This is a genomic window from Haemophilus paraphrohaemolyticus, assembly GCF_002015045.1.
In the GTDB taxonomy this organism is placed as follows: Bacteria; Pseudomonadota; Gammaproteobacteria; order Enterobacterales; family Pasteurellaceae; genus Haemophilus_A; species Haemophilus_A paraphrohaemolyticus.
The window spans coordinates 288,358-346,028 of the sequence record NZ_MUXX01000012.1; the positions used below are offsets into that span (position 1 = coordinate 288,358).

43 protein-coding genes, 1 tRNA gene and 1 pseudogene (2 of these 45 only partly in view) are annotated in these 57,671 nt (G+C 40.0%); 33 read left to right on the forward strand and 12 right to left on the reverse strand.

Going from position 1 to position 57,671, the window contains the following annotated elements:
* The 3 genes from cpxA to mazG form a co-directional block, all read right to left on the reverse strand.
* Positions 1 to 541: the 5' portion of an envelope stress sensor histidine kinase CpxA gene (cpxA, locus tag B0184_RS06990; protein ID WP_005709943.1), read on the reverse strand. 869 nt of this gene lie to the left of the window's left edge; the window shows 541 of its 1,410 coding nt (coding positions 1-541); its start codon is at positions 539 to 541; the stop codon falls past the left edge of the window.
* Positions 542 to 591: 50 nt separating this feature from the next.
* Positions 592 to 1,329, reverse strand: a complete 738-nt coding sequence (locus B0184_RS06995) for a response regulator (protein ID WP_005710058.1) — start codon at positions 1,327 to 1,329, stop codon at positions 592 to 594.
* 78 nt (positions 1,330 to 1,407) lie between these two features.
* Complete coding sequence (mazG, locus tag B0184_RS07000) at positions 1,408 to 2,214, reverse strand: nucleoside triphosphate pyrophosphohydrolase (protein ID WP_005709914.1); 807 nt, start codon at positions 2,212 to 2,214, stop codon at positions 1,408 to 1,410.
* 176 nt (positions 2,215 to 2,390) lie between these two features.
* Between mazG and accD the strand changes: the two genes are divergently transcribed.
* The gene (accD, locus tag B0184_RS07005; RefSeq protein ID WP_005710015.1) at positions 2,391 to 3,281 is read left to right on the forward strand and encodes an acetyl-CoA carboxylase, carboxyltransferase subunit beta; all 891 of its coding nucleotides are present in this window, start codon (positions 2,391 to 2,393) and stop codon (positions 3,279 to 3,281) included.
* 58 nt (positions 3,282 to 3,339) lie between these two features.
* A complete protein-coding gene (gene folC / locus B0184_RS07010; protein WP_005709922.1) occupies positions 3,340 to 4,632 on the forward strand; it encodes a bifunctional tetrahydrofolate synthase/dihydrofolate synthase in 1,293 nt (430 codons plus the stop codon).
* Between the two features lie 61 nt (positions 4,633 to 4,693).
* On the opposite strand, the gene purK is transcribed toward folC, so the two are convergent.
* The 3 genes from purK to purE are packed head-to-tail and all read right to left on the reverse strand — an operon-like array spanning position 4,694 to position 7,284.
* Positions 4,694 to 5,800: a 5-(carboxyamino)imidazole ribonucleotide synthase gene (gene purK, locus B0184_RS07015; protein WP_005710036.1), complete on the reverse strand. Its 1,107-nt coding sequence runs from the start codon at positions 5,798 to 5,800 to the stop codon at positions 4,694 to 4,696.
* 21 nt (positions 5,801 to 5,821) lie between these two features.
* Positions 5,822 to 6,787, reverse strand: a complete 966-nt coding sequence (locus B0184_RS07020; RefSeq protein WP_005710053.1) for an asparaginase — start codon at positions 6,785 to 6,787, stop codon at positions 5,822 to 5,824.
* Positions 6,787 to 7,284 carry a 5-(carboxyamino)imidazole ribonucleotide mutase gene (gene purE / locus B0184_RS07025; RefSeq protein WP_005709865.1) on the reverse strand — a complete coding sequence of 166 codons (498 nt, stop codon included), beginning with the start codon at positions 7,282 to 7,284 and terminating at the stop codon, positions 6,787 to 6,789. The genes B0184_RS07020 and purE overlap by 1 nt, the downstream gene beginning before the upstream one ends.
* A 202-nt stretch (positions 7,285 to 7,486) precedes the next feature.
* Here purE and sspA point away from each other — a divergent pair, with 202 nt between their 5' ends.
* From sspA to B0184_RS07085, 11 genes are all read left to right on the forward strand, one after another.
* A complete protein-coding gene (gene sspA / locus B0184_RS07030; RefSeq protein WP_005709988.1) occupies positions 7,487 to 8,131 on the forward strand; it encodes a stringent starvation protein SspA in 645 nt (214 codons plus the stop codon).
* The gene (locus B0184_RS07035; protein WP_005709845.1) at positions 8,131 to 8,547 is read left to right on the forward strand and encodes a ClpXP protease specificity-enhancing factor; all 417 of its coding nucleotides are present in this window, start codon (positions 8,131 to 8,133) and stop codon (positions 8,545 to 8,547) included. Before sspA ends, B0184_RS07035 begins: the two co-directional genes overlap by 1 nt.
* 152 nt (positions 8,548 to 8,699) lie before the next feature.
* Positions 8,700 to 9,509 (forward strand): 4-hydroxy-tetrahydrodipicolinate reductase, encoded by an 810-nt coding sequence (gene dapB / locus B0184_RS07040; protein WP_005709949.1) that lies wholly within the window; start codon positions 8,700 to 8,702, stop codon positions 9,507 to 9,509.
* 176 nt (positions 9,510 to 9,685) lie between these two features.
* Positions 9,686 to 10,822, forward strand: coding sequence for a methionine biosynthesis PLP-dependent protein (locus B0184_RS07045; protein ID WP_005709866.1), 1,137 nt, complete (start codon positions 9,686 to 9,688; stop codon positions 10,820 to 10,822).
* A 150-nt stretch (positions 10,823 to 10,972) separates the two neighbouring features.
* Positions 10,973 to 11,854, forward strand: coding sequence for a metal ABC transporter substrate-binding protein (locus tag B0184_RS07050; protein ID WP_005709984.1), 882 nt, complete (start codon positions 10,973 to 10,975; stop codon positions 11,852 to 11,854).
* A gap of 18 nt (positions 11,855 to 11,872) precedes the next feature.
* Positions 11,873 to 12,649, forward strand: a complete 777-nt coding sequence (locus tag B0184_RS07055) for a metal ABC transporter ATP-binding protein (protein ID WP_005709935.1) — start codon at positions 11,873 to 11,875, stop codon at positions 12,647 to 12,649.
* Between the two features lie 3 nt (positions 12,650 to 12,652).
* Entirely contained in the window at positions 12,653 to 13,537 is an 885-nt protein-coding gene (locus tag B0184_RS07060; protein ID WP_005710020.1) for a metal ABC transporter permease, read from the forward strand.
* Positions 13,537 to 14,364, forward strand: a complete 828-nt coding sequence (locus B0184_RS07065) for a metal ABC transporter permease (protein WP_005710046.1) — start codon at positions 13,537 to 13,539, stop codon at positions 14,362 to 14,364. Before B0184_RS07060 ends, B0184_RS07065 begins: the two co-directional genes overlap by 1 nt.
* A 367-nt stretch (positions 14,365 to 14,731) precedes the next feature.
* On the forward strand, positions 14,732 to 15,808 hold the full coding sequence (locus B0184_RS07075) for an acyl-CoA dehydrogenase family protein (protein WP_005709920.1): 1,077 nt from the start codon (positions 14,732 to 14,734) through the stop codon (positions 15,806 to 15,808).
* Between the two features lie 194 nt (positions 15,809 to 16,002).
* Complete coding sequence (locus B0184_RS07080) at positions 16,003 to 16,773, forward strand: threonine/serine exporter family protein (protein WP_005710017.1); 771 nt, start codon at positions 16,003 to 16,005, stop codon at positions 16,771 to 16,773.
* Between the two features lies 1 nt (position 16,774).
* A complete protein-coding gene (locus B0184_RS07085; protein ID WP_039851657.1) occupies positions 16,775 to 17,239 on the forward strand; it encodes a threonine/serine exporter family protein in 465 nt (154 codons plus the stop codon).
* 235 nt (positions 17,240 to 17,474) lie between these two features.
* Here B0184_RS07085 and glnS read toward each other — a convergent pair whose 3' ends face one another.
* Entirely contained in the window at positions 17,475 to 19,145 is a 1,671-nt protein-coding gene (gene glnS, locus B0184_RS07090; RefSeq protein ID WP_005709857.1) for a glutamine--tRNA ligase, read from the reverse strand.
* Between the two features lie 179 nt (positions 19,146 to 19,324).
* On the opposite strand from glnS, the gene B0184_RS07095 reads away from it, so the two are divergent.
* The 14 genes and pseudogenes from B0184_RS07095 to B0184_RS07160 all read left to right on the forward strand — a co-directional run bounded on the left by B0184_RS07095 (position 19,325) and on the right by B0184_RS07160 (position 43,822).
* Positions 19,325 to 19,401: transfer RNA gene (locus B0184_RS07095), tRNA-Met, on the forward strand.
* Between the two features lie 188 nt (positions 19,402 to 19,589).
* The gene (gene rimP / locus B0184_RS07100) at positions 19,590 to 20,051 is read left to right on the forward strand and encodes a ribosome maturation factor RimP (RefSeq protein ID WP_005710024.1); all 462 of its coding nucleotides are present in this window, start codon (positions 19,590 to 19,592) and stop codon (positions 20,049 to 20,051) included.
* A gap of 29 nt (positions 20,052 to 20,080) precedes the next feature.
* A complete protein-coding gene (gene nusA, locus B0184_RS07105) occupies positions 20,081 to 21,577 on the forward strand; it encodes a transcription termination factor NusA (RefSeq protein WP_005709944.1) in 1,497 nt (498 codons plus the stop codon).
* 21 nt (positions 21,578 to 21,598) lie between these two features.
* Entirely contained in the window at positions 21,599 to 24,151 is a 2,553-nt protein-coding gene (infB, locus tag B0184_RS07110) for a translation initiation factor IF-2 (protein WP_005710002.1), read from the forward strand.
* Between the two features lie 520 nt (positions 24,152 to 24,671).
* Positions 24,672 to 27,254: a site-specific DNA-methyltransferase gene (locus B0184_RS07115; RefSeq protein WP_232609938.1), complete on the forward strand. Its 2,583-nt coding sequence runs from the start codon at positions 24,672 to 24,674 to the stop codon at positions 27,252 to 27,254.
* A gap of 272 nt (positions 27,255 to 27,526) precedes the next feature.
* Positions 27,527 to 30,814 (forward strand): DEAD/DEAH box helicase family protein, encoded by a 3,288-nt coding sequence (locus B0184_RS07120; RefSeq protein WP_005709961.1) that lies wholly within the window; start codon positions 27,527 to 27,529, stop codon positions 30,812 to 30,814.
* Positions 30,807 to 33,665 (forward strand): annotated as a pseudogene (locus tag B0184_RS07125) (SNF2-related protein). The gene B0184_RS07120 and the pseudogene B0184_RS07125 overlap by 8 nt, the downstream one beginning before the upstream one ends.
* A gap of 97 nt (positions 33,666 to 33,762) precedes the next feature.
* Positions 33,763 to 34,143: a 30S ribosome-binding factor RbfA gene (gene rbfA, locus B0184_RS07130; protein ID WP_005709945.1), complete on the forward strand. Its 381-nt coding sequence runs from the start codon at positions 33,763 to 33,765 to the stop codon at positions 34,141 to 34,143.
* Between the two features lie 3 nt (positions 34,144 to 34,146).
* Complete coding sequence (gene truB, locus B0184_RS07135; RefSeq protein WP_005710004.1) at positions 34,147 to 35,064, forward strand: tRNA pseudouridine(55) synthase TruB; 918 nt, start codon at positions 34,147 to 34,149, stop codon at positions 35,062 to 35,064.
* 10 nt (positions 35,065 to 35,074) lie between these two features.
* Positions 35,075 to 36,172, forward strand: a complete 1,098-nt coding sequence (locus B0184_RS07140; RefSeq protein ID WP_005709905.1) for a lytic murein transglycosylase — start codon at positions 35,075 to 35,077, stop codon at positions 36,170 to 36,172.
* Positions 36,173 to 36,318: 146 nt separating this feature from the next.
* A complete protein-coding gene (gene zorA / locus B0184_RS07145; RefSeq protein ID WP_005709946.1) occupies positions 36,319 to 38,505 on the forward strand; it encodes an anti-phage ZorAB system protein ZorA in 2,187 nt (728 codons plus the stop codon).
* Positions 38,505 to 39,296: an OmpA/MotB family protein gene (locus B0184_RS07150; protein WP_005710049.1), complete on the forward strand. Its 792-nt coding sequence runs from the start codon at positions 38,505 to 38,507 to the stop codon at positions 39,294 to 39,296. The genes zorA and B0184_RS07150 overlap by 1 nt, the downstream gene beginning before the upstream one ends.
* 1 nt (position 39,297) lies before the next feature.
* Positions 39,298 to 40,821: an EH signature domain-containing protein gene (locus B0184_RS07155; RefSeq protein ID WP_005709999.1), complete on the forward strand. Its 1,524-nt coding sequence runs from the start codon at positions 39,298 to 39,300 to the stop codon at positions 40,819 to 40,821.
* 1 nt (position 40,822) lies between these two features.
* A complete protein-coding gene (locus B0184_RS07160) occupies positions 40,823 to 43,822 on the forward strand; it encodes a DEAD/DEAH box helicase (RefSeq protein ID WP_005709850.1) in 3,000 nt (999 codons plus the stop codon).
* A 44-nt stretch (positions 43,823 to 43,866) separates the two neighbouring features.
* Here B0184_RS07160 and dld read toward each other — a convergent pair whose 3' ends face one another.
* The 3 genes from dld to B0184_RS07175 form a co-directional block, all read right to left on the reverse strand.
* On the reverse strand, positions 43,867 to 45,561 hold the full coding sequence (gene dld / locus B0184_RS07165; RefSeq protein WP_005709992.1) for a D-lactate dehydrogenase: 1,695 nt from the start codon (positions 45,559 to 45,561) through the stop codon (positions 43,867 to 43,869).
* A 178-nt stretch (positions 45,562 to 45,739) separates the two neighbouring features.
* The gene (gene pta, locus B0184_RS07170; protein ID WP_005709911.1) at positions 45,740 to 47,878 is read right to left on the reverse strand and encodes a phosphate acetyltransferase; all 2,139 of its coding nucleotides are present in this window, start codon (positions 47,876 to 47,878) and stop codon (positions 45,740 to 45,742) included.
* Between the two features lie 57 nt (positions 47,879 to 47,935).
* Entirely contained in the window at positions 47,936 to 49,144 is a 1,209-nt protein-coding gene (locus B0184_RS07175) for an acetate kinase (RefSeq protein WP_005709909.1), read from the reverse strand.
* 352 nt (positions 49,145 to 49,496) lie between these two features.
* On the opposite strand from B0184_RS07175, the gene B0184_RS07180 reads away from it, so the two are divergent.
* The gene (locus B0184_RS07180) at positions 49,497 to 50,288 is read left to right on the forward strand and encodes a formate/nitrite transporter family protein (protein WP_005710001.1); all 792 of its coding nucleotides are present in this window, start codon (positions 49,497 to 49,499) and stop codon (positions 50,286 to 50,288) included.
* 48 nt (positions 50,289 to 50,336) lie between these two features.
* Here B0184_RS07180 and B0184_RS07185 read toward each other — a convergent pair whose 3' ends face one another.
* Positions 50,337 to 51,227: a LysR family transcriptional regulator gene (locus B0184_RS07185; RefSeq protein WP_005709868.1), complete on the reverse strand. Its 891-nt coding sequence runs from the start codon at positions 51,225 to 51,227 to the stop codon at positions 50,337 to 50,339.
* 128 nt (positions 51,228 to 51,355) lie between these two features.
* On the opposite strand from B0184_RS07185, the gene B0184_RS07190 reads away from it, so the two are divergent.
* Positions 51,356 to 51,622, forward strand: coding sequence for a phage/plasmid replication protein, II/X family (locus B0184_RS07190; RefSeq protein ID WP_005709998.1), 267 nt, complete (start codon positions 51,356 to 51,358; stop codon positions 51,620 to 51,622).
* A 24-nt stretch (positions 51,623 to 51,646) separates the two neighbouring features.
* The gene (locus tag B0184_RS07195) at positions 51,647 to 51,874 is read left to right on the forward strand and encodes a single-stranded DNA-binding protein (RefSeq protein ID WP_005709874.1); all 228 of its coding nucleotides are present in this window, start codon (positions 51,647 to 51,649) and stop codon (positions 51,872 to 51,874) included.
* Positions 51,875 to 52,145: 271 nt separating this feature from the next.
* On the opposite strand, the gene B0184_RS07200 is transcribed toward B0184_RS07195, so the two are convergent.
* Entirely contained in the window at positions 52,146 to 53,972 is a 1,827-nt protein-coding gene (locus tag B0184_RS07200; RefSeq protein WP_005709913.1) for a monovalent cation:proton antiporter-2 (CPA2) family protein, read from the reverse strand.
* 180 nt (positions 53,973 to 54,152) lie between these two features.
* Between B0184_RS07200 and ybeY the strand changes: the two genes are divergently transcribed.
* The 3 genes from ybeY to B0184_RS07215 all read left to right on the forward strand — a co-directional run.
* Positions 54,153 to 54,644, forward strand: coding sequence for an rRNA maturation RNase YbeY (gene ybeY / locus B0184_RS07205; protein WP_005709916.1), 492 nt, complete (start codon positions 54,153 to 54,155; stop codon positions 54,642 to 54,644).
* Between the two features lie 12 nt (positions 54,645 to 54,656).
* On the forward strand, positions 54,657 to 56,582 hold the full coding sequence (locus B0184_RS07210) for a GNAT family N-acetyltransferase (RefSeq protein WP_005710009.1): 1,926 nt from the start codon (positions 54,657 to 54,659) through the stop codon (positions 56,580 to 56,582).
* Positions 56,583 to 56,662: 80 nt separating this feature from the next.
* Positions 56,663 to 57,671: the 5' portion of an amino acid aminotransferase gene (locus B0184_RS07215; protein ID WP_039851654.1), read on the forward strand. 188 nt of this gene lie beyond the right edge of the window; 1,009 of the gene's 1,197 nt are visible here — the first part of the coding sequence; it begins with the start codon at positions 56,663 to 56,665; the stop codon falls past the right edge of the window.

Below are 57,671 nucleotides of genomic sequence, written 5' to 3' on the forward strand. Positions count from 1 at the left end.
AAACTAATGATAACAGAATCAATATAATTTTAATGGGGTTATCGTAAAGTTGATTTAGCCACTCTTTTTGTGCTTGCACAGGATAAGTAAAGTAGCCTTTATATTCTCTTGTTTGTGTTTTTAAAAAAAATGGTCCGTTAATTCTCAGATCATCAAAGCTACGGGCCATTGGTTTACTTTCATCTTCGGTTTGATATAAAAAGGAAAGTAATGGATGAATATTGGATTTTTCCATACCACTTACAATATTAGTGTGCTTATCTACTAAAACCAGATTTAGCCCACTAGGTGTATGGACAGTGAGATCTTTATTAAATATTTCATCAAAGTTATAACGGTTTTCTAATTTCTTAATTTCTTTATTGAGATATTCGATATCGTGATTTTTAAGTGGCACAATTCTTCGGTCATCTAAATTTGAAAAGAGGAAAGTTGCCACAAGAATTAAGATAAATACCGTACTAAAGTAGAAGAAGAGCTGGAAGAAAAGATAGCTTTTAGCTAGCGAAAGAAATGATGTGATTTTTTTAGGTATAAACATTGCATTCAATCAGAAAATAGAACCCTCGCATTGAGCGAGGGGAGGGTAGATTATTCGGTTACTAGTAAGTAACCACGGCCACGTAAAGTTTTAAACCAAGGTAAGTTGTCATTACGTTCAGGTAATTTTTTACGCAAATTTGAAACGTGCATATCAATAGCACGATCATAAGCCGTTAATTGTTTACCTAAAATTTCAAGGCTTAATATCTCACGTGAAAGAATTTGACCAGGATTACGCACAAAAATTTGTAATAGTGCAAACTCAGTGCCTGTAAGCTCTAAATCTCTACCTTCGTAAGAGGCTTGTTGACGGCCAGTATTTAAATCAATCCCTCCGAAGGAGAGTTTCTTGCCATCAGTTTCGTCTGTACCAACATTAAGCTGAACTGGTGTTTCGACAGTCTGAGTTGCTGATGAAGTAGATTGCGCTGTCCGACGCAAAATAGCCCTAATACGAGCTACTAATTCACGATCATTAAATGGCTTGGGAAGGTAATCGTCTGCACCTAATTCTAAACTGAGCACGCGGTCAATATCATTATCACGAGCACTCAACATTAGTACGGGCATATCAGAGATTTTACGTAACTGTTTAAGGGTTTCAGTTCCATTTAACATAGGCATCATTATGTCTAATAACATCAAATCAAATGAACGTGTTTCTAAAAGAGAAAGGGCTTCCTTGCCATTATGGACAACAGTCACATTGAATCCTTCAAGTGAAAGGAGTTCGGCTAAGAGTTCCGTCAGTTCTAAGTCATCATCGACGAGCAAAATTTCTGGCATAACATTACCTTTATCTGTTTTTATTGTTTATCCATTTAATTTGGCATGTAATTTACAACTTTTGCCTAAATTGTCAAATTATTCGCGAGATTTTATCTCGTTCCAAAAAGCATCTAATTCATTTAATGAATAATTGGTCATTGCTTTTTGTTCTGCCTTAACTAATTGTTCTACGCCACGAAAACGGCGTTCAAATTTAGCATTGGCTTTGCGTAAACAGCTCTCGGCATCAATATTATAATGGCGGCAAAGGTTAGTGCTAACGAATAATAAATCGCCAAGTTCTTCTTCTAATTTTTCGGTTTGAACTGGCGATTGCACCATCTCATTCCAAACTTCTTGTAACTCTTCTTCAACTTTATTAAAAACTGATTGTGGATTATTCCAGTCAAAACCCACTTTGGCACAACGTTTCTGCAATTTATATGCTCGTGTAAGCGCTGGCAAGGCGAAAGGCAGGTCATCTAAAATCGAATCGTGAGCTTGATGTTTTTCATCATTTGCTTTTTGTTCTTCCCAGGTTTTCAATGCTTCTTCGCTGTTCGCCGCTTTTTTATTACCAAAAACGTGCGGATGGCGATAAATTAGCTTGTTATGAATATCAGTCAGCACATCATTAAAATCAAAAGTGCCTTCTTCTTTAGCAAGTTGACTGAGAAAAACAACTTGAAGGAGCAAATCACCTAATTCTTCACGTAAAGCAGTGCGATCTTGCGTATGAATTGCTTCTGCCACCTCATAGGTTTCTTCTAATAAATGCGGAAGCATGGTGTCGAAATTTTGAGCGAGATCCCAAGGGCAGCCACCATCAGGATTACGAAGTTGAGCAACGATATCTAAAAACTGGCTTATTGTTGGATGAGTGGCTGTTGATTGATTATTCATAGTTTATAAGCGGTTATAAATTAAAAAAGTTTTGCAATAGTAAAAGTATAAAACAAAATTGGTCGGATGGGTAATCTTTCATCACTGGAAATAAAGTCTCGCTCTTTCAAAAAGGGTTGATTTATGCTTTAATAAGCCGATTTTTTATTTTAAACATAACAATAGAAGGTTTAAAAATGAGCTGGTTAGATAGAATTTTGGGGCGTGACGCTTCTTCAAATGCTGGGAAGTCAAAAGTGCCAGAAGGCGTTTGGACAAAATGTACAAGCTGTGATCAGGTGCTGTATAGCGAAGAATTAAAACGCAATATGCAAGTTTGCCCAAAATGCGATCATCATATGCGTATTAACGCTCGTACGCGTTTATTGAATTTATTAGACGAAGGTTCTGCACAAGAAATGGTAGCAGAGCTTGAACCGCAAGATGTATTGAAGTTTAAAGATCTGAAAAAATATAAAGATCGTTTATCCGCGGCACAAAAAGAAACAGGTGAAAAAGATTCGTTTATCGTATTAGCAGGCACATTACACGGAATGCCTGTGGTAACGGCTTCTTTCAATTTTGAGTTTATGGGGGGCTCAATGGGCTCTGTGGTGGGGGCAAAATTTGTTCGTGCGGCAGAGAAAGCATTGGCAGAGCGTATTCCATTTATCTGTTTCTCTGCATCGGGAGGTGCTCGTATGCAAGAGGCGTTGTTCTCGTTAATGCAAATGGCAAAAACCAGTGCGATTTTAGCTAAAATGAAAGAGCAGGGGGTGCCGTTTATTTCTGTATTAACCGACCCAACTTTGGGGGGGGTTTCTGCAAGTTTAGCGATGTTGGGCGATTTAAATATTGCTGAGCCAAAAGCGTTAATTGGCTTTGCAGGCCCGCGCGTAATTGAACAAACTGTGCGCGAAAAATTGCCTGAAGGCTTCCAACGTGCAGAATTTTTACTTGAGCACGGAGCGATTGATATGATCGTACACCGTAAAGAGATGCGTGATACGCTTGCTCGAATTTGCGCAAAACTGACTCATCAACCGACACCGTTTAAAACAGCGGAATTGATTGTAGAAGAAGCATAATTCAGTTTTACATAAAATCCCTGTTTTTACAGGGATTTTTCTTTATGGAAGAAATAAAATGAATTCAAAAACACTAAGCCGTGCAGATAATCTACAAACTTGGTTAGATTATTTAGAACACGGACACTTTAAAGCGATTGATATGGGCTTGGAGCGTATTAAATCGGTCGCTTCAAATTTAGACTTACTTAATCCAGCCCCTTATGTGATTACTGTGGCAGGTACGAACGGTAAAGGCTCGACTTGCCGTTTCTTGGAAGTCGCTTTGATGAAACTTGGCTTGAAAGTAGGCGTATATTCCTCTCCGCATCTTATCCGTTACAACGAACGCGTGAGAATGAATGGGCGATTGTTAGACGACCAAGCTCATATTGATAGCTTTGCAGAAATTGATCAGAAAAAGACCGCTTCTTTGACCTATTTTGAATTTAGCACACTCTCAGCGTTGAAGCTATTTAAAGAAGCCAATTTAGATGTGGTGATTTTAGAAGTGGGCTTAGGCGGTCGATTAGATGCAACAAACATTGTTGATCCAAATCTTGCTGTCATTACTTCCATTGATATCGATCACGTTGCCTTTTTAGGCGATAACCGCGAGGATATTGGGCGAGAAAAAGCGGGTATTTTCCGTGAGAATATTCCTGTGATTATTGGGGAGCCTGATTGCCCGCAATCAATCTTAGCGATTGCACAAGAACTAAATTCTCAAAAATTCCAACGCAATGTCGATTGGCAATATGAAGTGAAAGATGGAGCGTTTTATTGGCAATCGCAAACGCAACAATTTAATACGCTGCCGATGCCGTTAATCCCTATTCCGAATGCGGGTACAGCAATCGCCACTTTATTGAAAACGCCATTTAATGTGAGTGAACAAGTTATTCGTGAAACCTTGCAAGAAGCTCAAATGACAGGGCGTTTCCAACAATTACAAGCTGCAGATTTTGCTCACTTTTCGGGACAGAAACCAAAAGCACAAGTGATTATTGATGTGGGGCATAATCCTCACGCTGCTCGCTATCTTGCCGAACGCTTGCAAGCGGTCAAAAAAGCAAAAATCTTTGCGATTTTCAGCTGTTTGGAAGACAAAGAGCTCTCGGGCATTGTTCAGCCATTAGCAGGAATTATTGATGAGTGGCATTGCGTGGGCTTAGATTGCTGGCGAGGGCAGAGCGGTCAAGCTGTTTATGATAAATTGGTAAATTGTTTGCCAAATGCGACCGCTTGTGTATATGAGAACGTGGATGCAATTGCTCCAATGTTATTTGAACAAGCTGAAGGGAAAGATATTATTTTGGTCTTTGGTTCGTTCCATACGGTAGCGGATTTTGTGCTTTATTTAGAAAGATAAAAATATTATAAAAATAAGGGCGGTAAAATTTAGAAAGAATAATAAACCGCCCTTATTTAGATTATTTAAGTTTCCCAATCACCCAATCCAACCCAGAATGAAAATCTTCTGTCAGATTTGGGCGAAGTTGTTCGAGTAATTTAATCAACTCTGTTTTATCTGGATGGGTAAGGTTAATATGCCCCACTTTGCGACCCGATCGGACTTCTTTTCCATACCAATGCAATTGTGAGAACGGTAAATCTAGCCATTGGTTATTATGTTCAATGCCAATAAGATTAACCATCACGCTTGGTGCGGCAGTTTTGAGTTCTGGCGTTGGAAGATTTAATAATGCTCGTAAATGCAATTCGAATTGACTGATTGAACAGCCTAATTGTGTCCAATGTCCACTATTATGAACGCGTGGGGCAAGTTCGTTAATCAGTAGCTTATCGCCTACCACAAAACATTCCATTGCCATTACGCCGACATATTCTAGTTCTTGCATAATGCTACTGAGCATTTGTTCGGCTTGTTGTTGGAAAATCGCTTGTTTTGGTAGCGTGACATCTGACACGCTGTAACGCAAAATGCCATTTTGTTGTAGGTTATGAGTAACAGGGTAGAAGCGAGTTGAGCCATCTCTAAATCTAGCCCCTACAATTGAGATTTCACCATCGAATGGAATAAACTTCTCGACAATCACTTCGCCAAACAACTCTGGGGTGATTTGCTCAATATTCTCTTTGGTGACAATCCATTGCCCACGACCGTCATAGCCACCTGTACGGCGTTTTACCACGACTTTTTCGCCAATGTTTTGGAAAACTTGCTCCCATTGTTCTAGGCTTTCTAGCAATTGCCAAGGTGAAGTAGAAAGATGAAGTTGATCAAGTAATGATTTTTGCGTGAAGCGATCGGCTAGTCGTCCAAACACATTTAGGTTCACGAAGTTTTTGTGATTGCCGAGCAATTGCGTGAGTGGCGTATTTGCCCAACGTTCAATTTCTGCGGTAATAATGCCGTGCTCTGCCAGTTCAAAGACAGGTGCATCAAAGGCGAGCGGAATTACATCAATATCCAGCGGAGCACCAGCATAACGCAACATCCTGCCTAATTGCCCGTTTCCAAGCACATAAATAGGAGGGTAGATCGCACTTTGAATTTGCATAGTTGTTGTTTTCATAATCGTGAACCTAAATCTGAGTTAAAAATAGTGAGAGAGTGGTTTTTCTCGTTGCTGGTTAAGTAAAACTAACAATTTAATGCGAGCTTTTTGACCACTTAAACCTGTGGTAAAAATTACGCCTTGTTGCTTGAGTTTTTTACCTCCGCCAAGATAGTCATACACATCTTGTGTTACACCGTGGAACGCACGTGATACGAGCACCACAGGAATATTCGCTTCAATCAGTGCGTGCAAGCCTTTGAGTGAAGTTGGCGGGAGATTGCCTGCGCCTAAAGCTTCAATTACCACGCCATCGCAACCGTGATGAGCCAGTTGCTCAAGCAAGAAGCTATCCATTCCAGCATAAGCCTTTACGAGTTGAATGTTGTTTTTTGTGATCTCCCGTACAGGGAAGCACTCGTAAGCGGTCAATTTTTGGAAATAGATTACATTGTTTTTGGTAATCAATCCGCAAGGTCCAAAGGTTGGCGTTTGGAATGTTGCCACATTAGTCGTGTGTGTTTTGGTCACAAATTTCGCGTGATGCACTTCGTCATTCATTACCACCAATACGCCCTTGCCTTTCGAATCTTCGCTTAATGCCACCAAAATAGCACTTTGCAAGTTAATTAACCCGTCTGAACCAAGTTCATTGCTTGAACGCATTGCTCCAGTAATGGCGATTGGCACATTGATATTGAGAGCCAAATCGAGGAAATAAGCAGTTTCTTCAAGCGTATCCGTGCCGTGAGTAATCACAATGCCATCGAAATGTTCTTCATTCACCGCTTGCTCAATGCGATCTTTTAATACAAGCCAGTGATCGAGCGTGATATGCGGAGAAGGTACATTAAATACAGACTCTTGATGTAATTCTGCAGGATGGTTAAGACGTTCTAATGCATCCAATAATGGATTACGAGCTGAAGGCGAAACTTTGCCGTTTTCACCTTCTTTCATGGAAATCGTACCGCCTGTGTGTAAAATTAGTAACTTTTTCGCCATTATGCAACTCGCGGATCAGGGGTATTTAATACTTGTTCCGTTTGTTCTTGGCGGAAAGCGTGGAGTTTTTGAGCAAGTTCAGGATTAAATGCTGCTAAAATTTGAGCCGCTAATAAACCTGCATTTGCGGCACCCGCAGGGCCAATCGCTAGCGTGCCAACAGGAATGCCTTTTGGCATTTGGACGATAGAGTATAGGCTATCGACACCGCTAAGCATAGAGCTTTTCACAGGTACGCCAAGTACAGGTACAATGGTTTTCGCTGCAATCATTCCAGGCAGATGCGCCGCTCCGCCAGCACCAGCAATAATCACTTTATAGCCATTTTTTTCGGCGTTTTCAGCAAAAGTGAAAAGTTTATCTGGCGTACGATGTGCGGAAACCACTTCAACGTGATAAGGTAACGAAAATTGGTCTAATATTTGGGTTGCTTCACTCATTGTTGCCCAATCACTTTTAGAGCCCATAACGATGGCAATTTCAGCTTTATTAGTCATATATTTTCTCTATTGAATTAAAATTTTGCGTAGGATACCACAAAAGGCAAACGGTTGCTTTGTTTTTTGAAGCGGTAAGATTCTATCGTTCTTTTACCCAAAAGTACAAAAAATAAAACCTGTGATTTTATCAAGCTGTTATGCTACAATACATTACTATTTTTAGCAGATTTAATGAGCTTGAATTATTGGAGAAAGATAAATGACGAGTAGTGCAAATAAACGTTCGGTAACCACCTTATTTTCAGAAAAAAGTGATATTTATAGCCACCAAGTTCGCATTGTGTTAGCGGAAAAAGGCGTGCCTTATGAAATTGAAAATATTACTCCAGATGCTATTTCAGAAGATTTAGTGGAAGTAAACCCATACGGTAGTGTGCCGACATTGATTGATCGCGATTTAGTATTATTCAATTCTCGCATCATTATGGAATATCTTGATGAGCGTTTTCCTCATCCGCCACTTTTACCTGTTTATCCCGTTTTACGTGCAAAATGCCGTTTAACCATGTTCCGTATTGAACAAGATTGGTACTCTTTAATTGATATCGTAAATAAAGATCCCGTTTCTGCTCAAGGTAAAAAAGCGTTAGCTCAACTTCGTGAAGAAATTTTAGCGTTAGCCCCTGTTTTTGATGCGATGCCTTATTTTATGAGTGAAGAGTTTGGCTTAGCAGATTGTTACATTGCACCATTATTATGGCGAATGATTAACTTAGGCGTAGAATTTACTGGCTCTGCAGCAAAACCAGTGAAAAACTATATGAACCGTGTATTTAAGCGCGATAGTTTTATGCAATCTGTTGGCGGTGCAGCACCTAAACATTTAATGGACGATAAAGATTAATGAAACCATTACGCCCTTATATTTATTACGCTTATTACAGCTGGATTTGCGATAACAACAGTACCCCTTATTTGTTGGTAAATTGCGATTATCCTGATGTGGATGTACCGATTGAGTTTATCCGCGATGGAAAAATCATCTTAAACATTTCGCCTCGTTCCATTGGTAATTATGTGGTAGATGATGAAGGCATTTCATTTAGTGCGAGATTTCAAGGAATGATTCGCGATTTGTACGTTCCATTTGGTGCAGCCGAAGCACTTTATGCTCAAGAAACAGGCGACGGCATAATGTTCCAAGAGGAAGAATATTACAGCGAGGAAAGCTATCTTGCTCGCACCGCTGAAAAATCGGAAGAAATTAAACCGAAAAAAATTGTGAAGAAAAAACCAACGCATTTGAAGTTGGTAAAATAATTTTTACTTAATTGGATAGCTTTAATAGATCTCTATTAAAGCTATTTTTTATGGCTATATATTCTGCGCCATCTTTTACTTTTAAAAAATTGTAAATTTAGAGTAAAATCAAGCCGCTTATAGTTTTTTATAATAGGATAGAGGAAGCAAATATGACATTAAAAATCGGAATAGTGGGTGCTGGCGGTCGAATGGGGCGTAACTTAATTCAAGCTGTTCATCAATTTGACGGCGTGGAATTAACGGCAGCATTTGAACGTGCAGGATCATCTTTAATTGGTGCAGATGCTGGCGAATTGGTTGGCTTAGGCAATTTAGGCGTGGCGATTAAAGCAACTTTAGCCGAAAATCCAAACTTTGATGTATTGATCGATTTTACTCGCCCAGAAGGCACGTTAGAACATATCGCCTTTTGTGTGGCGAATCATAAGAAAATGGTGATCGGCACGACAGGTTTTGACGATACAGGCAAACAAGCGATTCAAGCCGCTGCAGAAAAAATCAGCATCGTATTTGCTTCTAACTACAGCGTCGGTGTGAATTTAGTCTTTAAGTTGCTTGAAAAAGCAGCAAAAGTGATGGGCGATTATTGCGATATTGAAGTGATTGAAGCACATCACCGCCATAAAGTTGATGCACCATCTGGCACGGCGTTATCTATGGGCGAACATATCGCGAGAACGTTAGGACGTGATTTAAAAACTCACGGCGTATTTGAACGCAACGGCATTACAGGCGAACGTAAACGAGATGAAATCGGCTTTGCGACCATTCGCGCGGGTGATGTGGTGGGTGAGCATTCTGTCTGGTTTGCTGATGAAGGTGAACGTGTGGAAATTGCCCACAAAGCCTCCAGCCGTATGACTTTCGCCAACGGTGCTGTGCGTGCTGCAAAATGGCTTGAAAGCAAACAAACAGGCTTATTTGATATGACAGATGTGTTAGATCTAAATAATTTGTAAGAATTTATTGTAAACGCAATGATGTTGATGCGTTAAAGAAAGTCTCCCTCTTTTGTAAAGAGGGATTAGGGGAGATTTTTACGATATTAAATTTTCCTCTGATCTAATTCACATCGCATCAAATCTCCCACAACTCCTCTTTTTCTAAAGAGGGAGAGCTATATAGGAAATATAAAATGACCAAATTCAATAACATCGAAACCACATTAGTACAACTAGGTAACCGTACCGATCCTAGTACAGGTGCAGTGGCAACTCCCATTATTTTATCAACCGCTTATGGGCGTGATGGCTTGGGTGAATCGACAGGCTTTGACTACACTCGAACCAAAAACCCAACTCGTGCCGTGTTAGAGCAGGGTATTGCTGATTTAGAAGGCGGTGATGCAGGTTTTGCTACTGCTTCAGGTATGGCAGCGATTCAGCTAATTATGTCGCTATTTAAATCACCAGATGAGTGGATTATTTCAAGCGATGTTTACGGTGGCACTTACCGCTTGTTAGATTTCTGCTATAAAAACAATCACACAGTGAAACCTGTGTATGTGAATACCGCAGATGTGGCGGCGATTGAGGCGGCGATTACACCAAATACTAAGGCGATTTTTATTGAAACACCATCAAACCCGTTGATGGAAGAGTGTGATGTGGGGGCGATTTCAGCCGTTGCGAAAAAGCACAATTTGATTTTAATTGTGGATAACACTTTCTTAACACCAGTATTGTTCCGTCCGATTGAACATGGGGCAGATATTGTCATTCACAGTGCGACCAAATACCTTTCAGGTCATAACGATGTATTGGCAGGTTTAATCGTTGCTAAAGATTCTGACGCGACGAAAAACGAAGTAGGTCAAAACTTAAGCGAGCGTTTATATTATATCCAAAACGGGGCAGGTGCGGTGCTTTCGCCATTCGATTCTTACCTTGCGGTGCGTGGTTTGAAAACGTTGGCGTTGCGTATGGAACGCCACCAATCTAACGCGACTGAATTGGCGAAATTCTTAGCAGAGCAGCCAGAAATTGACAGCGTGCTCTATTCAGGCAAGAGCGGTATGCTTTCATTCCGCTTACAAAAAGAAGAGTGGGTGCCGAAGTTCTTAAAAGCGATTCAGCTGATCACCTTTGCGGAAAGTTTAGGTGGTACGGAAAGTTTCATTACTTATCCTGCAACCCAAACGCATATGGATATTCCAGAACACGAGCGTATCGCCCGCGGGATTACGAACACCTTGTTGCGTTTCTCAGTAGGACTTGAGCATATTGATGATTTAAAAGCAGATCTTCGACAAGCCTTCAATCAATTGAAATAATATGTAAAAGCGTATTTCTTGGAATCTTAAAAAGAAGTACGCTTTTTTCACATAATAAATTAAATTTACAAGATAAAAACCATTTGCATTTAAATATAATCGGATTAGAATATTCTTGCCAATTAACCATATTTTTTAAAGGAGATTAAAATGAAAAAATTATTGGCTGTGTTAAGTGCTGTGGCACTTTCGATGGGTTCAGTTTATGCAAAACCGCTTAAAGTGGTGACTACATTTACTGTTATTCAAGATATTGCACAAAACGTAGCAGGGGACTCTGCTGTTGTTGAGTCAATCACCAAACCCGGTGCGGAAATTCACGAATATCAACCAACCCCGCAAGATATTGTGAAAGCTCAATCTGCTGATTTGATTTTGTGGAACGGGATGAACCTCGAAATGTGGTTTGAACGTTTCTTTACCAATATTAAAGATAAACCGGCCGTGGTGGTGACAGAAGGTATTGAGCCGATGTCTATCTTTGAAGGCCCTTACAAAGATAAACCAAATCCGCACGCTTGGATGTCACCAAAAAATGCGTTGGTATATATCGAAAATATCCGCAAAGCGTTGGTGAAATATGATCCTGAAAATGCAGAAAAATATAATGCAAATGCGAAAGCCTATGCGAATAAAATTATGGCATTAGACCAACCGCTACGCGAACGTTTAGCGAAAGTGCCTGAAGGTCAACGTTGGTTAGTAACCAGTGAAGGAGCATTTAGCTATTTAACTCGTGATTATGGCTTCAAAGAGCTTTATCTCTGGGCAATTAACTCAGATGAACAAGGCACACCAAAACAAATTCGTAAAGTGATTGACGGTGTTCGTAAACATCATATTCCTGTTGTATTTAGTGAAAGTACTGTTTCTGACAAACCTGCAAAACAAGTAGCGAAAGAAACAGGAGCAAAATACGGCGGCGTGCTTTATGTTGACTCACTTTCAACCAAAGATGGTCCTGTTCCAACTTATATTGACTTATTAAAAGTCACTGTTGGTACCGTCGCAGATGGATTTGACCGTAAATAGAAGGAATAAATAACCAAAATGAATACTCTCCAGACTTCACTCATCGTAAAAGATGCTAGCGTGCGTTATAACAACGGGCACATAGCGTTACACAATGTCACCTTTTCTCTTGAGAAAAGCACCATTTGTGCCTTATTAGGTGTGAATGGCAGTGGTAAATCAACGTTATTTAAGAGCATTATGGGGTTAATTAACCCGAAAGGTTCCATTAAATTATGTGGTTTACCCGTTCGCCAAGCACTTAAGCAAAATTTAGTGGCATACGTTCCGCAAAGCGAAGAAGTAGACTGGCAATTCCCCGTTTCTGTGTATGACGTGGTAATGATGGGGCGTTATGGTTATATGAACTTTTTGCGTATTCCTTCTGCAAAAGATAAACAAAAAGTCCAAGAGGCGATGGAGCGAGTGAGTATAGCTCATCTTGCTGATCGCCAAATTGGTGAACTTTCGGGCGGTCAGAAAAAGCGGGTTTTTCTGGCTCGCTCTCTTGCTCAAGAGAGCAAAATTATTCTATTAGATGAGCCGTTCACAGGCGTGGATGTGAAAACAGAAAATGCGATTATTGAGCTACTTAAACAGCTTCGTGATAGTGGGCATCTCATTTTAGTTTCTACTCATAATTTAAGTACTGTGCCAAGTTTTTGCGACCAAGCGGTAATGATTAACCGCACTGTGCTTGCCACAGGATCTATTGAACAAACTTTCACACCTGAAAACTTAGAACGTGTTTTTGGCGGTGTGTTGCGTTATCAATTCCAAACTTCACATTTTAATCAAAGTCAAAAAGCGGAGTAGAGTATGTTGGAATTATTACTCGAACCCTTTAGTTACGACTATATGTTTAAAGCCATTGCGCTAAGCGGTGTGATTGGGGCAGTGTGTGCGTTTCTTTCTTCCTATTTAATGCTCAAAGGTTGGTCATTGATTGGCGATGCCTTATCGCACGCAGTTGTACCAGGTGTTGCTCTGGCGTATGCTTTTTCTCTACCTTATGCGATGGGTGCTTTTTTCTCTGGATTTTTTGCTACGCTTGCGATTCTTGCTGTGAAATCAATAACTAAACTCAAAGAAGATGCGGTAATCGGCTTTATTTTTACCACCTTTTTTGCCTTGGGCTTATTTATTATTTCCATTCATCCAACTTCGGTAAACGTGCAGTCGATCATTCTCGGTAATATTCTGGGCATTGCAGATGAAGATGTAAACCAAGTGTTGATTATTCTGGGTGTTACTATCGTACTTTTGTTCTTTTACTGGAAAGATCTCTTGTTGGTTTTCTTCGACGAGGTACAAGCCAAAGCAGTTGGTATTTCACCGCTTAAGTTAAAAATCATCTTTTTTAGTTTGCTCAGTGCTTGTGTGGTTACTGCACTGCAAAGCGTCGGGGCGATTTTAGTGATCTCAATGGTGGTTACCCCAGGGGCGACAGCCTATCTTTTAACTGATCGCTTCGGTAAATTATTGATTATCTCAACACTATTAGGCGGTATTACCAGCGTTGTTGGGGCTTATATCAGCTACTACATTGATGGGGCAACAGGTGGTTGTATTGTCGCATTGCAAACTTTGATTTTCTTAATCGCATTTTTCTTCTCGCCAAAATATGGCTTGATTCCACGCCGATTTGCAAATCAATCCGTAAAAGCCACCGCTTGTGAAGCAGGTCAAGGGGGGAGTCTATGATGAATGCGATTTATCAATGGTTTGCTGAACCGCTTGCGTTTCCTTTTATGCAACAGGCGTTGATTATCGGGCTGGTTGTAGCGGTTATCTGTGCTACGTTATCTTGCTATTTAGTGCTAAAAGGCTGGTCTTTGATGGGCGATGCGATTTCCCATGCGGTGTTACCAGGGATCGTACTTGCTTATATGCTCTCTATCCCACTCGCAATTGGTGCGTTTTTCTCTGGTGTTTTCTGTACTATTGCCGTAGGCTATTTAAAAACAAATAGCCGAATTAAAGAAGATACCGTGATGGGCATAGTGTTCTCAGGGATGTTTGCTATCGGTTTGGTTATGTTTACCAAAGTAGAAAGCAACCAGCATTTGATGCATATTTTATTTGGCGACTTGCTCGGCATTACCGCCCACGAATTCTATCAAAGCTTAATTATTTCCGCCTTTGTGTTCCTTGTGATTGTGCTCAAACGTCGAGATTTCTTACTTTACTGCTTCGATACAATGCACGCCCGCACGGTGGGTTTAAATACTACATTCTTGCATTACAGCTTGCTGGTATTATTGGCGTTAGTCATCATTAGTGCCATGCAAGTAGTCGGCGTAATTTTGGTAGTCGCAATGCTGATTACACCAGGAATTACCGGCTATATTCTTACCAAACGCTTCGAACGAATGATGCTCATCGCGATTTTAACCTCAGTAAACAGCGTTTTCTGGGGCATTTTCCTCAGCTTCCATTTTGATGCCGCAACAGGACCTTTCATTGTGCTCATCCAAGCGGTCGTTTTCTTAACGGCATTAGCAGTAGTGCAGTTGAGACTACATAAATAGAAAAAACGCTATCTTTTATTTTAAAGATAGCGTTTTGTTTAGATCAAAGCCATTTGTCTAAAACCGCTTTTTTCGTATGCTCTGAATTTTCCAACACTTTTTCTAGTTCGGAAATTTAGGTTTCGATTTCCTTGATTCGATTTTCTCAGACTAAAGCAATATTATTAACAGTAAGAGCCATATCATTTGTTAAAATAAAAGAGAAGCACCGATGAAGGAAATACGATTATTTAATTTTTATAACTTTTTAATCTAATGATTTTCAGAACAAAAATGAATAATAAGTAGGTTTTTATTATTTCTCAATCGTTTGCTTTTTGTCTAATATCGCTCCAACTTCATTTTTTAACGATTAAAGGAGCATTTTATGGCTAAATATCTATCAACTGAATTTATTGAATGGTTAAACCAACACGCAGCAGAGATTGATCAATCAAATCAATATGCCGATGAGTTATTTAAGCGAGTGGCACAAGAGAGTATTTTTAAAATTGGGGTGCCTGAAGTATTGGGAGGCAAAGGTGGTTCATTCCAACAAGCGATGGAAGCGGTGCGTGAAATTTCGACTTACTCTTTAACGGCAGGTTTTATCTCTTGGGGGCATCGCACCTTAATCCAAAATTTATTAAGCAGTAAAAATAGCTTCCCGCGTGAACGTTGGTTGGGTGATTTATTAAATGGTGAATTATCGGGCGGTACGGGCTTATCAAATGCGGTGAAATTCCTTTCAGGCATTGAAGAATTACAAGTAACAATTGTAGAAGAAAGCGGAAAACGCTATTTACAAGGTCGCTTGCCGTGGATTACCAATCTGAAAGAGGACGGATTTATCACAATTTGTGCTGCAGAATATGCAGATGGAAGCAAACCACCTGTAATTATTGTGTTACCGTATAACGCAAATGGTGTGACCCGCACGAAAGAATTATCGCTTGTAGCACTACAAGGCAGTAATACGGTGGCGATAGAGTTAAATCACGTGGAGCTCGTTTCTGATTGGATCATTGCAGAAAACGCAGGTGAATATTTAGCCCAAGTGCGCCCAACTTTCCTAGGATTGCAATGCGCAATGGCATTTGGTTTGGCAGCACGTAGCCTTTCGGAAGTGAAAAAATCACTCGATTACGTGGATAATCGTTCTGTGCTAAAACCAGAATATGATAAACAGGTTCAAAAATTAGCTAATTTAGAACACCGATTAGCGGAAGGATTAAATCAATCCAATTTCTTTATCGACAATCCAAAGGCCTTATTTGATGTGCGTATCGAAATTGTGGATGTGGTTGCCTCAAGTTTATTGCTTGAATTACAGGCTTCTGGAGGTCGAGGCTACTTGCAAAACGCAGGTTCAGATTTTATCCGCCGTTGGCGAGAAGGTGCATTTTTGCCTGTAGTAACACCGAGTGTGTTGCAGCTAAAAACCATTTTGCAGGCGGCTAAATAAAGTTATTGCAAATTCTAATAAAAAATCAACCGCTTGTAGCAGAGACGCTACAAGCGGTTTGTTTTTGGGAATTTTTTGCGATTACATCAATTTTCTTATCTTTTGACCTAGATCATAACTCAAATTTATTTTCTAATCACATTGAGGCATTAGGATTATAATTTGGGCAGTTTGATTTTTGTGCGAGGTTCAATATGGAACAGGAACATCAACGGGCAGTAACAAGGGCGTGTATTCAAGTGGCGCTATTGCTATTGCAACACGGGGCGGAGAGTACGGTGGTGGTACAAATGGCTCAGCGATTGGGTGTCGCATTAGGTGTGGAGAGTGTGGAGTGTGCTTTAACAGCGAATGCGATTGTGCTCACAACACTTTCAGAACAACACTGCATTACGACCACGCGGAAAAACAGCGATAAAGGCATTAATATGCAGATGGTCACCGATGTGCAGCGGATTGTGATTGCGGTGGAGCATAAACTGTATGATTTAGAAATGACACAACAAAAGTTGAATCGATTAAAACCGCTGAAATATCCACCAATGCTAGTGGTAGGAATGATTGGACTTTCTTGTGCTTCTTTTGCTCATCTTTCAGGGGGCGATTGGGTGATTTGTGTGATTACTTTTTTTGCTTCTGCTGTGGGAATGTTCGTGCGTCAAGTATTATCTAAACTGCATTATAATGCGCTGATTGTATTTGCGATGACCTCTTTTGTTTCATCTCTGATTTCGGGCTTAAGCTTGAAATATCAGTGGGGAAACGATCCGCAAGTGGCATTGGCTTCCAGCGTTTTATTGCTTGTACCTGGTTTTCCTCTTATCAATTCGCTGGCGGATATTTTGAAAGGCTATATCAATATGGGAATTGGGCGTTGGACAGTTGCTACTATTCTCACTTTTGGGGCTTGTTTGGGGATTGTATTTGCGTTAAGCATGATGAATATTTCGACTTGGGGGCATTAAAATGGATTTTATATTCAGTTTGTTAGACGATATGTTCTTTGCGGCCATTCCTGCGGTAGGGTTCGGCTTGGTGTTTAATACACCTGTAAAAGCGTTGAAGTATTGTGCGATTTTAGGAGCCTTAGGGCACGTTACTCGCACATTATTACTGCAAATTCATATTCCTATTGTCTTTGCTACTTTTTTTGCTACCTGTGTAATTGGCTTTATTGGTGTGCATTTATCTCACCGTTATTTAGCACATCCAAAAGCATTTACTGTTGCGGCAATTATTCCGATGATTCCTGGGGTATATGCCTATAAGGCAATGATTGGGATGGTGCAGCTTCATCATTTCGGCTTCTCTGAAATTAGGTTTGAAAATGCGATTAGTGCATTTTTGAATACCACCTTTATTCTGGGGGCGATTGTGTTTGGATTGGCATTGCCAGGTTTGTTGTTTTATCGGGAGAGACCTGTGGTGTGATATTAGCGTAGGGACGGGTTATCCCCGTCCAACTTTTTACTACATGCCGATTGTGCTCCAATTAAATAACCAAGCTCCATCAGGTTGTTTTATAGCGAGATAGCGTCCAATATGTGCTTCTTGATTTGTTGTAAGACATTTGGCGAACGGGGTTAAGAGGGTAGGGCATTCCTATATAAAATAATTCTATTTAAAAGGGCTAATATGGTTAGCCCCTATGTAATTTATCGTTTAATTAAAACGCCACACTTTCTTTTAAACTTACAGTTAAGTTGAAGATTAAGTGTTCTGGGTGGCTGTCTTTGCTATCTAAGCAGTAATAGCCTTCGCGTTCGAATTGGTAACCTTGTTCTGCTTTTGCGTTTGCTAAACTTGGTTCAACAAAACCGTGTTTTACTACTAAAGAATTTGGGTTTAATACGCTTTCGAGCTCTTCTTCCGCACCTGGATTCGGTACAGTGAATAAGCGATTGTATAAACGGAATTCTGCAGGTTTGGCGTGTGTTGCAGAAACCCAGTGGATTACACCTTTCACTTTACGACCGTCTGCAGGATTTTTGCCTAAGGTTTCCGAATCATATGTGCAATAAATGGTGGTAATTTTACCGCTTGCATCTTTTTCTACACGTTCAGCTTTGATCACATAAGCATTACGTAAACGCACTTCTTTACCTAATACTAAGCGTTTGTATTGTTTGTTTGCTTCTTCACGGAAGTCAGCTTCGTCAATGTAAAGCTCTTTCGTGAAAGGCAATTCGCGAGAGCCTAATTCTTCACGGTTTGGATGATTTGGTGCTTTTAACCACTCTTCGCCTTCGAAGTTTTCAATTACTACTTTAACAGGATTAATTACAGCCATTGCACGTGGTGCATTTTCGTTTAAATCTTCACGAATGCAGGCTTCAAGGGCAGAGTATTCCACTACGTTATCTTGTTTGGTCACGCCAATACGACGACAGAATTCACGAATAGATGCTGGCGTATAACCACGGCGACGTAAACCTGAAATGGTTGGCATACGCGGGTCGTTCCAACCATCAACAATCTCTTCATTTACCAATTTCAATAGCTTACGTTTAGAAGTTAAAGTACCTTCTAAGTTTAAACGCGAGAATTCGTATTGATGCGGTAACGGATGTTCAATACTGATATTATCTAACACCCAGTCATATAAACGACGGTTGTCTTGGAATTCTAATGTACATAATGAGTGAGTAATACGCTCAATCGCATCTGAAATACAGTGCGTGAAATCGTACATCGGATAAATGCACCATTTATCGCCTGTTTGGTGGTGGCTAGCGAATTTAATACGATATAACACAGGGTCACGCATTACCATAAATGGCGAAGCCATATCAATTTTTGCACGCAAGCTCGCTTTACCTTCTTCAAACTCACCGTTTTTCATTTTCTCGAATAAGGTTAAGTTCTCTTCCACAGAGCGGTCGCGATATGGACTGTTTTTACCCGCTTCTGTTAATGTACCGCGATATTCACGCATCTCTTCTGGCGAAAGCTCATCTACATACGCTAAGCCTTTTTTGATAAGCTCAATCGCATAGCCGTAAAGTTGGTCAAAATAATCTGAGGCATAACGCGGCTCGCCTTCCCATTTAAAGCCTAACCATTCAACGTCAGCTTTAATAGAATCGACATATTCCACATCTTCTTTTACTGGGTTGGTGTCATCAAAACGGAGGTTACATAAACCTTTGTAATCTTCGGCAATTCCGAAGTTTAAGCAGATTGATTTGGCGTGACCAATATGTAAATAGCCATTTGGCTCAGGTGGGAAACGGGTATGTACACTGTTGTGTTTACCCGATGCTAAATCTTCATCAATAATATGGGTAATAAAATTCGCACGAACATCATTTTCTTGCGTTAAAATTTCTTCGCTCATAGTTCTCTCTGTTTTTATCTATATAAATGAATAATTGGAGCATTCTACACTTTATTTGTAATGAATTAAAGGGAAGCAACAAAACTCATTCTTCGACAAGCTCAGGAACCGTTTTGTTTTTATTTTCAAAAAAAATATTTGACATCATCTCCAAAATCTCTATAATACGCTCCATCAGACGCGGGGTGGAGCAGCTTGGTAGCTCGTCGGGCTCATAACCCGAAGGTCGTTGGTTCAAATCCGGCCCCCGCAACCAGTTTTATCGGCTCACATTCCTGATAAGGTCTGTGAGCTTTGTTTTATGTATTCTTGTAATCTATTTGCAAAATATCACGTAAAACAAACCGCTTGTATTGCTTGCGTTTAAAGAATATAGGTGGCGGATACAGTTTATTCGTATCATGAGGGCTGGTTAAGCCCTTTTTTTACATCTGGAGAAAACCTTTGGCTACTTTAGAGCAGAAATTAGAAGAGTTAACTGCAGACACCATTGAAGCAATGGGGTGTGAGTTAGTTGGCATTGAATGTCAACGTGCAGGACGTTATTTAACCGTCCGTTTATTTATTGATAAAGAAGGTGGCGTAACAATTGATGATTGTAGCGATGTTAGCCGTCAAGTCAGTGCGATTTTAGATGTTGAAGATCCTATCGCAGACAAATATAACCTTGAAGTGTCTTCTCCTGGTTTAGATCGTCCATTGTTCACATTGGCTCATTACGAGCGTTTTGTAGGACGTGATATGGTGGTTCACTTACGTATCCCAATGTTTGACCGCCGTAAATGGCAAGGTAAATTAGAAAGTGTTGAAGGCGATTTGATTACCTTAATCGTAGATAACGAGCCACGTCAGTTCGCATTTGGCAATATTCAAAAGGCAAATTTAGTGCCTGTATTTGATTTTTAACCTATATTGATAATTGAAAGAGAAATCCAATGAGTAAAGAGATTCTTTTAGCCGCTGAAGCGGTTTCAAACGAGAAACAATTACCAAAAGAAGCGATTTTTGAAGCTTTAGAAACAGCTTTAACCATCGCAACGAAAAAAGGTAGTGATTTAGATATTGATGTGCGTGTTGTGGTTGATCGTAAAACCGGTGCATTTCAAACTTTCCGTCGTTGGTTAGTGGTGGAAGAAGTGCATAATATGACGCGTGAAATCAGCTTAGAAGCCGCACAATTCGACAATCCTGAAATCCAATTAGGCGATGTAGTTGAAGATGAAGTGGAATCTATTGAATTCGGTCGCGTGGCAATTCAAACCTTCGGTCAAGTGGTAAAAACGAAAATCCGTGAAGCAGAGAAGAGCAAAATCATTGATGAGTTCCGTCCAGATGAAGGCAAAATCATCAGTGCAACCGTGAAAAAAGTCACCCGCGATAATATCTTCCTTGAGCTTCAAGGTAAAACAGAAGACATCAAAGGCGAAGCGGTTATTGTGCGTGAAGATATGCTTCCGCGTGAAAACTTCCGCCCAGGTGACCGTGTGCGTGGCGTGTTATATGCGATTAAGCCTGAATCTAAAGGCCCACAAATCTTTATAACCCGTGCAAAACCTGTGATGTTAGAAGAGCTATTCAAACTTGAAGTGCCAGAGATCGGTGAACAAATCATCGAGATTAAAGGTGCAGCACGCGATCCTGGTTCACGTGCGAAAATTACCGTGAAATCTAACGATAAACGTATCGATCCAGTAGGTGCTTGCGTGGGTATGCGTGGTTCACGTGTTCAAGCGATCAGCAATGAGCTTGGCGGTGAGCGTGTTGATATCGTGCTTTGGGACGACAACCCTGCGCAATTTGTGATCAACGCAATGGCACCTGCAGATGTGAGCTCAATTACAATTAACGATGAAACTCACTCAATGGATATTGCGGTTGAGGCGAAAAACTTAGCACAAGCGATTGGTCGTAATGGTCAAAACGTGCGTTTAGCTACCCAATTAACAGGCTGGACATTAAACGTAATGACAGTGGAAGAGCTTGATAAGAAAGCACAAGAAGAAGATGGTAAAGTGATTAACCTTTTAACTTCAGCATTAGAAATTGATGATGAGTTTGCACAAGTGTTAATTGATGAAGGCTTTACTTCTTTAGAAGCGATTGCATATGTTCCAGTTGATGCTTTAACAGCAATTGATGGCTTGGAAGATGAAGACTTAGTCGAAGAGTTACAAGCTCGTGCAAAAAATGCAATCACTAAGAAAGCCCTTGAAGAAGAAGCAGCTTTAAAACAAGCTCAAATCGATGAGAAATTATTAAACCTTGAAGGTATGGAACGCCATATCGCATTCAGATTAGCAGAAAAAGGCATTACCAACCTTGAAGAATTAGCTGAACAAGGCACAGACGAATTAGCGGATATTGAAGAATTATCTGAAGAGAAAGCAGGCGAATTGATTATGGCTGCTCGTCAAATTTGTTGGTTTAGCTAATTATGTTGAGAGGAATTTATAATGACAGAAAAAACTGAGAAAAAAACGCTCTCATTAGGCGGTGCTCGTAAAACGAGTAAAGCGAATGCGACAACAACGGGCGGTAAAACTAAAGCCGTAGAAGTAAAAGAGAAAAAAGCACCGATTGATGCAAAAGCATTAAAAGAGAAGGTGGAACAAGAAGCTAAATTAGCTTTAGAAAAAGCGGCAAAAGAGAAAGAAGTAGCAGAGAAAGCAGCTCGTGAAGCAGAGGTAAAAGCGAAAGCTGAAGCTGATGCAAAAGCAGCAGAAGAGGCGAAAAAAGCCGAAGAAGCTAAAGCCGCGAAAAAACCTGCTGCACCTATCATGCCAAATAAAGTGACAAAACCAGCTCAACCAAAAGTGGAAACACTAAAACAAGAGAAAGCGGTTGATCCTGAAAAAGAAGCGAAGAAAAAAGAAGAAGCTGAGCTTCGTCGTAAGCAAGAAGAGTTAGCTCGTCAAAAAGCAGAAATGGATGCGAAACGTGCAGCAGAAAATGCACGTCGTTTAGCGGAAATTGAACGTGAAGAAGCGGGCGATAACAATAATGATGATTTCGAAGATGAACGCTTTACTTCAAGCTATGCACGTGATGCAGAGCGTGATAATGATCGCCGCAGCGAAGGCAACCGTGGTCGTGGTAAATCAGGTGTAGCGAAGGCGAAAAAAGGCGGTCGGGAAGATGATAAAAACGAACGCAATGCAGATCGTCGCAACCAACGTGATCAAAAAGGTAAGGGCAAAGGTAAAAAAGGGGCTGCGTTGCAACAGGCCTTTACTAAACCAGCTCAAGTGGTGAAAGCGGATGTTGTGATTGGCGAAACCATTACCGTTGCGGAACTTGCGAACAAAATGGCAGTAAAAGCAACGGAAATCATCAAAACCCTGATGAAGATGGGCGAGATGGTAACGATTAACCAAGTGATAGACCAAGAAACTGCGCAATTAGTGGCAGAAGAAATGGGTCACAAAGTTATTCTTCGCAAAGAAAATGAATTAGAAGAAGCGGTAATGAGCGATCGCGATACTGATGCTGAGTTAGTGACTCGAGCACCAGTGGTAACCATTATGGGGCACGTAGACCACGGTAAAACATCACTACTTGACTACATCCGTAAAGCGAAAGTGGCAGCAGGTGAAGCGGGCGGTATTACTCAGCACATCGGTGCATACCACGTCGAAACCAACGACGGTAAGATGATTACCTTCTTAGATACTCCAGGACACGCAGCGTTTACCTCAATGCGTGCACGTGGTGCGAAAGCAACAGATATCGTGGTGCTTGTAGTTGCAGCAGACGATGGCGTGATGCCACAGACTATCGAAGCGATCCAACACGCTAAAGCGGCGGGTGCACCTTTAGTGGTTGCGGTGAACAAAATTGATAAACCAGAAGCAAACCCAGACCGTGTAGAACAAGAATTACTCCAATATGAGGTAATCTCTGAAAAATTCGGTGGTGATGTGCAATTTGTACCAGTTTCTGCTAAAAAAGGAACGGGTATTGATGAATTATTAGACGCTATCGTATTGCAATCTGAAGTGCTTGAATTAACAGCAGTGAAAGACGGTATGGCAAGCGGTGTTGTGATCGAATCTTACTTAGACAAAGGTCGTGGGCCTGTGGCAACTATCTTAGTTCAATCGGGTACCTTACACAAAGGCGACATCGTACTTTGTGGTTTTGAATATGGTCGTGTGCGTGCGATGCGTGATGAAAACGGTAAAGAAGTGGATGAAGCTGGTCCATCATTACCAGTTGAGGTGTTAGGTCTTTCAGGCGTACCAGCAGCGGGTGATGAAGCAACCGTAGTACGTGATGAGAAAAAAGCACGTGAAGTCGCGTTATACCGTCAAGGTAAATTCCGTGAAGTGAAATTGGCTCGTCAGCAAAAAGCAAAACTTGAAAATATGTTTAGCAATATGACGGAAGGCGATGTTTCAGAATTGAACGTCATCGTGAAAGCAGACGTACAAGGCTCGGTAGAAGCGATTGTTCAAGCATTAAACGAACTTTCAACTGACGAAGTACGCGTGAAAGTAGTAGGTTCTGGTGTAGGTGGTATTACCGAAACAGACGCAACCTTAGCGGCAGCATCAAATGCAATTATCGTTGGCTTTAACGTGCGTGCCGATGCAACAGCACGTCGTGTGATTGAAAACGAAAACATCGATTTACGTTACTACTCAATCATTTATGAATTGCTCAACGAAATTAAAGCCGCGATGAGCGGTATGCTTCAACCTGAATTCAAACAAGAAATCATCGGCTTGGCTGAAGTACGTGATGTGTTCCGTCATCCGAAATTCGGTGCAATCGCTGGTTGTATGGTAACCGAAGGTGTGGTGAAACGTAACAACCCAATCCGTGTATTGCGTGACAACGTGGTTATTTTTGAAGGCGAGTTAGAATCTCTCCGCCGTTTCAAAGACGATGTGTCTGAAGTACGTAGTAATATGGAATGTGGTATCGGCGTGAAAAACTACAACGATGTTAAAGTTGGTGACCAAATCGAGGTATTCGAAGTGGTTGAGGTTAAGCGTTCGATTTAATCGGTAGGGGGTGTGGAATATATTCCACGCACGCAAGTTAAATAATTTCCGTGCATGAATTCTTAGTTCACATACCCTACAAGCGGTTTAATTTTGCAAATTTTTTGCGAAATGAGACCGCTTTTTTATGGATACATAACCTATTGATTTCACAAGAAAAAACATCTAATTTCATCAGAAATAGCTTGACATATAGATTTTAAAAGGACAAAAATATGCCTCACCTCACGTTGCACAACTTATATCTAAACTCAAGGAAATTTTTCAAATTAATCAACCGGAATTAGATTTCGGGATCTATCGCATCCTCAATTCTCGCACAGCGGAAATTGCGACCTTTCTGGAAACCACACTCCCTCAAAAAATTCAAACTGCACTGGCGGGCAAACCTGAGCAAGAAACTGCCGTTTATAACCACCTTTTCACCTTCTTTTCCCGCTATTACGACAATGGCGATTTTATCAGCCAACGTCGCTATAAAGGCGATACTTACGCCATTCCCTATGCCGGCGAAGAAGTGATGCTACACTGGGCAAATAAAGACCAGTATTACACCAAATCAGGCGAAAGTTTCAGTAATTATGCTTTCACATTAGAAAACGGCAAAAAAGTACAATTCCGGCTAGTGGATGCGGATACTGCAAAAGATAACCGCAAGGATAATGAGCAAGCTAGAGTATTTGCCTTAATTGAACCACAAATTAAAACTGAAACGGACGCAAATGGCGATGAAATTCAAACGGATATTTTACCGTTTGATATTAAAGGCGATTTACTTACTCTTCGTTTTGAATACAAAGCAGTAAATAAAAAAGAAAAACAATCGGATTACATTACGCAAGCGGTGGAAAAAATCCAAAATTTTGCAATTTCAGATGATTTTCAAGAAATTTTTACATTAAAGCCAACGGATACGAATAAAACTCGTACGCTGCTTGAAAAATATCTCACCGACTATACAGCTAAAAACACCGCCGATTATTTTATTCACAAAAACCTTGGTAAATTTTTAAATCAAGAGTTGGATTTTTATATCAAAAATGAAGTGATGAACTTGGATAATATTCAAGATAGCACTGATTTTTCACATATTGAGCAAAACTTCCAAACGATTAAAACGCTAAAAACAGTAGCAAAAGAAATTATCGCCTTTCTTGCTCAATTAGAAGATTTCCAAAAGAAATTGTGGCTGAAAAAGAAATTTGTAGTAGGTTGTCATTATCTGATTACGCTAGATCATTTAACCGAAGCCCAAGTGCAGACAGCATTAGATAATCCAAAACAAACTGCTCAATGGCAAGCGCTATTTAACGTGAATACAAGCGGTCTAAATGTGGTAGAACTTTGCAAAAACTATCCGCACTTGGTGGTGGATACCGCTTTATTTGAACCGACATTCCAAGCTGATGTATTGAGAGAAATAGAACATTTGGACGATAAAACTAACGGATTGCTCATTCATTCTGATAATTTCCAAGCACTCAATTTATTGCAGGAAAGATATAAAGAACAGGTAAAATGTATTTATATTGATCCGCCGTATAATACGGGCTCAGATAACGATTTTATCTATAAAGATAATTATCAACATTCATCTTGGGTGGCAATGATGTCTAACCGTTTTGAATTAGCACGAGATTTAATTCAAGATAATTCAGGCATTTGGGTTAGTACAGATGATGGAGAGTATGCTCGTTTACAAATTTTAATGGCAGATAGCTTTGGAAATGATAATTTTGTTGGCGATATTATTTGGAATAGCCGAAAATCAATGTCTAGCGATGCTTTAATTTCAGGGGCAATCAATCACACAACATTTTTTGCAAAAAATAAAGTTGTATTAGATAAAAATAAAAGTAAATTCAGATTGCCTGAAACAATGGATGGCTTTGAAAATCCAGACAATGATCTACGTGGGGCATGGAAATTAGATCCTTTGGACGCGCCAAATGTAAGAGAAAATTTAAGTTATGGTATTACAAACCCAAATACAGGCGAAACATTTTATCCACCAGAAGGCCGTTGTTGGCGGTTTGAAAAAGAAACTGTTGATGCATATTTGAAAGACGGCAGAATTTTGTTTGGAAAAACAGGTAAAACAAAACCTGCTTTTAAACGTTTTTATGAAGAGGCAAAAGAAAAGGGTAAGGTCACAAATACACTTTGGGATGATGTAGGGACAACAACAAATGGTACAAAACTACTTCACTCTTTATTTAATAATGCTATCCCAAAAGAAAAATTAAATAAAATAAAGCCTAAGCCTATTGAGTTTATGCAGAAAATTTTTCAACTGCATAATGAAAAATTACCTATTTATATGGACTACTTCGCGGGCTCTGGCACAACTGCCCACGCAGTGATCAATCTTAACCGAGAAGATAAAGGCACCCGCAAATATATTCTGGTAGAACAAGGCGAATATTTTGATACGGTGCTAAAACCACGCGTGCAAAAAGTGATTTTTGCTAAAGAATGGAAAGACGGCAAACCGCAAGCAGATAACGGGGCGTTTGGTGGCGTATCGCAAATCGTTAAAGTGCTAAAACTAGAAAGCTATGAAGATACACTCAATAACTTAGAGTTAAAACAGCCTGCAAGCGATTTATTCGCCCAAAATGAAGCGTTACAGAACGACTATTTATTGCACTATATGCTGGATGTGGAAAGCCGAGGTTCGTTGCTTTCTACCGATCATTTTGCTAAGCCATTTGATTATGAGCTTAATATCGCTACCAGCTCGGCAGGGGCGTATCAAGCACAAAAAATCGACTTGGTAGAAACCTTTCATTATTTGATTGGGTTACGTGTAGAGCAGGTGAATGATGAGCGTGAAAAACGAGGCATTGTCACGGTTTTAGGTAAATTGCCAAGCGGTGAAGAAACGCTGATTATTTGGCGAGATGTTAATTGTGTGGGCTATGAAGAGTTGAATCGTTATTTAGAAAGCCGTGATATCAACCCGAAAGATAGCGAGTTTGATGTGGTGTATATCAACGGTGATCATAATATTCCAACGGTGTTTGCCGATAGCGATGACGTGGTGAAAACGCTGAAAGTGCGGTCGATTGAAGCAGAGTTTTTAGAGCGTATGTTTGGGTGATGTGAATTATGGGAATGGCGGAATGAGTGACTTATGAGGTTGCAATAACTTCTGCCAAATCTCCCCTACCTCTCTTTGCTAAAGAGGGGATTAGATCGAAGCAGAATTAAAGATCTGTTTTTTACTTCAATATTACTTAGTCATAATGCAAATAAGACAACAATTATTAATTATTAATGTATTAAAGAAATCCCCACTTTAGCAAAGAGAGGTAGGGGAGATTTGGCAGAAGTAAAATCAACCTCGTGATTGATAAAATAAAGGAAGCTAAAATGTCACGCACTTTTCACCAAGATTTAATATTAAACCAATGGGTGTTATCGCTCTTTAATCAACAAGATTTAAAGGTATTCAAAGATTATTTAGGCGATAAAGAGGGCATCGCCTCTGATGGACAAACAGAATTTTTCCACGAGCTGACAAATCAATTATTTGAAACCGATTTGATTTCGCATAACGATTTACGCCGTTACGATCTCAATATCATTAAACATTGGCAACAAATTACCGAACAACGCAATAAAACTGAAGGGTATATTTTAAATCTAAAATATTTCCAATATCTCTCGCTATTATTTGCAGAAATTTATTTGGATTTTTATTTTAATCACCCTGAAAAATTGTTAAGCCAACTGAATGCCCAATTAAAAGCACATTTAGCGGAAGATAATCAAGCACCTGAATTTCAGTCTTACATCAAAGAAGATTTAAATAAAATCGCCTTTTGGAATGCTACAGGCAGTGGCAAAACATTATTGATGCACGTGAATATTTTGCAATATTTTGAGTATTGCAAAAACCGCCATGATTTAACCGTGTTTGTGATTACGCCGAATGAAGGATTATCAAAACAACATTTGAACGAATTTATCGCCTCTAATTTATCAGCGACAATATTTGATAGAAATAAAGGAATTCAAAATAGCGGTTTATTTAACGATATTCAAATTATTGAAATCAGCAAACTTGCTGAAAAAACAGGTGAAAGCACCGTGGCGGTGGAGAGTTTTTCTTCCATGAATAAGTTGATTTTGATTGATGAAGGGCATCGTGGTTCATCAGGTAACGAATGGTTGAGCCGTCGCCAACGAATGATTGGTGATGGGTTTGCCTTTGAGTATTCAGCAACTTTCGGACAAGCGGTGAAAGATCGCAAAACCGTTGCAGATATGCAGTTTGAGATTCAGAAAAAACTGGGCAAAGCACAGGGTATTAGCAAAAAAGCGGACGTACAAAAACTGCCATTAAGCTATGCGGATAAGCAAGAAGCACGCCAAAAATCGGTGTTTGAAACCTATGCGAAATGCGTGCTGTTCGATTATTCCTACAAATTTTTCTATGCGGACGGCTATGGCAAAGAGAGTTTGATTTTGAATATGAAAGAGGACGATTATGCCAACGAAGAGAATTTGCGGAAGTATTTTATCGCTTGTTTGCTTTCTTTTTATCAACAGCAATATCTTTTTGCAAAACATCAACCCAAATTGACCGCTTACAACCTTGAAAAACCGCTGTGGATTTTTGTGGGCAATACGGTGAACGCGGAAGATAGCGATATTTTTCAAGTGATTTCCTTATTGGCATTTTTCTTAAATCCGCAACATCGCTCGCAAGTTTTGACGTGGCTTACAGAATTTGTGGAAGATAAAACCACGTTGTTAGATAGCAAAGGCAATGCGATTTTTAAACATCGTTTTCATCATTTAATGGATTGGCAGGGTGATGTTGAAGGGCTATATGCGGATATTTTGAAGCAAGTGTTTAATGCAGAAAGTGCACAGCAGCTTGAATTAGTGCAAATCAAAAAAGCCAGTGGTGAAGTAGCGTTAAGTGTGGGCGGGCATACGCCATTTGGCGTGATCAATGTGGGCGACAGTAACGCCTTAATGAAAGAGGCAGCGAAGCACGATCATTTAACCCTGAGAAGTGATGAGTTTTCACCAGGTTTGTTTGCGGAGATTAATTGTAAAAATAGTGAACTTAATTTATTGATCGGTTCGCGGAAATTTACCGAAGGGTGGTCGAGCTGGCGGGTTTCTACCATGGGCTTGCTCAATATGGGCAAAAGTGAAGGTTCGCAGATTATCCAGCTTTTTGGGCGTGGCGTGCGGTTGAAAGGGGTGGGCTTTTCCCTTAAACGAACGGTAAAACCACCGCGAGGGTTGGGTTTGGATAAGCTAGAAACGTTGAATGTATTTGGGATAAAAGCCGATTATATGCAGAAATTCCGCGAGTATTTGTTGGAAGAGGGCGTGAACACGGAAGAAACCTTGCAAGTGGAATTTCCTGTGGTGAAAACTTTGCCACAAGGCGTACAACTTAAAACGCTACGTTTAAAAGATGGCTACAAAGATAACCAGAAAATGGGCTTTAAACGCCAAGAAACGGCGGAACTGTACAAAGTGCCTGAAAAATATCAGGGCAAAATTAAGCCGATTTTGGTAGAGATGGATTTATATCCGAAATTGGAAGCGATGAGTTCGAGCCAAAATATGATCCGCCAATCGCTCAATGATGAGCGATTAGAAGTAAAACTCAATCCGCAAGCGGTCGATTTTTTCGATTGGGATGCAATTTATCTTACATTGCAACAATATAAAATGGAACGTACTTGGTCGAATTTACGCGTAAGTAAAACAGGCTTGCAAAAATTCGTAGCAGAGAACCACAACTGGTATCGTTTATATTCCCCTGCTTCTAGCATGGAAATCCGCCGCTTTGCTGATGTGGAAAAGCAGCAAGAGATTCTTATCGAACTGCTGAAAAACTACACGGAGATGTTCTATCAACGGTTAAAAGCGGCTTATGAAAACCAATTCTTTGAGATGGCTTATGTGACGGAAGAAAATGGTTCGCTGTTGGATAAATATCAGTTTGAGTTGCATGAAGATCCTGCCGTTTATAATCGTGAAAGTGCGGTCGAAAAATTGGAAGCATTAGCAAAATTGGTACGTGAGCGTGATTTGGAAAAGGCGATGAATCTCCCGAGACCGTTTAACGAGTTGCAGATGATCTGTTTTAAAGCACATCTATTCTCGCCGTTATTACATTTGGAAAAATCGGATCTACCTGTAAAACTTTCACCATTGCCGATAAAAGCCGAAAGTGAACAAAAATTTGTGCACGATTTAATGAAAGCGGAAAAATCGGGCAAGCTGGCAGAATGGTTGGGTGGTAAGTCGCTCTATTTAATGCGAAACGCGGATAAGAAAGAGAGAGGGTTAGGCTTTGCACTGGCAGGGAATTTTTACCCTGATTTCTTGCTTTGGGTGGTGGATCATCAATCGGGCAAGCAATGGCTGAGTTTTGTTGATCCAAAAGGCGTGAAACATATGAGCGAAAACGATCCTAAATTCGGGCTTTATCAAGAAGTGAAAATCTTGCAAGAGAAAATCGGCGATCCGAATTTGGTTTTGAATAGCTTTATTCTTTCCGTTACCGATTTAGCCGATTGGACGAATATGCACAAAACCGAAGAAGAACTTGCTGAACAACATATTTTATTTATGAAGAATGAAAACTACTTGGCGGAAATGTTTGGGAGAATGAATGATGAATAGTTTGAGCTTTGGCATTACGCCTTATCATGCCCGTTATTTTGCCAATGAAATCAGTTGCCGTCGCACCGATGAGAACCGTTTGTCGCAATCGTTATTTGATGCGAAAGTCGATCTGAATCCGCATCAGATTGATGCGGCGTTGTTTGCATTGAAAAATCCGCTACAAGAAGGTGTTTTACTTGCTGATGAAGTTGGCTTAGGAAAAACCATTGAAGCGGGCTTAGTAATTTGCCAAATGTGGGCGGAGCGGAAACGCAAACTGCTGATTGTTTGCCCTGCGATTTTACGGAAACAGTGGGCAAATGAACTTGCCGAGAAATTTAATTTGCCGACATTGGTCGTTGATAAAGCGGTTGTGATGGCAGAAATGCGGCAAAAGAGCGGTTCAAAATTGCTGCATTTTTGCAAAAACCATCTAGAACAACAAGTGATGATCGTTTCGCACCAATATGCTACCAAAGAGATGGCTACCTTTAAGCAATTTGATTGGGATTTGGTGGTGATTGATGAAGCACACAAAATGCGTAACGCTTACAAAATCGATAACAAAATGGGTAAGGCAATGCGTCAAGCCTTTGGCGGTAAGCGGAAATTGTTGCTGACGGCAACGCCATTGCAAAATTCATTGATGGAGCTTTATGGCTTATCAACATTATTAGATGAGCATTTATTCGGCGATAAAAAATTCTTCCAAAAAGAGTTTGTGCGAAAAGGGAATTTAAGCGAGCTGAAAAGCCGTATGGCGAAGTTTATTAAGCGGACGTTGCGGAAAAATGTGCTGGAATATGTGCGTTATACGGAGCGGAAAACCATCACTCAGGAATTTATGCCTAGTGATGCGGAACAACAACTTTATGAGGCAATTTCCGATTTTCTACATAAAGAGACGATTTACGCTTTGCCGAAACAGCACAAACATTTGACAGCATTGATTTTGCGTAAATTGTTGGCTTCCAGCCCACAGGCGGAGCTCGGCACTTTGCGTGCGATTTTAGACCGCTTGTTATCGTTGAAAAATACAGGCGAGCTTTCTTCTGAACTTGCCGTCGTTGATGAATTATTAGCTGATGAAGGCGTAAACGATGAGGATTTAGATGCTGATGAAGAAACGCCAGAAACGGGCGGCACGTTAAATCTCAATGCGTTAGATAAAGAGATTCTCGAAATTGAAGGCTTTATTCGCTTAGCAGAAAGTTTAGTCGGCGACAGTAAACTCAATGCGTTATTAAAAGCCTTGCAAACAGGCTTTGGCGAAATGGCGAAACTGGGGGCGGCACAAAAGGCGATTATTTTTACGGAATCAGTTCGCACGCAACATTATTTGTATGATTTCTTGCTAAAAAATGGCTATGCCAATCAGGTAGTCATGTTTAGTGGGACGAATAACGATGCACAATCTACCCAAATTTACCATGATTGGTTAGCACGCAATGCGGGGACGGAAAAAGTAACAGGATCTGTTGATGTAGATAAACGTTCCGCCTTGATTGCACATTTCTGCGAAAATGCACAGATTATGATTGCTACGGAAGCGGCAAGCGAAGGGGTAAACTTGCAATTTTGTTCGCTACTGATTAACTACGATTTGCCTTGGAATCCACAACGAGTAGAGCAACGGATTGGGCGTTGTCATCGTTATGGTCAAAAATTTGACGTAGTTGTGGTGAATTTTCTTAATAAACGTAATCTTGCCGATCAACGCGTGTTGGAGCTACTCACGGAGAAATTTAAGCTTTTCCAAGGTGTGTTAGGGGCTTCTGATGAAGTGCTGGGGCAGATTGAATCGGGCGTGGATATTGAAAATCAAATCGCCAACATTTATGCCACTTGTCGAACAGAAAAAGCAATTCAGCATGCCTTTGATGAACTGCAAGCGAAATTTGCCGATAGAATCAGCGACCGTATGAAAGAAACGCAAGAAGCCTTGATGGAACGGTTTGATCAATCAGTGCTTGATCGCTTAAAAGTGATGGCACGGGAGCGGTAAAGTGCAATGGAGCAGTGGTTCTGGGGGGTGACACAATTTGCGTTGGCGGATAAAGCTATTTTTAACCATTCTGATTGGTATTTCTTGCTGAATGATTCGCCTGTGGATGGGATTTCGCTCGGGCGTTATTTGTTGCCGAAGAAAAACCGTTCTCAACAGATTGCAGGGCAAGAATATCGCCTTCATCAACCGTTGGGGCAATATTGTGTTCAGACGGCACTCAATGCCCACACGCCTGATGTGGCTTTGGTGTTCGATTATGCCCATTATCCTGAAAAAATTAGTTTGTTAGAACGTTATCAAGGGCAATCTGGCTGGCTGAAATTAGATAAAATTTGCGTCACATCGCCTGTGGAAAAACAAGATGCGTTGGTGTTTAGTATTTGCGATCAAGATGGAAATGCGATTACCGATGGCGAATTTAGCCAACGTCTGTTTTCTCTTTCTGCAAAAGTGAAAAGTTTGACAGAAAATCCACCGCTTGCTTTTGCAGATTTAATCCATCAACAAATTGGGCATGCGAAGCAACAGATTCAGGTGGAAAATGATGCTTTATTGAAAGCGGAAATGTTGCGTATTCAGGCTTGGGCAAAAGATCAAATGCAAGCAGTGGAAGATTTGATTTTAGAGATTAAAGAGGAAATGCGAGCAAAAGAACGTGAGATGGTGACGGAAAATGACTTAGCACGCCAAATTGATTTGCAAGAATCCATTTCTAAATTACGCAAACAGCTTCGCAAAGCACGCAATGAACTTGATGATGTGCAAGATGAAATTCAAGATGAGGAAATGCACCTGCTGAAAGCATTATGTGCTAAAACGCAACAAACGATGGAAGAAGAGAAAGTCTTTTTGATTCAGTAGCGGATTATCTAACATAGTGGTTGCTGTGATTTTTCGTGCTAATTTCTGTAAACTCCAGTAAAATATCGCATTTTTACTATTGTATAGGATAAAGATAATGAGCAGAGAATTTAAACGTAGCGACCGTGTCGCGCAAGAGTTGAAAAAAGAAGTAGCGGTGATTTTACAACGTGAGGTGAAAGACCCGCGTATTGGGATGGTAACGGTGTCGGATGTGGAAGTATCGCGTGATTTGGCGTATGCCAAAATTTTTGTGACCTTCTTGTTTGATAACGATCAAGATGCGATTGTACAAGGCATGAAAGGCTTGGAGAAAGCTAGCCCATATATCCGTTCTTTAGTGGGTAAGGCGATGCGCTTGCGTATTGTGCCTGAATTGCGTTTTATTTACGATGAATCGTTGGTGGAAGGTATGCGTATGTCGAACCTTGTGTCTAACGTGATTCGTGAAGATAAAGCAAAACACAAAGAGGACTAATCGGTGGGCAGACCTCGTAAAAAATTCCGTGATGTTCATGGTGTTTTTCTATTAGATAAGCCACAGGGAATGTCATCTAACGATATTATGCAGAAGGTGAAACGCCTGTTTCAAGCCAATAAAGCGGGGCATACGGGGGCTCTTGATCCTTTAGCGACAGGGATGTTGCCGATATGTTTAGGTGAGGCAACCAAGTTTTCGCAGTTTTTGTTGGATTCGGACAAGCGTTATTTTGTGACGGCGAAATTGGGTGAACGTACAGATACTTCCGATGCCGAAGGGCAAGTGGTGGAAACCCGTGAAGTGAATGTGTTTGAAGAGGATATTTTGGCTGCATTGCCGCAATTCCGTGGCGATATTTTGCAAGTGCCGACGATGTTTTCTGCCCTTAAACATAATGGCAAGCCACTTTATGAATATGCACGCCAAGGTATTACGGTAGAGCGCGAAGCTCGTCCGATTACTATTTTTGAGCTGAAATTTGTTGAATATCAAGCCCCTTATTTGTCGCTTGAAGTGCATTGTTCGAAAGGGACTTATATCCGCACGTTGGTGGATGATTTGGGCGAAGTGCTTGGTTGTGGTGCACATGTGTCCGTACTACGCCGTTTGGCAGTGGGGGATTATCCTGTTGAAGAGATGATGCCGATTGAAGAATTGCAATTATTGGCAGAGAGCTTTCCACAACAAGAATTAGATCGCTTGTTATTACCGATGGATACTGCTGTAGCAAGTCTTCCGCAAATAAATTTAGATGAATCACAAACTAAAGCGGTTAAATTTGGTCAAAGAGTGAAATTTGAAAATGGCGAGCAAGTTTATGGACTTGTGCGACTCTTTTCAAACACACAGCAATTCTTGGGCGTGGCGGAAATTACCGCGGATAATGTGATTCGCCCTAATCGTATGGTCAATATTTAATTGAATAAAGATGAAATCTAAAAAATTTTTACTTTTCCCGCTGACATTTTTAACACTCACGTTGGTAAGCTGCTCAAGCAATAAGCAGAATTATACGCTCTATGCACCTTTGCCAATGGATGTGGCTTATAGCAAAGTACGTTCGGTAAGCAATTTTAATGATTATGTCTCTTTTCTAAAACAGAAAGCAGCAGGCGAGGGAGTTTCAGAACGTGTCTTAAATGCACAGAATTTGATTAACTACAACGTAAGAGCAGTGCAGTTAGATCAACAACAAGCGGCTCGAAAACACTCCCCAAATACGCCGCTACCTAATCCTAATGGCGTAACAAATTATCTAAATAAGGTACTGACGCAAGCTAAAGTCGATATGGCAGTAAAACGTTGGTACGATTATAACTTGCCCTTAACTAAAGCCAGTCAAAAATATGGCGTACAGAAAGAATATCTGTTGGCATTATGGGGAATGGAGAGCAGTTTTGGAAATTATCAAGGTAATTTCGATGTGCTTTCAGTATTAGCGACACTAGCATTTGATGGACGTCGCGATAAATTATTCACCCAAGAGTTTGTTAATGCGATGAAAATGTTGGATAACGGCACGCTTAAACGCTCGGAAATGAAAGGCTCTTGGGCAGGTGCAATGGGGCAAACTCAATTTATGCCAACCACTTATTTAGCTTATGCAGCCGATGGCGATAATGATGGTAAAAAAGATATTTGGAACAATGAATATGATGCTTTTGCTTCTATTGCCTCTTACCTTTCAACCGTCGGCTGGGATAATAAATTGCCATGGGGAGTGGAAGTAAAATTCAATAATCCTATTGATCTCTCTTTCTCAGGGCTTGAGGAGAATAAAGCTAAAAACTTAGGAGAGTGGCAGGCTTGGGGTATTTATCTTGCTTACCCAACTGACCAAGAGCTTGAAAAGCTAGATAAGATGAAAAATGCTAATCTCTGGCTCATTCGTCCTGATAAAGAAGCGGGTAGAGCATTTTTAGTGACTAACAACTTTCGCACTCTGATGAATTGGAATCGTTCAAATAATTTTGGTGTCAGCATCGGAAAATTCGCGGATCGGATTTTGATTGGAATTGGGCAGTAATAAGTTGACTAGTCTATTTTTAATTAGGTATAGTTATTAAGCAACTATACCTATTTTTTCATCTAAAAAATAAGTTTCTGATTGACAAAGGTATTTTTTTTTATTGAATAATAGGGTTTATTTTCTTTTTCAAGAGGTAGCATTAAGTGGACGCATTATTAGCTTTTTTTTCAAAATTCTTTCCGGGTCTGCCCTATTCAATTAACCCACAAACAGGAGAGTGGATTATAGATCAATCTGCTCAATCTAATCTTTTAACGTTAATTATCTTAATTATTCTTGTTATTTGTTTTTTTATATACTGGTGTAAAGTCCAATCCCAATATAAAGATTCTGTAAAAGGCATTCAATTTTACGAAAAGTATATTACTGGAGTTGAACAAGACAAAGAACAAAATCAGTTAGCTGAAAAACGAAGAGAATTATTAGAACAAGCAAAAGAGAGTAAAAAATTTGGTGCAATTTGGCAAGAATTTAATGAATCGCTTGTTGAAGTTGAAATTACGAAAGATAAACGAAAACTTTATAACACTGCGGATGCTGCTTATTTCTTTAATAATCATACTTTAGCAGGTGGTTTAACCGAAAATCGCCTATTTTCCGCTGTACCTGGTTTTCTAACTGCGATTGGTGTTTTAGGTACATTCTTAGGACTAACCTTTGGTTTGGGTGGCTTAAGTGAGCATTTTAAAGAAGGTGCTACTCCCAAAGAAATAATGGAAGGTATTAACTTAATGGTTAGTGGGGCTAGTACAGCATTTATTACCTCCCTTTATGGTGTTATCACAAGTTTAATTTTTAACTGGAAAGAAAAAGCCCTTGAACGCAAGGTAAAAAATCGAATCACTAAACTACAAGTACGCATTGATGCTATTTTCCCTCGAATTGTTGCGGAACAAACTTTAACCGAGATTAAAGCAATAAATCGTGACACGGAAACGCATTTGGCTAGCTTAAGTGAAAAAATTGGCGAGCAAATGCAAAAGGTAATGAAAGATATTTCCTCTGAAATTAGCAGAAGTATTACTGATAGCCTTAAAGAATCTCTTGCACCAGCGGTAACTAACATGATGGAAAATTCCCGTGAAGGTTCGGAAAAAATGGTGGAGGTTTTACTTCAGGAATTTATTAGCAAAATTGGCAATGCAGGCGAAATGCAAAAAAATGCAATGAACAATGCCAGCCAAGCATTTGCGGAAAGTTCAACCCAGATGATGTCTCGTCTTTCTATCTTTGTTGAACAATTAGATGCCAAAGTGACCGAAGTACGTGACGGTACTCGCCAAATGTTGGAACAAATGCAACAGCATTTCAGCACCCAAATTGGCGATATGCAATCGCAAACTCAACAGCAGAATGAACAAGCAGTGGAATTTATGCAAACCCTTTCAAGTTCGATGATTGAATTTAATCAGCATAACCAATCCATGTTTTCTTCTATGCAAACTATGTTAAGTGAAAAAGCTGAAGAACAATCTCTTCAGTTTGCAAAACGAGAACAAGATCTCACCGTTTCAACCAACAATTTTATGGAAAAATTGACTCAAGCGATTGAAACTTTGAACAATAACAATAGCCAGATGTTAAAAGCGATGGAGTCAGGATTAACTGAACGAATCAATACCCAAGCAGAGGCTGATAAAGCACGATCTGAAGATTTTATCCAACAAGCAGAAAAAGGGCGTCAAACACAACAAATCTTGACGGATAGCGTGAAAGAAGTGTTGGCAACACAAGGCAAACAAAATGATGAACTCTCTTTACAACTGACTACACTGGCAAATTCGTTTGAGCGTGTTGCTCAAGCTCATAAAGCAAGTTCAGAATCGATGGAAAATGCATCAGCCAAGATTAACAGTAGTGCGACAGGCTTTGATAATGTGGCAACCCGCTTAAAAGCAGCATTGACTGAGTTTGATACAAAACTAGCCACAATGCTTATTAATGTAGAAAAAGTTACGCGTGAAAATAGCAATACAGCCACTTTATTTAATGCCTCAACCAGTCGTTTAGAAACGTCAGGCGTATTCTTAGAAAAAACGGCGGATAATTTAAGTGACACAGCACACACGACTAAAGCCGCATTTGAAAGTATGCAAACCAACTTCAATCAATTTGCATTGCAATTAAGAACGCATATTGAAGCCTTAAATGCAGAGGTGAGTAAATTGCTTGTGGATTACAGTAAACAGGTTCAAAGCCAAACTAATAATCGTTTGAATGAGTGGAATAACCAAACTCGTGAATACACTACCAATATGGTGAATGCGGTGAAAGCCTTAAGCGATACAGTGGATGAAATTGAAACTAAACTACCACATAGAGGTGCATAATGAGATGGTGTAATCCAAACTCATCTGCTTCAACAGATGAAGAAAACCCGTATTGGATGTCATTCTCCGATATGATGGCAAGTTTATTGGTAATCTTTATGTTGGCAGCTGCAGCATTGATGTTGCAGTTGGTAATAAAAACCGAAGATTTAGAAAAGAAAAGCCAAAAGGTGGATAAACAGGTTGATGAAGTCGCAAGGGCTGAAAAAGTTCGAAAACAGATTATTGATGAAATTGTCGATGAATTAAAGCAAAAGCAAATTGTAGTTGAAAAGTCAGATAATGATACCGTGTTACATATTCCTGAGAGTTCGCTTCGGTTTGCATCGGGTAGCTCAGATATTCCAGAATCGTTGCAAGCTAATGTCCGAGAAATTGGCAATGTTTTGTATGAGGCTTTAAATAGAGATATTGAGAGTCAAAATAAAGAAAAACGGGCTCGTTTTACATTATTAGATACGGTCTTCATTGAAGGGCATACCGATAACAACTTCTATAAAAATCCAATGCTACGTGGAAACTGGGGGTTATCTGCAATGCGTGCTATTTCAGTTTGGCAATTTTGGGCTGATGATCCGAATCAAGTAAGCAATGGATTAAGTCAAATGATTAACCATGCTAATGAGGCATTATTTTCAGTCAGTGGATATGGCGATACTCGTCCACGTGATGATGCTAAACATTGTGAAAAAAATGATGATATTTGCCATAGCAAAAACCGCCGTATTGATATTCGGATTACTGTGAAAAAACCAAGCATCAAAGATTTAGAAGAGATTAAGGGAAAATAAGATGAGTGATGAACTAAAATTACCTTGTATTAGTTTACCTTCAATTACCTTTACTTTACCTGAACGAGAAATCAATCTTACTAAAGAAGTGAAAAAATTAGCCCAACTGACAAAAAGAGCAGGGATGGGATCCGATGTTTTTAAAACAAATTTTTTGCGGATCTCTAGTGCTTTAGAAAAAGGGGAATTTTCCCCTTTTATGCTACAAACACCTAACCAAGTGAGAGCTTATTTGACGATTGCAACATCAAATGAGGTCAAAGACGAGGTAAAAAAGCAGGTACATTTAAGTCCCGAATTGATTGATCAGTTTGCAGCCGTGCGTTCACCGATGAGCCGCCTTTCTTTGATGATGTTAATTCAGCTCTATTTTGATCGATTTGACACCTTAGAAAGCGGTGAAAATTTTGAAAATTTATGCAAATTTTTAAAAAACCAAGTCAATAAGCTAGATAAAATTCGTCAGAGAAAAGAAGCAGTTGATCTTGTTAAAAGTGATTTAGCTCGTTATACCGAATTTGCTTCTCAGCTTTTTAGCCCAACGGCTCCACATAAGATTGTAAAAATGGCCCGGCAGAATCAGCAGGATTTTACTCATACTTTGCAAGATATGGGGATAGTTGCATTTAAAAATGGGCGATTATTACAAATTAGTCAATCCATTTACTATATCGAAACTCTGAAAACCATTCCTTTGGGCGAATATCACCAGATTTTTGAAGAAGTAACCAAAGCCGATATTATTCAAGTGCAATACGATAAACATTATTGGATTGGACATAAAGTGGTGGAAATTTTGATTGATCGCACCGCAAAAGAGGGGGGAGAGATTTCCGAAGTATGGCAGAATGTGATTTTAGATATTGCCGATGATCCACGTATTGCCTCTGAAATTAACCTAAATCAATGGTGGCTGCCATTAGGTGAAAAACGCGTAGAACAAATGCGTTCTTGGTTAAGTCGCCACGATCTTAAATTATTCCTAAAATTATTGGAACAAAGTGCAATTGATCTCGGTAAAGCAAAAATGGAAAGGATGTTTGCGGACAGAAAACGTTTTTTAGAAGCGTTATTTGATAAAGATTTGATTCGACACTCTCGACTGTTCTTTACTCGAGAGGCTGCAAATTATTTACGTTACCATTATGCGGAACCACATCGCCTAGATGCCTATGCAAGGGTTTCGGGTGAAGCGTCTGTTATCTATTTACAGTTAAAAAATGGCTGGCATTTAGTAGAAGGCACACATAGCTTTAGAGTTCGCTATTTCCATCAAATTCCTAAACATTCTAGGATCGCCGATTATCAGCATCGTTTTTATGAACGAGATGAGTTATCAGGTGGCTTGGAAGGCTGGTATAGATTAAATTTTGGCAAACAGATGTATAGTACGGCTCATGATGTGCATTCCAGCTGGAAGTTTAAGTTATTAGATTGGTTTAAGAAAACAGGTATTAACCTACCTGCTGATGAAGTATTAGACTCTTGGGAATACTACCGTTATCGTGAGAAAAATGGAGCATAAAATGGGGTTATTAGATTTAATCAAATCGTTCATTTCAACGAGTAAAATTGAAGAGAAAATCCAGTGGAAAATCAATGCTTTTGAAGATATTGAGTTTATCTTTCCTCCACAAGCGGTTGAAAATCCAGAATCTTTTGCAAAAAACAATCCTTTTTTTGCGTTGCAATATGGCTATTTGAAGGCCTTGCAAGATAGCTATTCAATTAATCGAGTTTCAGATGGTTTTATTGTTCCTTCCATCATTTTGCCTGATTTAGGCGAAGATTTTATTCATCTTTTTGAAATGCCACCGCATTTTACAGGGAGTTATCAAATCGATATTCGAGGCAACACGACCAGAACCGATTTCTCCGTGAATCTTAAACTCCTTATGCCCGATGGTAGCACAGTGTTCCAACCTCAACGCTTGGGGGCTTTTTTATCTTTAACTAACAAAGAGAAGTATTCTTTAACACCTGCAGAATATCAGGCATTGAAAGCCTTAGAGCGCCATCAAGAACTAAGAGAAAAAGATCGTTCTGAATATGAAAATAATTGGTTGATGTTCCAACTACAAACGGCAAAAGTGGTTGGAATGCCTATTGATCTTGCTCATTTCAATCAAGGAAATTTGAATTTAGTTAAACCTGAAACGATCGGTGTGGCGGTAAATCAATTAGCGAATGGCGATATTGAGTTGATTCCTGCGATTAAAGGCGTTGCACCAGAGGATATTAGAGAGCGATTAGGGCAGTTAGATAAGCAAGATAAACGAATTTTGCGAGTAAAAAAACAGTTTGTCTTGTTTGATGAAAAGACTATCTCAGCTATTAACGAAATCTTCCCCGTAGATGAAAACGGAGAAAGTCGCCATATTCGCCGTATAAACAAAGCGGAAGTGGCAAATTTCTTGAAAAATCCTACCGCTTATTTGAATGGAGCAGTGGTAGATTTAGATACGGGCTTTTCTCTTCGCGTGGCAGGGGCTGAAAAATTCGTGTATAAATATTTTGGTGGTGAACAAGAGTCGGGTATTGATTGGCTTGGCGATCAGCATTTTATCAATTCGCCAATTGCCTTTGAGGAGATTATTCGTTCTGAGGCTGAGTTAGAAGAGGTTAAAGCACTGATTGAAAATGCTCGCAACGTAGGAGCTTCGGTTATCCAAGTCGGAGAAGCCTCCATTGATATTTCAGATACTGAAACGGTTGAAACCATTTTAGCGAAAATTACTCAATCTATTCAAAATCAGGATGAAGATGAAGAAAATGGCATTCCATCAGATACAGATAATGCAGAACAAAGTGAAAAAGCAGTTGTTGATATTGAAGATAATGATGAAGAAAACCGATTCAAGCGGTTTGTTTCTTTGTTAAATTTACAAGAAATTCCACCGCTTGATCAGGAAAATCTAAAACGGCTACCTTATCCTCATCAGCAAGAAGGCATCCATTGGATTCTTTCGCATCTAAAAACGATTGAACAGGAGCAAACTGAGAGTGGTGCATTGTTAGCTGATGATATGGGACTAGGTAAAACCTATATGACGTTAGTGTCGATTGCTGAATATTATCGTCGCCAGAATGAGCTTTCAAAAACACTGAAACCAATTTTAGTTGTTGCTCCTCTGAGTTTATTAGAAAACTGGCAAGCTGAGCTTGATGAAACCTTTAAACAACTGCCGTTTGATGATGTGATTGTTTTACAAGGGCAAGGATTGAAAAAGTATCGACTTAGTGGCAGTGAAATTAAACAACATCTTCATAACGATGTGGCTTCGGCAGATGAAATTCGGTACTCCTTGAAAGTGGGAAACAATTATAAGCAAGATCGTTTAGATATGCCTGCACGTTTGGTGTTAACCACCTATCAAACGTTGCGTGATTATCAATTCTCACTCTGTCGGATTGACTGGGGCATGGTTATTTTTGATGAGGCTCAGAACTTAAAAAATCCAAATACATTAGCAACTCGAGCAGCAAAAGGTTTAAAATCAGAGTTTAAACTGCTCGCAACAGGGACACCTGTGGAAAATAGCTTAAAAGATTTTTGGTGTTTAATGGATACCGCAACACCAGGTTTACTAGGTTCTTGGCGGGAATTTAGAGAAACCTATATTACGCCAATTCTTAAGGCAGATGAGTCAGAAACAGATGAGAAAAAATATGAAATAGGGCGTATTTTACGGGAAAAAGTCGATCGCTTTATGTTAAGACGCACCAAAGCTGAAAAATTGAAAGGCTTACCTGAAAAAGTTATTTATTCAGGATGTCGCTCCGATCAACATTATTTGCCTCAACTTGAAGCCTTGATGAAAGGTGTCCAGCTTCAAAGCTATAATGATGTTGTTACTCGGATACGTAATGCTACAAATAAACAGGGTTTGATGTTGGCGTCATTGCGAGATCTGAAGATGATTAGTATTCATCCTCAGATTCGAGATTTAGAAAGTAAAAATTATTTACCTGATGCCAATCTTTCCGCCAAAATTGGATCTTTACTCAGTATTATAAAAGAAATTAAACAACGACAAGAAAAGGTTATTATTTTTGCTGAGAGTAAGTTGGTTCAGTCCTATTTAATTGCATTGATGATGATCGATTATGGCATCAGTGTTGATGTGATCAATGGTGAAACGGCGGCGGTAGCGACCTCAAAAAATACACGTTCTCGCAAAAATATTATTGATGCATTTCAAGCTCAACAAGGATTTGGTGTACTGATTATGTCACCTGTTGCAGCTGGCGTTGGATTAACGGTAACAGGAGCGAATAATGTTATTCATTTAGAGCGTCATTGGAATCCAGCTAAAGAAGCCCAAGCAACAGATCGGGTGTATCGAATCGGTCAGCAAAAACAGGTTAATGTCTATTTACCGATGGCAGTTCATCCAGAAATTCGATCTTTTGATTTACAGCTACATCAATTGCTTAATAATAAGGTTGATTTAAGTGAAGCGGTTGTGGAAAACCCTGATATTGAGTCAGAACAGATGATGAGTATGTTTAATTACCAGTATTAGCAAACAAGCGGTCAAATTTGACCGCTTGTTTGCAATTTAGAAGATTATTCCGCCCAATATTTTTTCTTCGTGGTTTTACCAATACCAGGGTTGAAACTGTTAGTTGGATCTAATGCTTTATAGAATTTTTTAAGCGTTGGTTTAGCTTCATATAAATGCCCTACGTTATGTTCGGCAGGGTATTGTGCACCGCGTTTGTCGAGTAATTTCAACATTTCGTGCTCTAACTCTTCATAATCGTAACCTTTTTTTACTATGTAATCTTGGTGGAAAACGTGGCACATAAAGTGTCCGTAGTAAAGTTTATGGCTGATTTTGTTGTCAATTTCTGGCGGTAACACTTCAAACCAATTTTGGTCGTTGCGACGTAACGCTACATCTAAAGCAACGATTTCTTCTACTTCTTTTTCGTGAATCGCACGATAGCGAATTGCCGCACTAGCCACCGCAAAACGGTGGAGCATCGCCGCTTGAGTTTCGATTGCGTTACACTCAAAATATCCGCCTTTTGTATTATCCGCAAAGTAAGATTTTAAGTATTCACGAGCCTCTTGTACGCCTTTACCACCCATTTTTACAATAAGATGATGTTCATATTTATCGCGATAATCCCACAAACTTTTCGGCAAGTGTTCAGGAATAAATTTAGAGACAGTTTGCATAAATTTATCGCTTAAATGTTGCGGTAAGAAGGCGAATTTTTTACCTATGCGATCCACGTTGGCTTTTAAAGCAAAGAGTTTTGGTAGCCAATGCGTACCAAATTTTTTGATGACCCAGAAAGTATCTTTACCATATTTTGCAGCGATGTCGAATGCATCACGATGGATATATTCGCCTGAAATTGGCAAAACTTCAAAATTCGCTAACATATGGCGGCGAATATCGTTTAATACGGATGTTTGATTGGTACCGATATAGAAAACAGCGGTCTCTTTTTCAAGTTGGAAGGTATCTAAACGTACAGCAAAAATGGCAAGTTTACCCGCACTGCCAGAGGCTTCATAGTGGCGAGCTGGATCTGCATTGAAGCGAGCAGGGGAGTCCTCATCGACTTGGCGAACGTGGTTGCAGTAGTGATTGTCGTGTCCACGCCCACAATCTTGTTGGATATCTTTAACCTGATAACGTTTTTCTTGTAGGTTAGTTAAGATTTCTTCTGGTGTTTCACCTAAATCAATGCCTAAATGGTTTTTTAGTTCTAACTCGCCTTTTTCATTGAGCTGAGCGAAAAGTGCCATTTCGGTATAAGCAGGTCCGCGTTGGACTAGAGCTCCCCCTGAGTTGTTACAAATCCCGCCGATAACAGAAGCACCGATGCAAGATGAGCCGATAACGGAGTGTGGTTCACGACCAAATGGTTTAAGTTGATTTTCTAATTCATTGAGGGTGGAGCCAGGCAAGCAGACAACTTGGGAAGCATTATTGATGAGTTGAATGCCATCAATTCGCATTGCATTGATGATGACAATATCGCGGTCGTAATCATTGCCGTCTGGTGTAGAGCCGCCTGTCAAGCCTGTATTTGCCGCTTGGTTGATAACAATAACGTCATGTTCAACGCAGGCTTTTACGATATTCCAAAATTCAAGTAGCGTAGCAGGGCGAACTACAGCAATGGCGTTTCCAGTACCAAATCGGTAACCACTTCGATAAGCTTCTGTTTTCGTTGGGTCAGTAATAATATGATGTGCACCGACGATGTCGGTAAGTTGTGAAATGAGTTGTTGAACAGACATTTTGTTATCCTTGTGTGATAAGAATTAACAACATCATAACAGAATAATTCTTATTTGGATAAGGATATTTTAGGCTGCAAGCGGTGGTTTTTTAGAATTTTTTTGCATATAAAAACAGCCCCAAAGGGGCTGAATTATACCTAACCTAGGGTAACTTAGTTACCCTAGGAAAAAACGATTAAGCCTGTGTTGCTTGAATTGCAGTTAATGCGATAGTGTAAACAATGTCGTCTACTAATGCACCGCGAGATAAGTCATTTACTGGTTTACGCATACCTTGAAGCATAGGGCCGATTGAAACGAGATCTGCGGAGCGTTGTACTGCTTTATAAGTAGTGTTACCTGTATTCAGGTCTGGGAATACAAACACGGTTGCTTTACCTGCCACTGGTGAGTTAGGTGCTTTAGAGCGAGCTACATCTTCCATTACTGCTGCGTCGTATTGTAATGGACCGTCGATGATTAAGTCTGGGCGTTTTTCTTTCGCAATGCGAGTTGCTTCTTTTACTTTCTCAACGTCTGCACCAGAACCAGATGTACCTGTAGAGTAAGAGATCATCGCAACACGCGGGTCAATACCAAAGGCTTTTGCAGAATCTGCTGATTGGATTGCGATTTCTGCTAATTGTTCTGCATTTGGATCTGGGTTTACTGCACAGTCACCATACACCAATACTTGGTCTGGTAATAACATAAAGAAGATAGAAGAAACAATTGAGCTACCTGGTGCAGTTTTAATGATCTGCATTGGTGGGCGAATAGTGTTTGCGGTAGTGTGAACCGCACCTGATACTAAACCATCTACTTCATTTGCTTCTAACATCATTGTACCAAGTACAACGGTGTCTTCTAATTGCTCACGAGCAGACTCTTCGGTCATACCTTTCGCTTTACGTAACTCAACTAAACGAGCTACATAGTTTTCACGCACATCCGTAGGGTTGATGATAGTAATGCCTTTACCTAAGGTTACGCCTTGGGCTTCAGCCACACGTTGAACATCAGTTGGATTCGCAAGTAAGATACATTCTGCGATACCACGTTCTGCACATAATGCAGCAGCTTTAATTGTACGAGGTTCATCACCTTCTGGTAAGACGATACGTTTTTTCGCTGAACGTGCAAATTCAGTTAATTGATAACGGAATGCAGCAGGAGATAAGCGTCGTGCACGAGTTGCACCTTTCGCTACTTCTTCGATGAAGCCAGCATTTAATGAACTTGCTACGTATTCTTTAATTTCGTTGATACGCTCTTTGTCATCTGCAGGCACTTCTAAGCTGAAGCTTTGAAGATTAAGTGCTGTTTGCCAAGTGTTACTTTCAACGCGAAATACTGGCACACCTGTTTCGAACGCTTGTTGGCAAAGTTTTGCAATGTTATTCTCGATTTTGTAGCCACCAGTTAATAAGATTGCACCGATTTCTACGCCATTCATTACCGCTAATGATGCAGCCACTAATACTTCTGGACGGTCTGCAGAAGTCACTAATAAATTGCCCGCTTTGAAGTGGTCTACCATATGCGGTAAGCTACGTGCACAGAAACTTACACCACGGATACGACGAGTATTTAATTCACCTTCATTGATAATCGATGCATGTAAGTGTTTTGCAAGGTCAATTGCACGTGTTGCGATTAAGTCCGCTTTCCATTCAATACAGCCAAGCAGTTTGATTGGGCTTTTTGCGAATAAGGCTTCAACTTCAGCCACGTTTTGTGTACTGTGTTGGAAAGAGTCGAAGATTTCAGTTAAATCTGGGCGAGTGCGACCTGATTCATCTACAGGTGCGTTGAATTTATTGATGACTACACCTAAAAGGTTAGGGTTGTTACGGCCACCGAATTCTGATGCGGCTGCTTCAACACGCTCTTTTAATTGAGCTGGTTTATCTGAACCTGGTGCTGCGACTAATACGATTTCCGCATCTAATGCTTGAGCCACTTCGTAGTTTACGCTATTTGCGTATGCATTTTTACGTGTAGGAATTAAACCTTCTACCACGATCACTTCATTATTTTTTGATAATGCTTGGTGACGTTCTACGATTTTCTCTAACAATACATCCGTTTGGTTTTGACCGATTAGCGTTTCTGCCTCGCTTAACATAAACGGTTCGCCCACTTCAGTTGTGCGAGTTGCTTTGATAATTGAAGTAGAGCGGTCTAAGGTATCTTCACCTGTGATTGGTTGTGCAATCGGTTTTAAGAAACCCACTTTAGTACCTTTTTGTTCAAGTGCGTGAACAAGGCCTAAAGTCACACTTGTTAAACCTACACCAGTGGTAGTCGGGATTAAGATAATTGTTCTAGACATTTTATTTCTTCCAAGTTGATATAAAAATGAAAGGGCAGAGTAGTCTGCCCTTAGAGATTATAGTGCTAATTTAGCAGTATCTTGTGCAATCACTAATTCTTCATTTGTTGGGATTACCATAGCTTTAAATGCAGAATCATCAGCTGTAATTACACCTTCTTTACCGAAACGTGCTGCTAAGTTGCGTTCGTTGTCTAACTTAATACCGAATAGTTTTAAGTGATTTAATGCTAATTCACGAACATGTGCAGAGTTTTCACCGATACCACCTGTAAATGCGATAGCATCTAAGTGAGAATCACCTAAAATTGCCATATATGCACCGATGTATTTTGCTAAACGGTAGCTATAAACATCTAACGCACGTTTTGCTTCTGGTTTAGAAGTATCATCGTAGTTGTCTTCCGCATAACGGCAGTCACTAGTTACTTCAGTTAAACCTAAAAGACCTGATTTTTTCACTAAGGTATCTTCGATTTGCTCCATTGACATACCTAAGTTTTTGTATAGGTAGAATACGATGGCAGGGTCGATATCACCAGAACGTGTGCCCATTACTAAACCTTCTAATGGCGTTAATCCCATTGAAGTATCGATACATTTACCGTTACGAACTACAGATACAGAACCACCGTTACCTAAGTGACATACGATAACGTTTGTTTGGTCAACTGGTTTGCCAACGCGTTCTGCCACTTCACGTGAGATGAATAAATGGCTTGTACCATGTGCACCATAACGGCGAACGCCGTGTTCTTTATATAAAGCATATGGAAGAGCATATAGGTATGCTTCTTCTGGCATAGTTTGGTGGAATGCAGTGTCGAATACTGCAACGTTTTTCTCTTTTAATTCAGGGAAAATGCGGAATGCTTCTTTGATACCGATTAAGTGAGCAGGGTTGTGAAGCGGTGCGAATTGAATTGCTTCTTCAATACCTTTAACAACATCATCATTGATCACTACAGATGAAGTGAATTTTTCACCACCGTGAACGATACGGTGACCGATAGCACCAATGCTTGCTTTTAATTCTTCTGATAATAACTCATTTGCGATGAAAGAAAGCGCTTCGCTGTGAGCAGCTCCTGCACCTAACTCTGCATTACCTTTTTCACTGTGTAATTTCCATTTAATACGTGCATCTTTTAAATGGAATGCTTCTGCTAAACCAGATAATTTTTCATCACCTGTTTTAGGATCTAAGATAGCAAATTTTAAAGATGAGCTACCACAGTTAAGGATAAGAATTAAATTTTTAGACATGTCAAATACCTTAGTTTTTCGTTTTAAGAAAGATAAATTAGACACGCAAAGCGTGAACTATGGAGTATAGAATATCACGTTTCATTAGATGAATTAAAGCGTAAATGCAAAAAATTTGATTTAGATTAGCAAAATACAGTCAAAGAGTTATAAAAACAATTTTTGCAAAAACATCTGAAAATTTGACCGCTCTTTTTTCTCCGCCCCAAAAACTCAAACACCTAATTTTAGGTTCGGATTATTATTCAATTTCGTTATAACTAAAAATCAATATATATACTTAACAATTCTTTCGGTTTTGCTATGTACTTTGCTACATTTTTACCGTCTTATTTTCACTAGAGGTACAACTATGCAGCATCGCGATCTTTATCCCCACGAAATCTTACAAGATGTTATCGATAAAAGTTATGCTAAGTCGGAAGGACACCTAAAAACACTGGCTATTTTAAGTTTTTTAGGTGGCGGCTATGTGAGTTTTGGTTATATGGCTTATTTAAAAGTAGTGAGCGGTATTCCTCCAGAGTGGAGTGGGCTATCAACATTACTTGGTGCGGCCGTGTTTCCTATTTGTTTGATTTGTATTCTAATCGGTGGTGGTGAATTAGCCACGGGAAATATGATGATGGCATTAGGCCGTTTAACCAAAAGAGTAAGCCTTAAAAAATTATTTCGTAACTGGATTGTCGTGAGTTTGGGCAACCTGCTCGGTGCGCTGTTTATGGCCTATTTCTTAGGGCATTATGTCGGTTTATCAGAAGGTGCTGCTGCCGCTAAAACCATCGCGATTGCTGAGGCTAAAGTGCAAATGGATTTTGGTCGTGCCTTTATTTCTGCTATTGCCTGTAACTGGATGGTCTGCATGGGTATTTGGTTCTATTTTGGCGCCAAACAAACCTCCGGTCGTATCCTAGCCATATGGTTCCCAGTGATGATTTTTGTGCTTATCGGATTACAACACTTTGTCGCTAATATGTTTATTATTCCTGCCGGGATTTTTGCCGGTGCTAATGTGACTTGGAGCCAATTCTTCTTCAATATGATTCCTGTCTTTTTAGGCAATGTCACGGGTGGTGCAGCATTTGTCGGCGCATTTTATCTTTATGCCTATCGTCATTTATTAAAGGAAGATTATTGTATTTAGTAAACAAAACCTGACCGCACTTTGTTATGAAAAAGGCCGTCTGAAATTTCAGACGGCTTTTACTTTTAACGCATCCACAATCAGCTTAAACACATTGGAATGCCCACGGCGGCTGGGGTAATAGAGGTAAAGCGGTTCGTAAGTCATAGCATACTCAGGCAACAGCTCTACCAGGCGTCCCGAATTGAGTGCATCTGCTACGCTCATATGTGGTATCCACGCAATGCCAAGGCCGTCTAAAACGGCTTGCAGACGCAGATGATTGTTGATGGAAAACTGCGATTTTGGCGTGAACGTAATTAGCTCTTTTTTGTATTTGAATTCCCACTGCATCTCCGTGCCGTGTTCAGCGGAGAGTTTTATGCCGATAAGGCGGTGTTGTTGCAGATCATCAATATTTTTCGGAGAACCGTGTTGTGCCAAATAATTAGGTGAGGCGAGCAACGCCATTTTGAACGGCGCAGAAATCTGTACGGCAATCATCTCTTTCGCTATCTCGTTGCCTAACCGAACGCCCATATCAAACCCTTCTTTCACAATGTCCGCCCAGCGGTCGTCCACCACGATCTCCAAACGGATTTTCGGGTATTGGTTCAAAATCGGCTTTAATTTCGGGTACAACACCGCTTCCGCCGCCACTGCAGAGGCATTGATACGAATCAATCCCGATGGCGTATTCAAAAAATCGTTTAATGCATCGACTTCTTGGTTTATGGCTTGATAAAGCGGGGAAAGCTGGTCGAAAAGCTGCTGCCCAGCTTCGGTTAGCGACACATTGCGTGTTGTGCGGTTGAACAAGCGCAGGTTCAGCCGCGTTTCTAAATTTTTCATGCTATGGCTCAACGCCGAAGAAGAAATCCCCAAAAGCTGTCCCGCTTTTACAAAACTCTGCGTTTGCGCGAGTGTCAAAAAATAATTTAGCTCGTTAAAGTTCTGCATTTTCCCGCCCCGTTTTGGCTGATTAGTGAATTTAATTCACGACATAATAAAATAAAACCTAATTTATCTCAATAAAAACGCGGGGTAAAATGGCTACACTTTCATGAGAACAAACAGGAGACAATATCATGCAAAATATCACATTAAACAATGGCGTAAAAATTCCTGTGCTCGGTTTCGGCGTATTGTTAGACAGTATGCCTAGAAATACTTTTTGGCGATACGAAAAAGACCTTATTGCGATTGGTTTAACGAAAGCCCAGTTGCAAAATCTGAAATCTTACGAACGTCATAACATCATTCCGCTGATGAAACTTGTTGAAATTGATTTTAGTTGTCAGCGTCCTGATTGGTACGTTGAGCCAACTTTGGAGAAATGGGGCATTGCCGCATAGTTAAATAAAAAAGAGGAAATTAAAATGAGTAATCAAAACATTAACCAATACTTACTAAAAGTACAGGTATTTGCAACATCACGTATTGATGAGCGTTCAGGCGTAAGCCAGAAAACGGGTAAAGATTGGTTTATTCGAACCCAAGAAGCATACATTGATTTAGGTGGTCAATTTCCTGTAATGGTAAAAATCCCATTACAGAAAGATCAAATTCCGTACGGTCCGGGTAATTATTACGTTCAGTCCGGGTAATTATTACGTTCATCTAAGTTCATTTAGAGTCAGTGGTTATTCTGATTTACAGGTTTCTGATATTGTCCTAGTACCTTCTGATGAAAAATAAACCTTTATATATATATCAATCACTTAGATTGTTTTACTTCGCATAATGTAGATTATGTTAAATATAGTGCAGAAGTAATCAAAATAACTATACTCCATTTGTTTCTATAACCTCTATAAAAGAAAAACCTAGCTGCATTTTTTGCAACTAGGTTTTTGTTCTTCTAGTTTTTATCATTTATTATTCGTGATGCTTATCTTTCGCTCGTTCCAAAATATGCTGGATTTCTACCATCATCTCTTGGTCTTCATCTAATGCAATTTTACGCATTGCTTCGTTTTTGAAGCTTTCTAATTTAGGGTCATAAACTTCAGCCATCAATTTTACGCGATGACGGTCTTTATCGAAGTAATATTTACAGATCTCATCTGCTACTTCATATTCAATGCCTAGTTCTTCTAGTGCTTTACGCCCCATACGAACGGATGAATCGAATAATTCACGCACTTGGACATCAGCCCCTGCTTTGTAAAGCTCAAACACGTGGCGACGGTCATACGCACGGGTTAAAATACGAATATTTGGATTTAATGCACGCACTGTTTCTACAATATGCAACGCTTGTTCTTTGTCATCAACAGCGACAATCATTAAATCAGCGGTTTCAATGCCTGCATTACGCAGTAATTCTGGACGTGTCGCATTGCCATAATAGCTTGTTACGCCCATTTTTTTCAGATCTTGAACTAATTTTGCATCCATATCGATCACAGTTGCGTGATAACCAGACATTGTCAAAATATGGTTCACTATTTGACCATAACGCCCAATTCCGACCAGAATAACAGAACGTTGTTCATCAATGTGATCTTCTAGCTGATTGTTTTTTTCCGCTAAACGAGGTGCTACAAATTTATTATGCAATAGGATTGTAATTGGGGCAAAAATCATCGAAAGTACCACAATAGCGGTTAAATTTGCTTGAATTTCTGCATTGATTACGCCTTTTGTCGTTGCTGCAGCAAATAATACGAAGGCAAACTCCCCGCCTTGTGCCATTACCACTGCTCTATCCATCGCATTTGTATTTGAACTTCCCGCCAGTTTTGCGATACCGAAAATCACCAACGATTTTACAAACATCATCGCAACAACTGCAGATAAAATTAGCAACCAGTTATTGAATACCACATTCAGATCTAACGCCATTCCTACACCGAGGAAAAATAACCCAAGTAATAAGCCTCTGAATGGTTCGATGTCCGCTTCTAATTGGTGACGGAAGCTTGATTCTGAAAGTAACACACCTGCAACGAACGCCCCCATTGCGGTCGATAAACCACCCTCTTCCATCAACCATGCTGAGCCAAGCACCACAAATAACGCCACAGCTGTCATCAATTCACGTATTTTGGTTTTCGCTAAAATGCGGAATAACGGGTTTAAAAGCCAAATACCTGCTACCACTAATGCTGTAACGGATAAGCCTGCAGTGCTGATTTTCTGCCAAATTGGTGTTGTATCTACCACTGCTGTTGCATCGGCTGGCGCTAAGAATGATACGACTGCAAGTAATGGCACGATGATTAAATCTTCAAAAAGCAAGATCGAAATCATTTTTTGACCACGGTAGCTTGCCATATCGCCGCGTTCGCTTAACACCTGCATAACGATTGCCGTTGAGGTTAAAACGAAACCGGCTCCCGCAATAAACGCCACTTGCCAAGGGAAACCAAATGCCATCGCCACGAAGGTTAATAAAATTGCACTTACGACAACCTGTGCACTACCCAAGCCGAAAATCTGATGGCGCAAGCCCCACAAATGCGAAGGCTTCATTTCCAAGCCAATAATAAAGAGGAACATTACCACACCGAGCTCAGCGATATGAATGATGGATTGCGGGTCAGAAAAAAGCCCAAATCCAAATGGCCCAATCGCTAAACCTGCAGCTAAATAACCTAAGACCGAACCTAAACCAATTTTTTTGAAAATTGGCACTGCAATAATTGCTGCACCTAATAAAGTAACGACACTTAATAATTGACCTGCACCTTCAGCTGCCATAACTCTCCTTAAAAAATGAAAACGAGAAGATGCCCTCATTATCAGCTAAAATCGCTTAAATTTCTAGCTAAAATCTTGACATTTGCCGAACTTTTACCGTTTTCTCTAATCGCCTTAAGAAATTTACCAAATAGTGATAAAATAATGAAAATTCTCTCTAATGATATTAGGAAAATCACGATGACTACCCCATTTATTGATTTGCAAATTGCTAGCGAAAACAAAGAAGGTTTACCGACCGTTGAACAATTTACCCACTGGGTGCAAACTACCCTTGCTTTCGAAGCTCAAACTGATAATTTCTCTGAAACAGAAATGACTATCCGCATCGTAGATGAAGAAGAAAGCCACCATTTGAACCTTACTTATCGTGGTAAAGATAAACCAACCAATGTACTTTCTTTCCCATTTGAAGTGCCTGATGAAGTGGAGCTTGCTTTATTAGGTGATTTAGTAATTTGCCGCCAAGTGGTTGAACGTGAAACTGAAGATCAACAAATCAGCCTCGAATCACATTGGGCACATTTAGCGGTACACGGTACGTTGCATCTACTGGGGTACGATCACATCGTAGATGCGGAAGCTGAAGAAATGGAAGGATTAGAAACAGAGATTATGCAAAAACTCGGTTTTGAGGATCCGTATCTTTCTGAAAAAACGATTGAAGAATAATTAGCAAGCTGTATGCGTAAACTGGTTATTCTTACTCAAATTCCTTCTTGGCTTTCCAAGCAACTTAATAAAAGCGTTACAATGCATCGAAATAACATCCTTCAAGAAGGAATTTTTTTACCTCACGAGGTAGAAACTCAATCCCATTGGCAATTTATTCCCTTTTCAAATGCCAAAAGCCTGCTTGGTTCAGAGTTTCCTACCGCGTTCTATTTTATGGGAAGCTGTCCCATTCAATTTAACCTAGAAGCCTTTGCTATTCTTGCAGGAACGATTCAACATCAAGGTTGTTTATATTTAATTTGCCCAAATTGGGAAAAGTTGGAAACTATTCCTGACCAAGATACGTTACGTTGGAACGAAAATCACTCTATTCTCTGTCCTACGTTTTACCAACATTTTAAAGATTTAGTCCACCAATTTGGTTTTTCTATCGACAACAGATTAGATACCCTCTCCATCACAAGCGGTCAAAATCAAGCAAATTTTTGCAAAAAAGTAGAAACAGACCTAACCGAAGAACAGCAAAACATTTTCAAAAATCTGCCGCTTGCAAACGAAGATATTCATCTGATTACAGCACCACGTGGACGAGGGAAATCTACCCTCGCTGGGGAATTGGCTACAAAAATTGCTCAACAAAATAGTGTTGCGATTACCGCCCGTAGTCGTAAAGCATTAACCAATTTCTGGAAACTTTCAGATAACACGCAAATGCCATTTTTTGCCCCAGATGCTTTATTACAACAAATTGAAGAAAAAAACATTTCACCAAATCAATGGCTTTTTGTCGATGAAGCGGCAAGCCTTCCCCTCCCATTTCTACAGCAATTTTGCAGCTATTTCGATAAAGTCGTTTTAACGACAACGACGCATAATTACGAAGGGACAGGCAGAGGCTTTTCTCTCAAACTGCCCAAACAAATTAACCGCCAAATAAAGCATTGGCAGCTTAGCCAACCGCTCCGTTGGCAAGCAAATGATGCACTGGAAGCCTTCGTAAATGCCCTTTTGCTACTTGATGAAGATCTTTCATACACCGAAAACAACGGAAGATCGCAAAAACACTATTACACCGCTGAAGAGATGAACTTAAGTGAGAAAAAAGCCTTTTACGCATTACTCTCTCAAGCCCATTACAAAACGACCCCTACGGATCTTCGGCGTTTATTGGATGGAGTAAACCAGCAATTTTTCCGTGTATTACATCAAGAACACACATTGCTTGGTGGTATTTGGGCAATCGATGAAGGTGGTTTAGATCCAGAACTTATCCAAGCGATTTGGCGAGGCTCTCGCCGTCCTCAAGGTAATTTAGTGGCTCAATATCTATGCTTTCAAGCTAATTTACCAGAGGCTTGCGAACTTCGTTCTAAGCGTATTTCTCGTATTGCAGTCGACCCAAATTATCAGAATCAAGGCGTAGGCAAGCGGTTAATTTCTGAGTTTATTTTGCAAATCCGCCAACAAAAACAATCGCTTGTCGATTTTGTTTCCGTCAGTTTTGGTATGACAGAAAATTTATTGCATTTTTGGAAGCAAGCAGGCTTTATATTAGTGCAAATCACACCGAATAAAGAAGCCAGCAGTGGCTACCCAAGTGCGATGATGCTCTACCCTATTACCGAACAAGGAAAAACGTTCTGCGAAAAAGCCAAAACGAAATTTGAACATGATCAAGCGGTGATTTTTAACCAAAAAAATGCAAATTTCAGCTTTCAAGCAGAAGATAGACAGAATCTTTTCGGCTTTGCAAATTATCACCGAACATTAACCGCTTGTTATGCGAGCCTAAAGCGGTTGTATTTTTCCGATACCTCGCAATTTGAGGAACTTGCCGAGATTTTATCAAGCCCTTGGAATGCAAAATATAGTAAATCACAAATTGAGCAATGGCGGAAAATTGTTCAACAAAAAATATTCTATGCAAACGTTTAATTTCACTTGCAAAAATACCTATTTAGTTTTATAAATCAGACACTCTAACTTTTGATCAAACACAACTTGAGAGGTAAGAAATGTCAATGTTTAACCATATCCAAGCAGCACCCGCTGACCCCATTTTAGGCTTAGGCGAAGCATTCAAAGCAGAAACCCGTGAAGGTAAAATTAACTTGGGGATCGGCGTTTATATGAATGCGGAAGGCAAAACCACAATCGTAAATGCGGTAAAAGAAGCCGAACGCCAATTATTAGCCAATGAAACAACCAAAAACTACTTAACCATTGACGGCGTGCAAGCTTACAACGCCTACACGCAAAAATTGCTTTTCGGTGAAAACTCGGAAGTGATTACCTCAGGTCGTGCAAAAACCGCACAAAGTTTAGGTGGTACAGGTGCATTACGTATTGCAGCAGAATTTATCAAACGCCATACTTCAGCCAAAAACGTTTGGATTTCAAACCCAACTTGGCCAAACCACAATGCGATTGTAAACGCTGTGGGTTTAACCGTAAAAAATTACCGATATTATAACGAAGCAACTAAACGTTTAGACTGGGATAATTTAATCGCAGATTTAAGCCAAGCAGAAGCAGGCGATGTCGTGTTATTCCACGGCTGCTGCCACAATCCAACAGGGATTGACCCAACCCACGAACAGTGGGAGCAACTTGCGAAAATGTCGGCTGAAAAAGGTTGGTTACCGTTATTTGACTTCGCTTATCAAGGTTTCGCAAATGGTTTAGAAGAAGACACCTACGGTTTACGTGCTTTCGTGAAAAATCACCGAGAATTATTAGTTGCAAGTTCTTATTCGAAAAACTTTGGTTTATACAACGAACGTGTAGGTGCTTTCACACTGATCGCAGACAATGCCGAAGTGGCAAATAAAGCCTTCACGCAAATTAAAGCGATTATCCGCACCCTCTACTCAAACCCTGCTTCACACGGGGCAAGTGCGGTTGCAACCGTATTGAGTAACCCAGCATTAAAAGCAGAATGGGAAGCAGAATTAACCGAAATGCGTAACCGTATCAAATCAATGCGTAGCCGTTTGGTGGAATTATTGAAAGAGAAAGGCGCAA

Excerpts from the sequence above, each read along its gene's own strand:
- B0184_RS06995 (WP_005710058.1), bottom strand. The coding sequence starts at position 1,329 with ATGCCAGAAATTTTGCTCGTCGATGATGACTTAGAACTGACGGAACTC.
- mazG (WP_005709914.1), bottom strand. The coding sequence starts at position 2,214 with ATGAATAATCAATCAACAGCCACTCATCCAACAATAAGCCAGTTTTTA.
- accD (WP_005710015.1), top strand. The coding sequence starts at position 2,391 with ATGAGCTGGTTAGATAGAATTTTGGGGCGTGACGCTTCTTCAAATGCT.
- folC (WP_005709922.1), top strand. The coding sequence starts at position 3,340 with ATGAATTCAAAAACACTAAGCCGTGCAGATAATCTACAAACTTGGTTA.
- purK (WP_005710036.1), bottom strand. The coding sequence starts at position 5,800 with ATGAAAACAACAACTATGCAAATTCAAAGTGCGATCTACCCTCCTATT.
- B0184_RS07020 (WP_005710053.1), bottom strand. The coding sequence starts at position 6,787 with ATGGCGAAAAAGTTACTAATTTTACACACAGGCGGTACGATTTCCATG.
- purE (WP_005709865.1), bottom strand. The coding sequence starts at position 7,284 with ATGACTAATAAAGCTGAAATTGCCATCGTTATGGGCTCTAAAAGTGAT.
- sspA (WP_005709988.1), top strand. The coding sequence starts at position 7,487 with ATGACGAGTAGTGCAAATAAACGTTCGGTAACCACCTTATTTTCAGAA.
- B0184_RS07035 (WP_005709845.1), top strand. The coding sequence starts at position 8,131 with ATGAAACCATTACGCCCTTATATTTATTACGCTTATTACAGCTGGATT.
- dapB (WP_005709949.1), top strand. The coding sequence starts at position 8,700 with ATGACATTAAAAATCGGAATAGTGGGTGCTGGCGGTCGAATGGGGCGT.
- B0184_RS07045 (WP_005709866.1), top strand. The coding sequence starts at position 9,686 with ATGACCAAATTCAATAACATCGAAACCACATTAGTACAACTAGGTAAC.
- B0184_RS07050 (WP_005709984.1), top strand. The coding sequence starts at position 10,973 with ATGAAAAAATTATTGGCTGTGTTAAGTGCTGTGGCACTTTCGATGGGT.
- B0184_RS07055 (WP_005709935.1), top strand. The coding sequence starts at position 11,873 with ATGAATACTCTCCAGACTTCACTCATCGTAAAAGATGCTAGCGTGCGT.
- B0184_RS07060 (WP_005710020.1), top strand. The coding sequence starts at position 12,653 with ATGTTGGAATTATTACTCGAACCCTTTAGTTACGACTATATGTTTAAA.
- B0184_RS07065 (WP_005710046.1), top strand. The coding sequence starts at position 13,537 with ATGAATGCGATTTATCAATGGTTTGCTGAACCGCTTGCGTTTCCTTTT.
- B0184_RS07075 (WP_005709920.1), top strand. The coding sequence starts at position 14,732 with ATGGCTAAATATCTATCAACTGAATTTATTGAATGGTTAAACCAACAC.
- B0184_RS07080 (WP_005710017.1), top strand. The coding sequence starts at position 16,003 with ATGGAACAGGAACATCAACGGGCAGTAACAAGGGCGTGTATTCAAGTG.
- B0184_RS07085 (WP_039851657.1), top strand. The coding sequence starts at position 16,775 with ATGGATTTTATATTCAGTTTGTTAGACGATATGTTCTTTGCGGCCATT.
- glnS (WP_005709857.1), bottom strand. The coding sequence starts at position 19,145 with ATGAGCGAAGAAATTTTAACGCAAGAAAATGATGTTCGTGCGAATTTT.
- nusA (WP_005709944.1), top strand. The coding sequence starts at position 20,081 with ATGAGTAAAGAGATTCTTTTAGCCGCTGAAGCGGTTTCAAACGAGAAA.
- infB (WP_005710002.1), top strand. The coding sequence starts at position 21,599 with ATGACAGAAAAAACTGAGAAAAAAACGCTCTCATTAGGCGGTGCTCGT.
- B0184_RS07115 (WP_232609938.1), top strand. The coding sequence starts at position 24,672 with ATGCTACACTGGGCAAATAAAGACCAGTATTACACCAAATCAGGCGAA.
- B0184_RS07120 (WP_005709961.1), top strand. The coding sequence starts at position 27,527 with ATGTCACGCACTTTTCACCAAGATTTAATATTAAACCAATGGGTGTTA.
- rbfA (WP_005709945.1), top strand. The coding sequence starts at position 33,763 with ATGAGCAGAGAATTTAAACGTAGCGACCGTGTCGCGCAAGAGTTGAAA.
- B0184_RS07140 (WP_005709905.1), top strand. The coding sequence starts at position 35,075 with ATGAAATCTAAAAAATTTTTACTTTTCCCGCTGACATTTTTAACACTC.
- B0184_RS07150 (WP_005710049.1), top strand. The coding sequence starts at position 38,505 with ATGAGATGGTGTAATCCAAACTCATCTGCTTCAACAGATGAAGAAAAC.
- B0184_RS07155 (WP_005709999.1), top strand. The coding sequence starts at position 39,298 with ATGAGTGATGAACTAAAATTACCTTGTATTAGTTTACCTTCAATTACC.
- B0184_RS07160 (WP_005709850.1), top strand. The coding sequence starts at position 40,823 with ATGGGGTTATTAGATTTAATCAAATCGTTCATTTCAACGAGTAAAATT.
- dld (WP_005709992.1), bottom strand. The coding sequence starts at position 45,561 with ATGTCTGTTCAACAACTCATTTCACAACTTACCGACATCGTCGGTGCA.
- pta (WP_005709911.1), bottom strand. The coding sequence starts at position 47,878 with ATGTCTAGAACAATTATCTTAATCCCGACTACCACTGGTGTAGGTTTA.
- B0184_RS07175 (WP_005709909.1), bottom strand. The coding sequence starts at position 49,144 with ATGTCTAAAAATTTAATTCTTATCCTTAACTGTGGTAGCTCATCTTTA.
- B0184_RS07180 (WP_005710001.1), top strand. The coding sequence starts at position 49,497 with ATGCAGCATCGCGATCTTTATCCCCACGAAATCTTACAAGATGTTATC.
- B0184_RS07185 (WP_005709868.1), bottom strand. The coding sequence starts at position 51,227 with ATGCAGAACTTTAACGAGCTAAATTATTTTTTGACACTCGCGCAAACG.
- B0184_RS07190 (WP_005709998.1), top strand. The coding sequence starts at position 51,356 with ATGCAAAATATCACATTAAACAATGGCGTAAAAATTCCTGTGCTCGGT.
- B0184_RS07195 (WP_005709874.1), top strand. The coding sequence starts at position 51,647 with ATGAGTAATCAAAACATTAACCAATACTTACTAAAAGTACAGGTATTT.
- B0184_RS07200 (WP_005709913.1), bottom strand. The coding sequence starts at position 53,972 with ATGGCAGCTGAAGGTGCAGGTCAATTATTAAGTGTCGTTACTTTATTA.
- ybeY (WP_005709916.1), top strand. The coding sequence starts at position 54,153 with ATGACTACCCCATTTATTGATTTGCAAATTGCTAGCGAAAACAAAGAA.
- B0184_RS07210 (WP_005710009.1), top strand. The coding sequence starts at position 54,657 with ATGCGTAAACTGGTTATTCTTACTCAAATTCCTTCTTGGCTTTCCAAG.